Annotated in this window: 45 protein-coding genes and 1 tRNA gene (1 of these 46 cut by a window edge); 13 read left to right on the top strand and 33 right to left on the bottom strand. The window is 70.2% G+C overall.

Translation table 11 applies throughout. The features are described from left to right. Positions 1–475 precede the first annotated feature (475 nt). From PV679_RS16290 to PV679_RS16225, 14 genes are all read right to left on the bottom strand, one after another. The gene (locus tag PV679_RS16290) at positions 476–1120 is read right to left on the bottom strand and encodes a protein-tyrosine-phosphatase (protein ID WP_319680953.1); all 645 of its coding nucleotides are present in this window, start codon (positions 1118–1120) and stop codon (positions 476–478) included. After that, positions 1117–1764, bottom strand: coding sequence for an L-threonylcarbamoyladenylate synthase (locus tag PV679_RS16285; protein ID WP_319680951.1), 648 nt, complete (start codon positions 1762–1764; stop codon positions 1117–1119). The genes PV679_RS16290 and PV679_RS16285 overlap by 4 nt, the downstream gene beginning before the upstream one ends. 64 nt (positions 1765–1828) lie before the next feature. Continuing rightward, positions 1829–2668 carry a peptide chain release factor N(5)-glutamine methyltransferase gene (prmC, locus tag PV679_RS16280; RefSeq protein ID WP_319680968.1) on the bottom strand — a complete coding sequence of 280 codons (840 nt, stop codon included), beginning with the start codon at positions 2666–2668 and terminating at the stop codon, positions 1829–1831. A gap of 93 nt (positions 2669–2761) precedes the next feature. After that, on the bottom strand, positions 2762–3841 hold the full coding sequence (gene prfA / locus PV679_RS16275; RefSeq protein ID WP_319680950.1) for a peptide chain release factor 1: 1080 nt from the start codon (positions 3839–3841) through the stop codon (positions 2762–2764). 96 nt (positions 3842–3937) lie between these two features. Further along, positions 3938–4162, bottom strand: coding sequence for a 50S ribosomal protein L31 (gene rpmE / locus PV679_RS16270; RefSeq protein WP_129771286.1), 225 nt, complete (start codon positions 4160–4162; stop codon positions 3938–3940). 138 nt (positions 4163–4300) lie between these two features. Next, positions 4301–5395 (bottom strand): LCP family protein, encoded by a 1095-nt coding sequence (locus PV679_RS16265; protein WP_319680949.1) that lies wholly within the window; start codon positions 5393–5395, stop codon positions 4301–4303. A 250-nt stretch (positions 5396–5645) separates the two neighbouring features. After that, on the bottom strand, positions 5646–7700 hold the full coding sequence (gene rho / locus PV679_RS16260) for a transcription termination factor Rho (RefSeq protein ID WP_319680948.1): 2055 nt from the start codon (positions 7698–7700) through the stop codon (positions 5646–5648). Positions 7701–8085: 385 nt separating this feature from the next. After that, entirely contained in the window at positions 8086–9003 is a 918-nt protein-coding gene (gene thrB, locus PV679_RS16255; protein ID WP_319680947.1) for a homoserine kinase, read from the bottom strand. A 274-nt stretch (positions 9004–9277) separates the two neighbouring features. Next, positions 9278–10348: a threonine synthase gene (thrC, locus tag PV679_RS16250; RefSeq protein ID WP_319680946.1), complete on the bottom strand. Its 1071-nt coding sequence runs from the start codon at positions 10346–10348 to the stop codon at positions 9278–9280. A 7-nt stretch (positions 10349–10355) separates the two neighbouring features. After that, positions 10356–11648, bottom strand: a complete 1293-nt coding sequence (locus tag PV679_RS16245) for a homoserine dehydrogenase (protein ID WP_319680945.1) — start codon at positions 11646–11648, stop codon at positions 10356–10358. Positions 11649–11785: 137 nt separating this feature from the next. Further along, positions 11786–13177: a diaminopimelate decarboxylase gene (gene lysA, locus PV679_RS16240; RefSeq protein WP_319680944.1), complete on the bottom strand. Its 1392-nt coding sequence runs from the start codon at positions 13175–13177 to the stop codon at positions 11786–11788. A gap of 12 nt (positions 13178–13189) precedes the next feature. Continuing rightward, positions 13190–14215, bottom strand: a complete 1026-nt coding sequence (gene nrtL / locus PV679_RS16235; protein ID WP_319680943.1) for an ArgS-related anticodon-binding protein NrtL — start codon at positions 14213–14215, stop codon at positions 13190–13192. Positions 14216–14270: 55 nt separating this feature from the next. Then, positions 14271–14780 (bottom strand): response regulator, encoded by a 510-nt coding sequence (locus PV679_RS16230; RefSeq protein ID WP_416069732.1) that lies wholly within the window; start codon positions 14778–14780, stop codon positions 14271–14273. A gap of 47 nt (positions 14781–14827) precedes the next feature. Then, entirely contained in the window at positions 14828–15865 is a 1038-nt protein-coding gene (locus PV679_RS16225) for an aldo/keto reductase (protein WP_319680941.1), read from the bottom strand. A 140-nt stretch (positions 15866–16005) separates the two neighbouring features. On the opposite strand from PV679_RS16225, the gene PV679_RS16220 reads away from it, so the two are divergent. Together PV679_RS16220 and PV679_RS16215 are read left to right on the top strand one after the other, a co-directional pair. Continuing rightward, entirely contained in the window at positions 16006–16362 is a 357-nt protein-coding gene (locus PV679_RS16220; protein ID WP_319680940.1) for a hypothetical protein, read from the top strand. Between the two features lie 240 nt (positions 16363–16602). Next, positions 16603–18486, top strand: a complete 1884-nt coding sequence (locus PV679_RS16215) for a LamG-like jellyroll fold domain-containing protein (protein ID WP_319680939.1) — start codon at positions 16603–16605, stop codon at positions 18484–18486. Positions 18487–18590: 104 nt separating this feature from the next. Here PV679_RS16215 and PV679_RS16210 read toward each other — a convergent pair whose 3' ends face one another. From PV679_RS16210 to PV679_RS16155, 12 genes are all read right to left on the bottom strand, one after another. Then, complete coding sequence (locus PV679_RS16210; RefSeq protein WP_319680938.1) at positions 18591–19037, bottom strand: hypothetical protein; 447 nt, start codon at positions 19035–19037, stop codon at positions 18591–18593. Positions 19038–19111: 74 nt separating this feature from the next. Then, positions 19112–20011, bottom strand: coding sequence for a heavy metal-binding domain-containing protein (locus PV679_RS16205; protein ID WP_319680937.1), 900 nt, complete (start codon positions 20009–20011; stop codon positions 19112–19114). A 78-nt stretch (positions 20012–20089) separates the two neighbouring features. Then, the gene (locus PV679_RS16200) at positions 20090–21103 is read right to left on the bottom strand and encodes a heavy metal-binding domain-containing protein (RefSeq protein ID WP_319680936.1); all 1014 of its coding nucleotides are present in this window, start codon (positions 21101–21103) and stop codon (positions 20090–20092) included. A gap of 150 nt (positions 21104–21253) precedes the next feature. Further along, positions 21254–22090 carry a phosphate ABC transporter ATP-binding protein PstB gene (gene pstB, locus PV679_RS16195; protein ID WP_319680935.1) on the bottom strand — a complete coding sequence of 279 codons (837 nt, stop codon included), beginning with the start codon at positions 22088–22090 and terminating at the stop codon, positions 21254–21256. 21 nt (positions 22091–22111) lie between these two features. Next, positions 22112–23083 (bottom strand): class E sortase, encoded by a 972-nt coding sequence (locus PV679_RS16190; RefSeq protein ID WP_319680967.1) that lies wholly within the window; start codon positions 23081–23083, stop codon positions 22112–22114. 145 nt (positions 23084–23228) lie between these two features. Next, a complete protein-coding gene (locus tag PV679_RS16185; protein ID WP_319680934.1) occupies positions 23229–24677 on the bottom strand; it encodes an Ig-like domain-containing protein in 1449 nt (482 codons plus the stop codon). Positions 24678–24842: 165 nt separating this feature from the next. Beyond that, on the bottom strand, positions 24843–25853 hold the full coding sequence (locus PV679_RS16180; protein ID WP_319680933.1) for a hypothetical protein: 1011 nt from the start codon (positions 25851–25853) through the stop codon (positions 24843–24845). Between the two features lie 247 nt (positions 25854–26100). Next, the gene (locus PV679_RS16175) at positions 26101–28566 is read right to left on the bottom strand and encodes a hypothetical protein (RefSeq protein ID WP_319680932.1); all 2466 of its coding nucleotides are present in this window, start codon (positions 28564–28566) and stop codon (positions 26101–26103) included. Further along, on the bottom strand, positions 28563–30278 hold the full coding sequence (locus PV679_RS16170) for a phosphate ABC transporter substrate-binding protein PstS (RefSeq protein WP_319680931.1): 1716 nt from the start codon (positions 30276–30278) through the stop codon (positions 28563–28565). The genes PV679_RS16175 and PV679_RS16170 overlap by 4 nt, the downstream gene beginning before the upstream one ends. Then, positions 30275–31522 (bottom strand): phosphate ABC transporter permease PstA, encoded by a 1248-nt coding sequence (pstA, locus tag PV679_RS16165; RefSeq protein WP_319680930.1) that lies wholly within the window; start codon positions 31520–31522, stop codon positions 30275–30277. The genes PV679_RS16170 and pstA overlap by 4 nt, the downstream gene beginning before the upstream one ends. 84 nt (positions 31523–31606) lie before the next feature. After that, a complete protein-coding gene (gene pstC, locus PV679_RS16160; RefSeq protein ID WP_319680929.1) occupies positions 31607–32632 on the bottom strand; it encodes a phosphate ABC transporter permease subunit PstC in 1026 nt (341 codons plus the stop codon). A 182-nt stretch (positions 32633–32814) separates the two neighbouring features. Next, positions 32815–33144 carry a hypothetical protein gene (locus tag PV679_RS16155; protein ID WP_319680928.1) on the bottom strand — a complete coding sequence of 110 codons (330 nt, stop codon included), beginning with the start codon at positions 33142–33144 and terminating at the stop codon, positions 32815–32817. Between the two features lie 362 nt (positions 33145–33506). Here PV679_RS16155 and PV679_RS16150 point away from each other — a divergent pair, with 362 nt between their 5' ends. Together PV679_RS16150 and PV679_RS16145 are read left to right on the top strand one after the other, a co-directional pair. Further along, positions 33507–34604 (top strand): hypothetical protein, encoded by a 1098-nt coding sequence (locus PV679_RS16150; RefSeq protein WP_319680927.1) that lies wholly within the window; start codon positions 33507–33509, stop codon positions 34602–34604. 463 nt (positions 34605–35067) lie between these two features. Then, on the top strand, positions 35068–36426 hold the full coding sequence (locus tag PV679_RS16145) for a helix-turn-helix transcriptional regulator (RefSeq protein WP_319680926.1): 1359 nt from the start codon (positions 35068–35070) through the stop codon (positions 36424–36426). A gap of 109 nt (positions 36427–36535) precedes the next feature. Here the strand turns inward: PV679_RS16145 and PV679_RS16140 are convergent, their stop codons facing one another. Both PV679_RS16140 and PV679_RS16135 read right to left on the bottom strand, forming a co-directional pair. Then, positions 36536–40609 carry a discoidin domain-containing protein gene (locus PV679_RS16140; RefSeq protein WP_319680925.1) on the bottom strand — a complete coding sequence of 1358 codons (4074 nt, stop codon included), beginning with the start codon at positions 40607–40609 and terminating at the stop codon, positions 36536–36538. Between the two features lie 331 nt (positions 40610–40940). Beyond that, positions 40941–41468 (bottom strand): DUF302 domain-containing protein, encoded by a 528-nt coding sequence (locus PV679_RS16135; RefSeq protein ID WP_319680924.1) that lies wholly within the window; start codon positions 41466–41468, stop codon positions 40941–40943. A 476-nt stretch (positions 41469–41944) separates the two neighbouring features. On the opposite strand from PV679_RS16135, the gene PV679_RS16130 reads away from it, so the two are divergent. Continuing rightward, the gene (locus PV679_RS16130; protein WP_319680923.1) at positions 41945–42874 is read left to right on the top strand and encodes a ketopantoate reductase family protein; all 930 of its coding nucleotides are present in this window, start codon (positions 41945–41947) and stop codon (positions 42872–42874) included. A gap of 64 nt (positions 42875–42938) precedes the next feature. On the opposite strand, the gene PV679_RS16125 is transcribed toward PV679_RS16130, so the two are convergent. Next, on the bottom strand, positions 42939–43451 hold the full coding sequence (locus tag PV679_RS16125) for a helix-turn-helix domain-containing protein (protein ID WP_319680922.1): 513 nt from the start codon (positions 43449–43451) through the stop codon (positions 42939–42941). Positions 43452–43534: 83 nt separating this feature from the next. Here PV679_RS16125 and PV679_RS16120 point away from each other — a divergent pair, with 83 nt between their 5' ends. Beyond that, positions 43535–43834: a hypothetical protein gene (locus tag PV679_RS16120; protein ID WP_319680921.1), complete on the top strand. Its 300-nt coding sequence runs from the start codon at positions 43535–43537 to the stop codon at positions 43832–43834. 152 nt (positions 43835–43986) lie between these two features. Here the strand turns inward: PV679_RS16120 and PV679_RS16115 are convergent, their stop codons facing one another. After that, positions 43987–45060 carry an alkene reductase gene (locus PV679_RS16115; RefSeq protein WP_319680920.1) on the bottom strand — a complete coding sequence of 358 codons (1074 nt, stop codon included), beginning with the start codon at positions 45058–45060 and terminating at the stop codon, positions 43987–43989. A gap of 111 nt (positions 45061–45171) precedes the next feature. Here PV679_RS16115 and PV679_RS16110 point away from each other — a divergent pair, with 111 nt between their 5' ends. The 3 genes from PV679_RS16110 (at position 45172) to PV679_RS16100 (ending at position 46839) form a co-directional block, all read left to right on the top strand. Then, positions 45172–45549 (top strand): MerR family transcriptional regulator, encoded by a 378-nt coding sequence (locus PV679_RS16110; protein WP_319680919.1) that lies wholly within the window; start codon positions 45172–45174, stop codon positions 45547–45549. 135 nt (positions 45550–45684) lie between these two features. After that, positions 45685–46416: an excisionase family DNA-binding protein gene (locus PV679_RS16105; RefSeq protein ID WP_319680966.1), complete on the top strand. Its 732-nt coding sequence runs from the start codon at positions 45685–45687 to the stop codon at positions 46414–46416. A gap of 75 nt (positions 46417–46491) precedes the next feature. After that, positions 46492–46839 carry a hypothetical protein gene (locus PV679_RS16100; protein ID WP_319680918.1) on the top strand — a complete coding sequence of 116 codons (348 nt, stop codon included), beginning with the start codon at positions 46492–46494 and terminating at the stop codon, positions 46837–46839. 149 nt (positions 46840–46988) lie between these two features. Here the strand turns inward: PV679_RS16100 and PV679_RS16095 are convergent. Next, a tRNA-Arg gene (locus PV679_RS16095) sits at positions 46989–47060 on the bottom strand. 309 nt (positions 47061–47369) lie between these two features. Beyond that, complete coding sequence (locus tag PV679_RS16090; RefSeq protein ID WP_319680917.1) at positions 47370–48443, bottom strand: Ku protein; 1074 nt, start codon at positions 48441–48443, stop codon at positions 47370–47372. 50 nt (positions 48444–48493) lie between these two features. Between PV679_RS16090 and ligD the strand changes: the two genes are divergently transcribed. Then, complete coding sequence (gene ligD / locus PV679_RS16085; protein ID WP_319680916.1) at positions 48494–49378, top strand: non-homologous end-joining DNA ligase; 885 nt, start codon at positions 48494–48496, stop codon at positions 49376–49378. Positions 49379–49414: 36 nt separating this feature from the next. Here ligD and PV679_RS16080 read toward each other — a convergent pair whose 3' ends face one another. Further along, positions 49415–50221 carry a nuclease-related domain-containing protein gene (locus PV679_RS16080; RefSeq protein ID WP_319680915.1) on the bottom strand — a complete coding sequence of 269 codons (807 nt, stop codon included), beginning with the start codon at positions 50219–50221 and terminating at the stop codon, positions 49415–49417. Between the two features lie 192 nt (positions 50222–50413). On the opposite strand from PV679_RS16080, the gene PV679_RS16075 reads away from it, so the two are divergent. The 3 genes from PV679_RS16075 to PV679_RS16065 all read left to right on the top strand — a co-directional run. Next, positions 50414–50731: a zinc-ribbon domain-containing protein gene (locus PV679_RS16075; RefSeq protein ID WP_319680914.1), complete on the top strand. Its 318-nt coding sequence runs from the start codon at positions 50414–50416 to the stop codon at positions 50729–50731. Positions 50732–50910: 179 nt separating this feature from the next. Continuing rightward, a complete protein-coding gene (locus PV679_RS16070) occupies positions 50911–51687 on the top strand; it encodes a hypothetical protein (RefSeq protein WP_319680913.1) in 777 nt (258 codons plus the stop codon). Then, positions 51684–52104 carry the 5' end (the start) of a histidine kinase dimerization/phospho-acceptor domain-containing protein gene (locus tag PV679_RS16065; RefSeq protein ID WP_319680912.1) on the top strand. Its footprint extends 851 nt past the window's final position, so the window shows 421 of its 1272 coding nt (coding positions 1–421); its start codon is at positions 51684–51686; the stop codon falls past the right edge of the window. The genes PV679_RS16070 and PV679_RS16065 overlap by 4 nt, the downstream gene beginning before the upstream one ends.

Raw genomic sequence — 52104 nt, 5'->3', positions numbered from 1 at the left:
CCTGAAGCGCCCCGGAGGCGAACCGAGCCCCAAAAAAGAGGTATGTGAGCCGAAGGGCGCGCCGCTGTCGAAAGGGAGAGCGCGCGGAGGTTCGCGAGGGACGAGCGAATCGAGCACGGTCGACCGTCGACAGTGGCATAAAGCGCCCGGAGGCGAACCGAGCCTTCAAAAAGAGGGGCGAGTGAGCCGAAGGGGCGCGGTGGTGTCGAAAGAGAGAGCGCGCGGAGGGTCGTGAGGAACGAGCGACCTGAGCACGGTCGACCGTCGACACCACCTGAAGCGCCCCGGAGGCGAACCGAGCCCCAAAAAAGAGGCGAGTGAGCCGAAGGGCGCGCCGCTGTCGAAAGGGAGAGCGCGCGGAGGTTCGCGAGGAACGAGCGAATCGAGCACGGTCGACCGTCGACAGTGGCATAAAGCGCCCGGAGGCGAACCGAGCCCCAAAAAAAAGAGAAGTACCGAGCCCCAAAAAATACAGCTACTTGCTTACTCCTGTGAGGGCCGTGACCACCGGGTCCAGCGCCTGGTGGATTTCGTCGCCGACCGAGCGGAAGAACGTGATGGGCGCGCCGTACGGGTCGTAGACCTCGTCCGCCTCGGCGGTCGGGGCCAGCAGCCAGCCGCGTAGCGCGGCGGCGGCTCGGACCAGTGCGCGGGCGCGTTCGACCACGCCTTCGTCCAGCGGGTCGGGCAGGGTCGCCGGGTCTATGGCCCGTACCAGCCGGGTGAACTCCTTGAGTGTGAAGGTGCGCAGGCCCGCCGAGTGGCCCATGGAGATCACCTGGGCGCGGTGGTCGCGGGTGGCGGTGAGTACCAGGTCGGCGCGGATGACGTGTTCGTCGAGCAGTTCGCGGCCGACGAAGCCGGACGCGTCCGCGCCGAAGTCGGCGAGTACGGCCGCCGCGTTGGCTTCCATGGCCGCGCCTTCGTGGCCCCAGGTGCCCGCGCTCTCCACGATCAGGCCGTCGGTGAGCCGTTCGCCGAGGCGGACGGTCAGGGCATGCCGCGTGAGCCGCTCGGTGATGGGCGAGCGGCAGACATTGCCGGTACTGACGTGGAGGATGCGGAAAGTGTTGCCGGTGTGTGCGGTCTCCGCTATGCCACGCCCCTCAGGGGCGGTCAATTGGCCACCTCGAGGTCGGGTACGACCTTGCGGAGCTCCTCCGCGTCGAGGGCACCGGCCCGCAGCAGTACCGGGACCTTGCCGGTGACGTCGACGATCGAGGACGGGACGATGCCGGGCGTGGGTCCGCCGTCGAGGTAGACGGAGACGGAATCCCCGAGCATTTCCTGGGCGGCGTCGCAGTCCTCGGGAGCCGGGTGTCCCGTGAGGTTGGCGCTGGAGACGGCCATCGGGCCGACCTCGGTGAGCAGCTCGATGGCGACCGGGTGCAGCGGCATACGGATGGCGACGGTGCCACGGGTGTCACCGAGGTCCCACTGGAGGGACGGCTGGTGCCTGGCGACCAGGGTGAGCGCGCCGGGCCAGAAGGCGTCGACCAGTTCCCAGGCCTGCTCGGAGAAGTCGGTGACAAGGCCGTGCAGCGTGTTCGGAGAGCCGATCAGGACAGGGGTGGGCATATTGCGTCCGCGGCCCTTGGCCTCCAGCAGGTCGGCGACGGCCTCGGAGGTGAAGGCGTCGGCGCCGATCCCGTACACGGTGTCGGTGGGCAGCACGACCAGCTCACCACGGCGTACGGCCGACGCGGCCTCACGCAGACCCGTCGAACGATCGGTCGCGTCGTTGCAGTCGTATCGCCGTGCCATCAGCCGGCCCTCCAGATTTCTTGTGCGTGGTTCGCCGCCTGGGCGGGAAGGGCGGCGGGGGCGGTCACAGGGTGGCCTTGCGGGCCGTCGCGAAGCGCGGGCGCTTGTTCAGGTCGGGGTGGTCGGCGGCGTCGGCCCAGCCGGACTCCTCGCTGAAGATCCACGGCACCTGTCCGCCCTGCGTGTCCGCGTGCTCGACGACGACCAGGCCGCCGGGGCGCAGCAGCCGGTGCGCGGTGCGTTCGATGCCGCGGATGGTGTCGAGGCCGTCCTCGCCGGAGAAGAGGGCCATCTCCGGATCGTGGTCACGGGCCTCGGGAGCGACGTACTCCCATTCGGTCAGCGGGATGTACGGCGGGTTGGAGATGACCAGGTCGGCCTGGCCGTTGAGCTCGGGAAGGGCCGTCAGGGCGTCTCCGCGGTGCACGGTGACCCGGGACCCGTCGGCGTTCTTCCGCGTCCAGGTGAGGGCGTCCTCGGAGAGTTCCACGGCGTGCACGCGGGAGCGCGGCACCTCCTGGGCCATGGCGAGCGCGATGGCGCCGGAGCCGGAGCACAGGTCCACGATGAGCGGTTCGACGACGTCCATCGCGCGCACGGCGTCTATGGCCCAGCCGACGACCGACTCGGTCTCCGGGCGCGGCACGAAGACTCCCGGTCCGACCTGGAGTTCCAGATAGCGGAAGAAGGCACGTCCGGTGATGTGCTGGAGCGGCTCGCGCGCCTCGCGGCGGGCCACGGCCTCCCAGTAGCGGGCGTCGAAGTCGGCGTCCTTGACGTTGTGCAGTTCTCCCCGCTTGACGCCGTGCACATAGGCGGCGAGCTCCTCCGCGTCGAAGCGCGGTGAGGGCACGCCCGCGTCGGCGAGCCGCTGGGTGGCCTGGGCCACCTCGGCGAGCAGCAGGCTGCGGGGGACGGGCCCGCGGCGGAGCCGCTGAGGGTCGCTGTGGCCCCCAGGATGTGGCTGCACGCTGGTTCCTCCGGACTGCGAGAGTGGTTACTGGGCGGCGGCGAGCTTCGCGGCGGAATCGGCGTCGACGCAGGCCTGGATGACGGCGTCCAGTTCGCCGTCGAGGACCTGGTCCAAGTTGTACGCCTTGAAACCGACGCGGTGGTCCGAGATCCGGTTTTCGGGGAAGTTGTATGTCCGGATCTTCTCGGACCTGTCGACGGTGCGGACCTGGCTGCGCCGGGCGTCGGCGGCCTCCCGCTCCGCCTCTTCCTGGGCGGCGGCGAGCAGCCGCGAGCGCAGGATACGCATGGCCTGCTCCTTGTTCTGGAGCTGGCTCTTCTCGTTCTGGCAGGAGGCGACGACACCGGTCGGCAGGTGGGTGATGCGTACGGCGGAGTCGGTCGTGTTGACGGACTGGCCGCCGGGTCCCGAGGAGCGGTAGACGTCGATGCGCAGGTCGTTGGGGTTGATCTCGACCTCGATCTCCTCGGCCTCGGGCGTCACCAGGACTCCGGCGGCGGAGGTGTGGATACGGCCCTGCGACTCGGTGGCGGGCACGCGCTGCACGCGGTGCACTCCGCCCTCGTACTTGAGCCGCGCCCAGACGCCCTGTCCCGGCTCCGTGGCGCCGTTGCCGCCCTTGGTCTTCACCGCGACCTGGACGTCCTTGTAGCCGCCCAGCTCGGACTCGGTGGCGTCGATGATCTCGGTCTTCCAGCCGACGCGCTCCGCGTAGCGCAGATACATGCGCAGCAGGTCTCCGGCGAACAGCGCGGACTCGTCGCCGCCCGCGCCCGCCTTGACCTCCAGGATGACGTCCTTGTCGTCGCTGGGGTCGCGCGGTACGAGCAGCAGGCGCAGCTTCTCGGTGAGCTCCTCGCGCTGCTTCTCCAGCACCTTGACCTCGGCGGCGAAGTCCGGGTCGTCCGCGGCGAACTCGCGCGCGGTCCCGATGTCGTCGCCGGTCTGCTTCCAGGAGCGGTACGTGCCGACGATCGGGGTCAGCTCCGCGTATCGCTTGTTGAGCTTGCGCGCGTTCGCCTGGTCCGCGTGGACCGACGGGTCGGCGAGCTTCTTCTCCAGATCGGCATGCTCGCCGATCAGTTCCTCGACCGCCTCGAACATCGGTGGCTCCTGGGTTGTTGCGAAGGTGCTTCGGGACGCCAAAGCGCCGGTCTCGACGCCCCGGGAGGGGCACCGAGGACCGGCGCGGACTGCTCGCTACTTCTTGGCGGAGGCAGCGCCCTTGCCGAAGCGGGCCTCGAAGCGGGCCACACGGCCACCGGTGTCGAGGATCTTCTGCTTGCCCGTGTAGAACGGGTGGCACTCGGAGCAGAGGTCGGCACGGATGGTGCCGCTCTCGATGGTGCTCCGGGTGGTGAACGACGCACCGCAGGTGCAACTGACCTGGGTCTCGACGTACGCGGGGTGGATGTCGCGCTTCAAGGTGGCTCCTAGTTTCGGGAGGGCGCCGGGTCGTACGCGCGGATTGCTCGTACGTGAACCGGGGCCGACGTACCAGTCTGCCAGGACCGGCCGTATCTCCCAAAACCGGGGTGCGGGCGGAAGTATTCCGTGCGCCCCTCAGCCGCCCTTGACGATGTGTGTGCCGTCCTTGCCGGCCGCGGAGTCCTTGGTGGCGGAGGCGGGTATCGGCCGGTCCTGGCGCAGTGCCGTCCAGACCTGGCGGGTGCCGTCCGGGATGGGCAGCACCCGGTTCGGGTCGGCGGGGTCGTAGCGCACCGGGAGCGTGATCATCTTGACGTCGCCGCCGCTGAGGTGCCTGAGCCCGTCGGCGAAGCCGATGAGTTCGTTGACCGAGTCGAGCTCGGAGTCCGTGGTGATCGCGCGGGTGGCGGTGTCGGCGAGGTCGTACAGCTTCTTCGGACTGGTGTACAGGTCGACGCTCCTGACCTGCGTGATCAGCGCCTTGACAAAGGCCTGCTGGAGTTCGATACGGCCCAGGTCGCTGCCGTCGCCGATGCTCTTGCGGGTCCTGACGAGGCCGAGGGCCTGCTCTCCGTCGAGGGTGTGGGTGCCGGCGGGCAGCCGCAGATGGCTCTTGCTGTCGTCTATGGGCCGGGTGGTGGTGATCCTGACGCCGCCGAGCTCGTCGATCAGCTTCTTGAAGCCGGTGAAGTCGACCTCCAGATAGTGGTCCATGCGCACGCCGGACATCTTCTCGACGGTTTTCACCGCGCAGGCGGGGCCGCCGACCTCGTACGCCGAATTGAACATGGCGAACCGCTCGGCGGGGACGGGCCGGCCCTTCCGGTCGGTGCACGCGGGGCGGTCGATCAGGGTGTCGCGCGGTATCGAGACGACACTGGCCTTCCGGTGGCCCTTGTAGACGTGAACGATCATGGCCGTGTCCGAACGGGCACCGCTGGCGCGGCCGTACTCGCGGTTCGCGCCGGCCCGGGAGTCCGAGCCGAGGATCAGGATGTCCTCCGAGCCGTTGTCGACATCGGCCGGGCGGTCGCCGCCGAGCCGGCCGTTGATGTCGATGCCCATGATGTTGCCGTTGAGCTTCGTGTAGACGTAGCCGATTCCGGATCCGCCGACAAGGATCAGGGCCGCGGTGGACCAGGCGGCGACGGTCATCGCGCGGCGGCGCCTGCCGGGCGCCTCGCGGCGTCCGCCGCGGCCGGGTATGCGGCTGCTGCTCCGGTCCGTCATGGTCTCCCTCTGTCCGTGGTATCGGTCCCACTGCCTCCTTCCGTGGCCATCAGGCCGGTTTGTCGCTCTGTCGATTTCGCTGTGCCGTCCGCCGGCACATGCCGTGGATCGGCGGTTAAGACCCAAGAAGCGTTTCACACAGCGCCGCGTTCCGCGCTGGGAGTGCGCGGCGCGGGCGGCAGGGAGCCGGACACAGAAATCCGCCCCGTCGCCGGAGCGACGGGGCGGATTGCGGAAGACGGCGGACCGGTCAGTCGTTGCCGTTGCCGGGAGTGGTCTTCTGGATCTGGAGCAGGAACTCGGCGTTCGACTTCGTCTTCTTCATCTTGTCCAGGAGCAGCTCGATCGCCTGCTGCTGGTCGAGCGCGTGCAGCACCCGGCGCAGCTTCCAGACGACGGCGAGCTCGTCGCTGCCGAGCAGGATCTCTTCCTTACGGGTGCTGGACGCGTCCACGTCCACCGCCGGGAAGATGCGCTTGTCCGAGAGCTTCCGGTCGAGCTTGAGCTCCATGTTGCCGGTGCCCTTGAACTCCTCGAAGATCACCTCGTCCATGCGCGAGCCGGTCTCGACCAGCGCGGTGGCCAGGATGGTCAGCGAACCGCCGTCCTCGATGTTGCGCGCGGCGCCGAAGAAGCGCTTCGGCGGGTAGAGCGCGGTCGAGTCGACACCACCGGACAGGATGCGGCCGGAGGCGGGCGCCGCGAGGTTGTACGCGCGGCCCAGGCGGGTGATGGAGTCCAGCAGGACGACCACGTCGTGACCCAGCTCGACGAGGCGCTTGGCGCGCTCGATGGCCAGCTCGGCGACGGTGGTGTGGTCCTCGGCCGGACGGTCGAAGGTCGAGGAGATGACCTCGCCCTTGACCGAGCGCTGCATGTCGGTGACCTCTTCGGGCCGCTCGTCGACGAGGACGACCATCAGATGGCACTCGGGGCTGTTGACCGTGATCGCGTTGGCGATGGCCTGGAGGATCATGGTCTTACCGGTCTTCGGCGGGGCCACGATCAGACCGCGCTGGCCCTTGCCGATCGGTGCGACGAGGTCGATGATCCGCGTCGTCAGCACACCCGGGTCGGTCTCCAGACGGAGCCGGTCCTGCGGGTACAGCGGGGTCAGCTTCTGGAACTCCGGTCGGCCGCGGCCGGTTTCGGGCGCCATGCCGTTGACGGAGTCGAGGCGGACCAGCGCGTTGAACTTCTCGCGGCGCTCGCCTTCCTTGGGCTGGCGCACGGCGCCGGTGACGTGGTCACCCTTGCGCAGGCCGTTCTTACGGACCTGGGCGAGCGAGACGTACACGTCGTTCGGACCCGGCAGATAGCCGGAGGTCCTGATGAACGCGTAGTTGTCGAGGATGTCGAGGATGCCCGCGACGGGGATCAGCACATCGTCGTCGGCGACCTGCGGCTCACCGGGACCGAACTCGTCGCGGCCACGGCGCCCGCGGCGGTCGCGGTAGCGTCCGCGACGGCCGCGCCGGCCGCCCGCCTCGTCGTCGAAGTCGTCCTGAGGACCGGTGTTCTGGGGCACGGTCTGGGCGCCGCCGCCGCGGTTGTCACGCTGCTGGCGCTGGCCGCCGCCCTGCTGCTGGCCGCCCTGGCCGCCCTGCTGCTCGTCGCTCTTGCCACGGCGGTCGCGCTGCCGGTCGCGGCGGTCACCGCGGTCACGGTCGCCGCGCTCGCCACGCTGGCCGCGGTCCTGACGCTCGCCGCGGCGTCCGTCGGTGTCGGTCGGGGCGGAGCCCGCGCCGGACGCGGAGACGGCGGCCTCGGCCCTGGTGTCGGGCTGGGTCTCGACCTTGACGTCGGCCTGGGCCTCGGTCCTGATCTCCGTCTGGGTCTCCGGGCTGCCCGCCTGCGCGGTGGCCCTGCGACGGCGGCGCTCGCCCACGGGCTGGTCGTCGCTGGCCGGCTGACCGGGGATGTCGATCTGCTGCGGGGCCACGGCCTGCTCGGCCCTGTCGGCCTTCTCCGCGGCGGCGGACGTGTCACCCGTACGGGCCTTGGAGGTCGCGCGGCGCTTCGGCTTGGTCTCGGCGCCGTCGGCCTCGGCGCCCTTGGACGCGGACGAGGCCCCTGCCTGCGTCTCTTTGATGACCTCGATCAACTGGCTCTTGCGCATCCGCGCGGTGCCCCTGATGCCGAGGCCGGACGCGACCTGCTGGAGCTCGGCCAGGACCATGCCGTCAAGGCCGGTGCCGGAGCGGCGGCGCCGTGCGGTGGTGCCAGTGGCAGCACCTGCGGCGGGCGCGGTGGCGTCGACACTGTTGTCGGCAGTCACGCCCATCAGATCGGTGGTGTCGCTCACGAAGGGTCCTTCCCTGGAGCGGACGTCGGCCTTCTGGCTCGGCGACCGGTTGTGCTGTCCGACGGCGGTCCCATCTTGTGGACCGTGCCGGGGCGGTGGTCCCGCCGGATATGGCGGAGAAACATGCATACGTGCAATGGGTCCGGCCCGAGGTCCCCCTGCTCGGCCCACCGCTGGGAAAAACGGGGGGTGTCGTGCCGGTTCCGGTGCGTGCTCAAAACTGCTCAGGCAGGCTGCTCAGGCAGTTGGGGAGGCTCCCGGAAGAAGTTGGCCCCGAATCGGGACACGAAGCACCGCGCCACAAAGACGTCGGTTGCAGACTTGAGGTTAACACTACCGGCTCCAACAAACATTCCCCCTCTCACGCACCGGCAATCTCCTGTCACTACGAGCCGAGCGGCAGAACACTCGCACCCGCGGCGTCGAGGGAGAGCCTGTTGGCCGCCCATCCCTCGCCCGCCAGCCGTGCGACCTTGTCGGCCGCACCGTCCTCGGCCAGTGCGAGCACCGTGGGCCCCGCACCGGAGATGACCGCGGGGACGCCGTCCGCGCGCAGTCGGTTGACCAGCGCGATGCTCTGCGGCATCGCCGGGGTCCGGTAGTCCTGGTGGAGCCGGTCCTCGGTGGCCGCGAGCAGCAGCTCGGGGCGCCTGGTCAGCGCCTCTACGAGCAGAGCCGCACGGCCGGCGTTGACGGCCGCGTCCACATGAGGGACGGTTCGCGGCAGCAGTCCGCGGGCCGTTTCCGTGAGGACGGGGCTGCCGGGGACGAAAACCACCGGAACGACGGACTCGGCCGGTTCCATCCTGATGGCGCGCGCCGCTCCGCCGTCCAGCCAGGCCAGTGTGAAGCCACCGAGCAGACAGGCGGCGACATTGTCCGGATGTCCCTCGATCTCGGTGGCCAGCTCCAGCATGGCCGCGTCGTCGAGCCTGGCGTCGCCGCCTATGGTCACGGCACGAGCGGCCACGATTCCGGCGCAGATGGCCGCCGAGGAGGAGCCGAGACCGCGGCCGTGCGGAATGCGGTTGGCGCAGACGACCTCAAGGCCGCGCGGCTGGCCGCCGAGCAGCTCGAAGGCCGTGCGCAGGGAACGTACGAGCAGATGACTTTCGTCACGGGGAAGCGTCTCCGCGCCCTCACCCGCGATGTCGACGTGCAGGCCGGAGTCGGCGACGCGGACGACCACGTCGTCGTAGAGCCCCAGCGACAGTCCGAAGGCGTCGAAGCCCGGACCGAGATTGGCGCTGGTGGCGGGGGTGCGCACCCGTACGGCGGCGGCGCGGAACGCGGGACCGGCCATCGCTCTGACGACTCTCCTTGTGACGGCGAGATGTGATGAATGCGAGATGTTCGAGGACATACGGAACACCCGGGGGCCACGAGGGCGGCAACACCGCGGCAGGTGCGGCGGGGCGGGTTGGCTACAGCCTATCGAAGGAAGGTTCTGTGGCGACATAGGGCGCACAGGAGGCGCACGATGCGTGTCGCGCGGTCGCTGTGCGCCATGTCGGTCTTGGTGTGCTTCCTCCGGGTGTGCGCGGGCCCGGGCCACACCGGGCCCGGGCGCGGACGCGTCAGGCCAGGCCGAGCCGTTGTGCGGCCACGACCGCGTCGACGGGGACGGTGACCGGCTGAGGCGCTCCGGCGACGGCCCAGTCCGGGTCCTTGAGGCCGTTTCCGGTGACCGTGCAGACGATGCGCTGGCCGGGATCGACCTTGCCCTCCTCGGCGGCCTTGAGCAGGCCGGCGACGGAAGCGGCCGAGGCGGGCTCGACGAAGACGCCCTCCTGCGACGCCAACAGGCGGTAGGCGGACAGGATCTGTCGGTCCGTCACCTCGTCGATGAAGCCACCGGACTCGTCGCGGGCCGCCAGTGCGTACTGCCAGGACGCCGGGTTGCCGATTCGGATCGCGGAGGCGACGGTGTGCGGGTCCTTGACGACCTCACCGCGCACGATGGGCGCGGATCCGGAGGCCTGGAAGCCCCACATGCGCGGGGTACGGCCGGCGGGTCCGTCGGCCGCGTACTGGGTGTAGCCCTTCCAGTAGGCCGTGATGTTGCCGGCGTTCCCCACGGGCAGCACATGAATGTCCGGTGCGTCGCCGAGCGCGTCCACGATTTCGAAGGCAGCGGTCTTCTGGCCCTCAATCCTGACCGGATTGACCGAATTGACCAGGGCCACCGGGTAGTTGTCGGAGAGCGAGCGGGCCAGGGTCAGACAGTCGTCGAAGTTGCCGTCGACCTGGAGGATGCGCGCGCCGTGGACCAGCGCCTGGCCCATCTTGCCGAGGGCGATCTTGCCTTGCGGCACCAGGACGGCGCAGACCATCCCGGCCCGTACCGCGTAGGCGGCCGCCGAGGCCGAGGTGTTACCGGTGGAGGCGCAGATGACCGCCTGCGCGCCCTCCGCCTTGGCCCGGGTGATGGCCATGGTCATGCCGCGGTCCTTGAACGAGCCGGTCGGGTTGGCGCCCTCGACCTTGAGATGTACCTCACATCCCGTCCGCTCGGACAGCACCTGCGCGGGCACGAGCGGCGTACCACCCTCACGGAGCGTGACAATCTGCGTGGTGTCCGTCACCGGGAGGCGGTCCCGGTACTCCTCGATGATGCCGCGCCACTGGTGGGTGCCGATGCTGGTCATGGGTCCCTTACTCCCCTTCAACACGCATGATGCTGGCGACACCGCGCACGGTGTCGAGCTTGCGCAGCGCTTCGACGGTCCCGGAGAGGGCGGCGTCGGGCGCGCGGTGGGTGACGACGACGAGGGACGCCTCGCCGTCCTTGCCCTTCTGGCGGACCGTATCGATGGATACGCCGTGCTCGGCGAAGACCGTCGCGACCTGGGCGAGCACACCTGGTTTGTCGGCGACGTCCAGGCTGATGTGATAGCGCGTCACCACGTCGCCCATCGGGCTCACGGGAAGCTGGGTGTACGCGGACTCGCCCGGGCCCGTCGCCTCGTTGAGCTTGTTGCGGCAGACGGCGACCAGGTCGCCGAGGACGGCGGAGGCGGTCGGCGCGCCGCCGGCCCCGGGGCCGTAGAACATCAGCTCGCCGGCCGCCTCGGCCTCCACGAAGACCGCGTTGTACGCGCCGCGCACGGAGGCCAGCGGATGGCTGAGCGGAATCATCGCCGGATGGACGCGCGCGGTGACGGACCTGCCGTCGGCGGCGCGCTCGCAGATGGCGAGCAGCTTGACGGTGCAGCCCATGCCCTTGGCGGAGGCGAGATCGGCGCTGGTGACCTCCGTGATGCCCTCACGGTGTACGTCGTCCAGGCGTACCCGGGTGTGGAAGGCGATCCCGGCGAGGATCGCGGCCTTGGCGGCGGCGTCGAAGCCCTCGACGTCCGCGGTCGGGTCGGCTTCCGCGTAGCCGAGTGCGGTGGCCTCGTCGAGCGCCTCCGAGTAGCCCGCTCCGGCGCTGTCCATCCGGTCGAGGATGAAGTTGGTCGTGCCGTTGACGATGCCGAGGACCCGGTTGACGGTGTCACCGGCCAGCGACTCGCGCAGCGGCCGGATCAGCGGGATCGCGCCGGCGACGGCGGCCTCGAAGTAGAGGTCCTTGCCGTGCTTGGCGGCGGCCTCGTAGAGGGTCGCGCCGTCCTCGGCGAGCAGCGCCTTGTTGGCGGAGACGACGGAGGCGCCGTGCTCGAAGGCGGTGGTGATGAGCGTACGGGCGGGCTCGATACCGCCGATGACCTCGACGACCACGTCTATGTCACCGCGTTTGACCAGCGCGGTCGCGTCGGTGGTGATCAGGGCCGGGTCTATGCCCGCGCGCACCTTGGAGGGCCGCCGGACGGCGACTCCGGCGAGCTCCACCGGGGCGCCGATCCGCGCGGCGAGGTCGTCGGCGTGCGTCGTCATGATGCGCGCCACCTCTGAGCCCACCACGCCACAGCCCAGCAGCGCCACCTTGAGCGGACGCGTACGCATCATCCGACCCACGCCTTTCATCCCACACAGCCGTTAAAGCATGAATGCGAACCAGTCTCACTCACTGGACGGGAGTTTCCGCCCACCGTCCAGATTGCGAGACATTTATTTCATCAGCCGGTATTGACCAGCGGATGTCGTCAGCCGATGTCAAGACGCAGCAGATCTTCCTCCGTCTCGCGCCGGACGATGACCCGCGCCTCGCCGTCCTTCACCGCGACGACCGGCGGACGCAGCGCGTGGTTGTAGTTGCTCGCCATCGAGCGGCAGTACGCGCCGGTGGCGGGCACGGCGATCAGATCGCCCGGCGCCAGGTCGGCGGGCAGGAACGCGTCGCGTACGACGATGTCGCCGCTCTCGCAGTGCTTGCCGACGACACGCGTCAGCATCGGCGCGGCGTCGGAGCGGCGTGAGACGAGCGCCACGCTGTACTCGGCGTCGTACAGGGCCGTACGGATGTTGTCGGACATGCCACCGTCCACACTGACATAGGTGCGCAGTCCGTCGAGCGGCTTGATGGTGCCGACCTCGTACAGGGTGAAGGCCGTGGGCCCCACGATCGCGCGGCCGGGCTCGACGGAGATACGAGGCGTGCGGAGGCCCGCGGCCTCGCACTCACGGGTGACGATGTCGGTGAGGGCCTTGGCGATGTCGTGCGGTTCGCTCGGGTCGTCCTCCGAGGTGTACGCGATGCCGAGGCCACCGCCGAGGTCGATCTCCGGCAGTTCCACACCGTGCTCGTCGCGGACCTCCGCGAGCAGCCCCACGACGCGGCGGGCGGAGACCTCGAAGCCGGCCATGTCGAAGATCTGCGAGCCGATGTGCGAGTGAATGCCGATCAGCTCGATCCCGTCGAGCTTCAGGGCCCTTCGCACGGCCTCGGCGGCCTGGCCGCCGGCGAGCGCGATACCGAACTTCTGGTCCTCGTGCGCGGTGGCGATGAATTCGTGTGTGTGCGCCTCGACGCCGACGGTGACCCTGATCTGGACGGGCTGGCGCCTGCCGAGGCGCTCCGCGATGTGCGCGACCCGCACGATCTCCTGGAAGGAGTCGAGGACGATCCGTCCGACACCGGCGGAGACCGCTCGCTCGATCTCCTCGGTGGACTTGTTGTTCCCGTGGAAGGCGATGCGCTCCGCCGGCATCCCGCCGGCCAGCGCGGTGGCGAGCTCGCCGCCGGAACACACGTCCAGATGGAGCCCTTCCTCCCGCAGCCAGCGGACGACGGCGCGGGAGAGGAACGCCTTGCCCGCGTAGAACACGTCCGCGTTGTCGCCGAAGGCGTCGGCCCAGGCGCGGCAGCGGGCGCGGAAGTCGGCCTCGTCGAGGAAGTACGCCGGAGTGCCGAACTCCTCGGCGAGCCGGGTCACCTCGATTCCGGCGACGGTCGCCACCCCGTCCTCGTTCCGGCGGACCGTACGGGACCAGACCTTCTCGTCCAGTGCGTTGAGGTCCGCGGCCGGGGCCGTGTAGTGGCCTTCGGTGAGGACATCCGCGTGGCGCGGACCTGCGGGGTGTGCGGAACGGCTCATCTCTTGGCTCTTTCAGAGGTGTTCGGGGGCATCGATGCCGAGCAGGGACAGGCCGCCGGCCAGCACGGCTCCGGCGGCTTCGGCGAGTGCCAGCCGGGAGCTGTGGGCGGCCGAGGGTTTCTCGTCGCCGAGCGGCAGCGGGCGGCTGGTCTGCTGGAAGCGCAGGAACGCCTCCGCGGTGTGTTCGAGGTGGCGGGCGAGCCGGTCGGGCGCGCGCAGCCGGGCGGCCGCTTCCAGGACGGCGGGATGGTCGCCGAGTGCGGTCAGCAGGACGGAGACCTCTTCGCCGGACGGGAGTTCCGGTTCGCCGGACGGGTCACTGTACGCGGAGGCGATCCCGAGCCGGGCCGCGTCGCGGGCGAGGGCGCGGGTCCTGGCGTACGCGTACCGCACCTGGAAGAGAGGGTTGCTCTCGCGCTGGACGAGCAGGCTCGGGCCGGCGCCCGGCCGGTCGTGTGCGGCGGGCCGCAGCAGCGCCCAGCGGGCGGCGTCGGGGCCGAGCGCGGCGAAGATGCCGTCACCGTCCGGCGCGGGCACGACCCGGAGGATCTCCGGAGCGCCCGGGACGACGGCCGCCTCGGCGCCCTGCGTACGCAGCAGCCGGACGACGGTGTCGGTCCAGACAGCGGCACGGGTCTCGGCGGCGGGCGCGAAGGCCGCCGTCGTACCGGCGAGCGCGTCACCGTGGCCGTGGCGGGTACCGGCCAGCAGCACCGCGCGGACCAGTCCGGCCCGGCTGTCCCGCGCCAGAGTGAAATTCAGGAAGCCGGGTCCGGTGATCTCGACGCCGGTGATACCGCCGGTCCCGGCGGCGGGAGCGAGCGCAATGCGCGCGCGCAGGATCTCCGCGACCTCGCGCGGCGGACGCCCGGCGGGGCCGGCCAGCCGCAGCGCGACATTGGTGGCGTAGTCGCCGAGGCCGCCGGGACGGGGCCGCTCGACGATGACGCGCTCGGGCACCGGGCCCGGCAGGGCAGCGTCCTCGACCGCGCGGCACACGGCGTGCAGCACGGTACGGGAGAGCTCCGCGGGGGTCACGGGGCAAGCGTATGGGAGGAGGGGGGGCTCTCCGCGAACCGGTTTCGCGATGCGGTCAGCCCCATGTGCGGCCCGCTCGCCCGGCACCGCGCCTGCCGTCCACCGACGGTGGGCCGTCCCGGTACGCCAGCCTCCGGACGAGCCGGACCAGCTCCGACGGCTCGAAGGGCTTGGCGAGAAAGGCGTCCACCACGGGTGCGAGGCCGGACTCGACCTCGTACTGCGTACAGGCACTGATGATCGCGATCGGCAGCCGGCTGGTCCGGGGATCGGCGCGCAGCCGCTCGGCGGTGCGCGGTCCGTCCAGCCGTGGCATCACCACGTCGAGAGTGACCACATCGGGCCGGACCTCATGCACCACGTCCAGACACTCGGCACCATCGGCCGCGGTCACGACCTCGAAACCCTCAAGTTCGAGATTGACCCTGATCAGCTGCCGGATCACTCTGTTGTCATCTACAACGAGCACCCGGCCGGACGCGCCCGGCACAACTTGAGAGTAGGTCGGATCCCGCCGCCGCGTCCGGGTTTTGGCGACTTCCGGCCGCGTGGGCGGCCCGGGCACGGAGCCCGGGCCGCAGGCACCGCCGGCCGGTTTCGGGCCGGCCGGTCTCAGTACGTCGGACGGCGGCGCAGCGCGGGATCGGAGAGGGACGGCGGGATGTATCCGGCGTCCCGGTCGGACAGGTTGGTGCCCGGCGGGACGATCTTGTCGATCCGGTCCAGTACGTCCCGGCTCAGCCTGATCTCGCCGGCGCCGAGCTGGCTCTCCAACTGCTCCATCGTGCGCGGTCCGATGATGGCGGACGTGATCGCCGGGTGTTCCAGCACGAAGGCCAGGGCCAGCTCCACGAGAGTGAGCCCGGCCTCCTCGGCGAGCCGGGCCAGCGCGTCCGCCGCGTCCAGTTTGGCGGCGTTCTCCGGAGAGCCGATGTCGAAGCGCGCGGCCTGGTTGCCGGCGCGGCTGGAGGCGGGCTGCGCCGCGCCCTTGCGGTAGCGGCCGGAGAGCCAGCCGCCGGCCAGCGGACTCCACGGGATCACCGCGAGGCCGTAGCGCTGGGCCACCGGCAGCATCTCGCGTTCGATGCCGCGGGCCAGCACGGAGTACGGCGGCTGCTCGGACACCACGCGCTCGCGGCCGCGGCGCTCGGCGATCCACTGGCCCTCGACGATCTCCGAGGGCTCGAAGGTGGAGGTGCCGATATAGCGGATCTTGCCCTGGTGGACCAGGTCGGACAGCGCGCCGAGGGTCTCGTCGAAGTCGGTGCCCGGCTCGGGCCGGTGGACCTGGTAGAGGTCGATCCAGTCGGTGCCGAGACGGCGCAGGCTGTTCTCCACCTCACGGACGATCCAGCGGCGGGAGTTGCCCTGCTCGTTCGGGTCGTCGCCGAGGCTGCCGTGGAACTTGGTCGCGAGAACAACGTTGTCACGGCGTCCGCCGGCCAGCGCCTTGCCGACGATGGTCTCCGACTCACCGGCCGAGTAGACATCGGCGGTGTCGACGAAATTGATGCCCGAGTCCAGGGCGCGGTGAATGATGCGAACGCTGTCGTCGTGGTCCGGGTTTCCCCGGGGTCCGAACATCATGGCGCCCAGACACAGCGGGCTGACCTTGACTCCGGTACGTCCGAAGGGGCGGTACTCCGTCATCGCGCACTCCCGTTGACGAGTCGTGTCGATCTGCACAGTCGATCTCCGGAAAGGCTACGCCCCGCCTCCGGGACGGCGGGACTCCTCCGCCGCTCGTCCGTGTCAACAGCCGCCGTGGACAGAGCACCTACGCTCTCGGCATGGAACAGAGCGAAGTCGTCCTCAGGGCCATCGGAATTCTCACGCACTCCGCGGAGCGGATCCGCACCGCCGGACAGGACCTGGACGCCGGAAGCGGACTCGGCGAGGGCCAGATCGGATCGCTGCTCGCCGAGGTCTTCCCGTCGTTCCAGGTGGCGCGGGACGCGACTCCGCTCGAAGCGGCGCACACGGTGACGGAGGCCGCGCTGCCCGCGATCATGCAGTTGATCGGCGCCTTCAGCTTTGTCTTCGCCGAGCTGGCCGAGGTCCATGACGCGGGTCGTACGGACATCTCGTCGGCGGACCTGCTGCGCGAACTCGCGCTGCGCATGTCCCGCCCGGACACCGCCGAGTAGCGGTCCGGCGGCCCGCCGAATCCATCGGGTCCGTTGTGTCTGTCGCATGCGTCCGGCGTGTGTGTGTTCGCGTGTGTCCGGCGCGTGTGTCTGTCGTGTGTGTCCGGCGCGTCCGCTCAATCGGCGTTTCGCACTCGCCCGGCGCCGGGCGCTCGTCGTTAAGGCGCACGTCGCATGCCGGTTGTCCATGGCCAGGATGATCCACACCATCACACAAGTGGCCATTTGCATGGAGATCGTATGAGCAAGACCAGTAATCCCGGTCCTGGCAGACGCGCGTTGTTGCAGGCGGCCATCGCCGCACCCGTGGTGGGAGCGGCCGCCACGGGGCTGAGTGGTCAGCAGGCATGGGCCTCGACCGCGCGAAAGCCGGGATCGGGCAGTCACACATTCGACGAGGAGAGCCCCCGCTTCGCGCTCGCGGTCCTTCCCGACACGCAGTACCTCTTCGACGCCGACAGCGCGGATCCGGCGCCGCTGAAGGAGACCTTCACCTATCTGGTCTCCGAGCGCGAAAAGGCGAACATCGCCTTTATGACGCATCTCGGCGATGTCACCGAGCACGGTACGGAGGAGGAGATCGCGCTGGCGGCGGACACCTTCCGTACCATCCACGGCAAGGTGCCCTACAGCGTTCTCGCGGGCAATCACGACATCCCGGGCGCCGACGACCAGCGCGGCGACTCCGCCTATCTCAGGGAGTTCGGCCCGCGGCGCTTCGCGTCCATGCCGACCTTCGGCGGCTCCTCGCCCGACGGCTACAACAGCTACCACGTGCTGCGCGCGGCCGGACGCGAGTGGCTGGTGCTCGCACTGGACTGGCGGGCCTCCGAGAAGGGTCTGAAGTGGGCCCAGGGCGTTCTCGACGCCCACCGCTCACTCCCGGCCGTCCTCACCACGCATGACATCGCCTCGGCCGACAGCGGCGACGGCAAGGCGCAGCTCTCCGGCAACGGGCAACTGCTCTGGGACCGCCTCATCCGCGGCAACGACCAGATCTTCCTGGCGCTGGGCGGACACTACTGGCCGCCCGGCCGCACCGTGCTCACCAACGACGCCGGCCACGACGTGCATGTGCACATCACCAACTACCAGGACCGCTACTACGGCGGGGCCGGCATGGTCCGGCTGTACTCCTTCGACCTGGCCCGCGACACCGTCGACGTCGAGACGTTCTCGCCGTGGTTCCTCGCCCGCGACCCGGAGAAGCGGACGCCGCTGGAGGCGAAGACCATCGAACTGACCGGCCCGGTGGACCGGTTCAGTCTGGACATCGACTTCGCCGAGCGGTTCAAGGGATTCGCTCCGGTCGTCCCGCCGAAGCCGCGTCCGGCCTCCCGGGTCATGCCGCGTGGCACGGTCGCCTACTGGCGCTTCGACTCCTCCGGTCTGAAGAGCGCCGGGAAGCCCGGTTCCGCCGTGGCGGCGGGGACCGTGGCGCGCGACCTGTCGGGGCATGGCAACGACCTCAAGGTCCAGCTTCTGCACGACAGTTCTTCCGAGGCGCTGACCTGGTCGGACGATCACCACACCGGTCAGCCGGCGCACGCCAGTCTCCGCTTCGGCGGCGGCAAGGAGCCGGACCGCGGCGCGATCCTCACCACCGGTGACCGCGCTCCGCTCAACAGCATGAAGTTCACCTCGGGCTTCACCATCGAGACGTTCATCAGGCTTCCCGAGCCGTTCGAGGGCAACCACGACTGGATGGGCATCCTGAGCTGGGAAGGCCAGAACGGCGACGCCGGCAAGACCACCGGCTGGTCGACGGAGGAGCCCACCTGCAGTCTCAATGTCACTCCTGAGCGCTTCCTCCAGTTCGTGCTCTATCCGCATGTCCAGGACGCCGACCCGACGTCGTGGAGCCACGCGCTTCCGGTGGGCCGCTGGACCCACATAGCCGTGGTCAACGACGGCCGCCGCACGGTCATGTACGTCGACGGGTCGAAGATCGCGCGTAACCCGTCGCAGCGGGCCACCGGCATCGCCACGCTGGGCAAGCCGTTCGTCATCGGCGGTACGCAGTTCGCCGAGCAGTTCGGCCAGAGCTTCTACGGTTCGATCGGCGACACCCGCATTGTCGACCGGGCGCTCCAGCCGAAGGACTTCATGGCTCCGCCCGCGTAGCGCGTGCGTGCCACGGAACACCGTCACGGCCGGGTCCCACGCGGGGCCCGGCCGCGGCGTATCCCGTGAGCCGTAAGCAGGCGTCAGCCGTCAGCCGTCAGGCGTCAGCCGCCCAGGATCAGCCGTTCCAGTGCGGCGCGCGCACGCGCGTCCGAGCGCGCGCGCAGCGCCACCGCCGCCGCCAGTCTGCGCGTCCACTCGTCCAGCGGGACCGGTGTGCTCGACAGCACGACGCCGCGCACCACCTTGGCGATCTCGCCCGCCGGATGCCCGTGCGCCAGGACCAGGATCAGCCGCTGGTCGTCCAGCGTGATCTCGACCCGCTCCACCCGGCCGCCACGGCCGGCGAGCCGGTCGGCCATGCCGCGTCTGCGCTCCAGTACGACGGAGCCGGGCGGCAGCGCTTCGGCCAGCGAACCGGTCAGCACCTGGGCGTACACCTCCAGGTCCGCCGCGTCCCGGCGCAGCGCCGCCGCCAGCTCGTCGATCGACCCGGTCTCGTCGTCCGGCCCCGGGCCGTCGCCGGACGGCGCGTCACCACGGTCGCTCATCGGGCCTCCCTGACCTCTTCGTACGCCGTCTCTCCGTATGCCGTCTCTCCGTCGCCGCGTCCGGCACCGGGCCGTCAGCCATCGAGACTGAGCACCATCGTCGGACGTTCGATCTCATGGTCCTGGCGCAGCGGCCGTACCGCCGTGCCGATCGAGAAGAACTCCGTGGTGTGGCCGCCCCAGCGGTGGTTGTGAGCGTTGAGCTGGACGCCGACGACGCCCTCCGCCTCCAGCTCCTCCGCCTCGGCCTGCATCCGGGCCATGGCCAGCTCACGGGCGTCGTAGAGGGCCTGAGTGAACTGTTCGATCTCGACGTTCTTGCCGAAGTTCGAGAACGCCGCTCCCATCCGCTGGTGCGCGATGTGGTAGACGCAGGTGCCCATGACCATGCCGAGCGGCGCGTAACCGGCCCGGATCAGCGTCCAGAAGTCCTGGCCCGACAGATCCGAGGTGAAGGGCTGGCCCTTGTTGTTGCGCCAGGCCGTTCCGGCCGGTGCCGGATGATCGCCCTTCACCGCCGTGCCGATGGCGATGAACTCGGCGATGTCATTGCCGAACTCGCGCGCCTCCACGCTGAGGCGGACACCCACGATGCCGTCCGCGCCGAGCTGCGCCGCCTCGGCCTCCATACGCGTCATCGCCAGCTCGCGGGCGTGGTACATCGCCTGGCTGAGCGTCTCCAGCTCCTGGTTCTTGTTCCAGCGGCCGAGCTGGATGCCGACGTGATAGATCGAACTGCCCAGCACCAGACCGATGGGCCGGAAGCCCGCCTCCCGGACCAGCAGGAACTCGTTCACCGACAGATCGCTGGTGAAGATCGAACCGGCTCTGCCGGGCTCCAGTTCCGCCAGCCGCCGCATGGCGTCGGCCGGCACTCCCTGGCCGCTCGGACCGCCGCCGCTCGGACCGCCACCGGCCGTCGCCTCGCCGACCCGGGCGTCGCCGGTCACCTCGTCTTCTCCGCTCCCGCGCATCTGCTCGTCCTCACTGTCGGTTCCGCGTGAGTTGCGTGGCTCCTGGGCTCCCGCGCCCTCGGACCGTCCCGGCGCGGCTCATCCCTGGTCGCCGAGCTCGGTCAGTTCCTCGGCGAGCCTGCGGCGCTCCGCCGGATCTCCGTACGGACTGGACTCCATCGCCGCGAGCCGTCGGCTCAGCCGCTCGCCGCGCCGGCCGAGCGGCAGCACGGCGAGCGTCGGCGGGCGCCCGGCTCGCGCCTGGAAGCGGGCGACGGTGGTGCCGACCATCGTCGCCTCGGCCCTGTGGTCCTCGGCCTCCGAGCCCATCCGGGACGCCCTGACGCAGGACTGCCGCATGATCCGCAGATCGCCACTGGCCAGGATGATGCCGTCGCCGCCACGGCGCAGCCCCTGGAGCTCCATCTGGTGGCGCGCGTCGGCCCGTACCTCGCCGACGAGCTCGCTCCATGCGCCGACCTCCGTGTTGTGCCAGGTGAGGGCCTGCGAGCGGGTCCCGAAGTCGTCGTGGCGGACTCCGATCGACATGCCGACCAGCAGCTCCACCGGCACCCAGCCCGCCGACACCAGCTTGGCGAAGCCCTGGCCGTCCAGATGGCAGGTGAAGGGACGCGGTGACCGCACGTCGCCGCGCGCCCGCACCGCCGTGCCGATGACCTTGAACTCCAGACAGTTGGGCTGGGAGGGAAACGGCGCCATGGTGAGCTCCGCCGCCACCACTCCGTCACCGCCCAGTGCGGTGCACTCCGCGGCCAGTCTGCCGAGAGCGGCGCCACGGGCCTCGTCGAGCACCTCGACCAGGCCCTTCGACGGCGCGTCGGCCCCGGAGAGCGCGACCGGCCCGGGAGCGGCGGCCAGCGCGAATCCGGCACCGAGATAGAGACAGTCGTAAAAGCCCCAGTTCCGGCCGGCCCGCCCCACGTGGTAGACGGCCGAGCCCATGGCCTGGCCGACCGGTTCGAAGCCCACCGAGCGGATCGAGGCGAACTCACCGGTCGACAGCGCGGACGACCAGGTCCCGCTGCGCCGCGCCTCGGCGACGCGCCGTCGCGCGGCCGGCGGCAGTCCGCTCCCGGCCCATGACACCGCCACCGGCCTCACCTCTCCTGTCGCGAGGATCTCGGAGAATTATCCGCTATGACCCCTTTGCACCATAATCGAGGCGGCATGATCGAGCCTCTGGTGCTCGTACGGCGGACGGTCCGGCCCCGGGATCCGCCGTGCGGGCCTGCGTGCCGGTGCTCAGCCGAAGCGGCCGTTGACGTAGTCGGAGGTCCTCCCGTCCTGCGGCGCGTTGAACATCGCGTGCGTGTCACCGTGTTCGACGATCACTCCCGGTGTGCCCTGCTCCGCCAGGAAGAAGGCACAGGAGTCGGAGACACGGGCGGCCTGCTGCATGTTGTGCGTGACGATGACGATCGTGATCTCCGACTTGAGTTCGGCGATGGTCTCCTCGATGCGCCGCGTCGAGGTCGGGTCGAGCGCCGAACACGGCTCGTCCATCAGCAGCACCCGGGGCCGTACGGCCAGTGACCTCGCGATGCACAGCCGCTGCTGCTGGCCGCCGGAGAGAGCGCCGCCCGGCTGCCGCAGCCGGTCCTTGACCTCACGCCACAGTCCGGCCTTGGTGAGGCACTCCTCGACGAGCTGGTCCCTGCCGTCCCGGTCCGCCTTGATGCCGTTGAGCTTCAGGCCCGCCAGGACGTTGTCGTACAGGGACATGGCGGGAAACGGGTTGGGCTTCTGGAAGACCATGCCGATCTGCCGGCGGGCGTGCGTGATGCGCCGGCCCCGGTCGTAGATGTCTCCTCCGTCGAGTACGACGCGTCCGGCGAGAGCGGCGGACGGGATCAGCTCGTGCATACGGTTGAGGATCCGCAGAAATGTCGACTTGCCGCAGCCCGAGGGGCCGATGAGCGCGGTGACCTCGCGCGCGGGCATGGTCAGCGAGACCTGGTCGAGCACCTTGTGATCACCGAACCACGCGGAGATCCGGTCGGCCTCCAGAGTGGCGGCGGTGCCGCGGCTCACCGCGGGCCGCACAAGGGTGTCGGCGAGGTCGGTCGGCGTGACGGTCATGACGGGGCGACTGCCTTTCTCTCAGAGCAGGTTGGGCAGGAGACGGGTGGCGGCCCCGGCGACGGCCAGGCCCAGCACCGTCAGCACGGGCACGGCACAGAGCCAGGTCTGCCAGCGGCCCCGGACGCGGTGTGCCCAGGCGGCGGTCAGCGCGGCGAGGAACAGGCCCAGGGTCCACAGGAAGACGGCCGGCCAGGCGCCGTTGTCGCCGTGGAGCGCTTCCTCGGCGGGCCCGATCCAGCCGTTGCGCCGTTCGCGCGGCGGGCCGGGCCGCACGGGCGTGGTCAGTTCGGCGTCGACGCGCAGCACTCCGGCGGGTGTGTACGGAGCGCCGGTGGCGGTGATCAGGGTGAGCCGGCCCCGGTCGGAGCCGCCGCTGGGCGCGGGCAGCGCGTCGCCGGCCCGGCGGACACCGCTGACCCGGTACCGGGCCTTGCCCTGTCCGGTCATCACCTCGATCGTGGCTCCTCGGGCGAGCGTGTCCAGCCGGCCGAAGGGACTTCCGTATCCCCACTGCCTGCCCATGATCACGGCGGTTCCGGCCTGTCCCGGCAGCGGCGTGTCCCGGCGGTGGCCGGGGCCCGACATCAGGACGCCCGAGGTGGTGCCCTCACCGACGACCTCGTGCACACCGAGGGCCGGGATGTCGAGCAGCGCGACGGGCGCGCCCAGCGGCAGCGGCTTTCCGTCGTTGCCGCGCTGGCCCACCGGAGCGGTGCCCTCGGCCAGTTGCTCGCGCAGGTCGTCGTATCCGACCTGCTGGTCACGCGCGTGCTGGAGATGCCCGACGACGGTGAGGCTCGCGGCGAAGCCGAGCAGTACGGCGGCGAGCACACACAGCGCCGCGCCCGTCAGTGCCAGTCCGGCGCGGGCCGCGGGCGGCGCGGACCCGCCGTCGGGCCGGGGCGGGCCGGGCGGCCGGGCTGGGCCGGAGTGCCCCGCGCGCCCGCCGTGCGCGGCCGGCGGCGCGGGAACCGCGGGCGGCGGAGTCATAACGGTCACGGTGGCTGCGCTCCTCGCTGTCGGGATGCGGACGGACAGGCCGGTGGTACGGGAATGAGCCGGTGGTACGGAACGCGGCTTCCCGGGAGCGGCGTCAGCGCCTGCTCCCGGGAAGCCTCACGCGGATGTCCTGGCGTCAGTCACCGGCCGGACCGGCGGAACCGGCCGGGCCCGGCGCCGTGAACGTCAGCAGTCCTCCGCGGCGGGCGCTGATCACGAAGGCGGCTCCGACGAGAGTCAGCGCGAGGGAGCTCAGACCGATCGCGGCGACTCCCGTGCCGGTCGAGGCGAGCGAACCGCCGCCGCTGCCACCGGAGGCGCCGGAGGCGGCGCCGCCCGCGCTGCCGGCCGAGGCGCCGCCGTCGGCCGATGTACCGCCGTCCGTGCCCGTGGTGTCGCTCGGGTCCGGGCCCGGGTCCGCCTCGCCGCCCGTGGTGAAGGCGAACGCGACGCTGTGCCCGTCCTCGGTGTCCTCGGCGAGCGTCAGCACATGGTCGCCGTCCGCGATCCCGTCCGGGACCGTGAACGCGTAGGCCTCGACGGTTCCGTCCGCGTTCGCCGTGGCGTCCGGGAGCGCGGCCTCGCTGTCGGAGAGGGAGACCTTCACCGCCGCGTCCTCGCCGTAGCCACGGGCGGTGATCGTCACCTGCCGGCCCGCCGCCAGGTCCGGGTTGGCGCCCAGCGGATTGCCTTCGGCGTCGACGACATCGAGGTCGGCCGGCTCGGTCGGCGGCTCGGACTCGGAGGGCGGCGGCGAGGTCGGCGGAGGGCTGCTGCCGCTGTCGTCGACGGTGTAGCCGTTGAGCGCGGCGACCGAGGCGGCGTAGGCGTCCGGGTCGGTGGGAGTGAACTGCGCGGTGATGTTCTGCACGCCCGCGGGCAGCTCCGCCGTCGTGAACACCGCGGCGCCGTCGGCGACCGCCTTCCTGCCGAGCGGGACCGGCTCACCGCTGACGCGCTCCGAGGTCAGCGTGATCTCACCGGCCGCGGTGGCCGGGCTCACCCGCGCCGTGAAGGTCACCTCGCTGCCATGGACCGGGTGGTCCGCCGGAGAGGCCGTCAGCTCCACACTGGTGCTCTGCGCCTCGGCGAGCGCCCAGGTGTCGCCGGTGACCTTGATGTTCGTGCCGAAGAACGCCTCGGGCTTGTTCGGGTCGAGAATGCTCACGCACTCCAGCCGCAGCTCGTACGTGCCGTCGTAGGGGCCTTCGCCGTACCAGTTGCTCAGCGCGGTGGCGAAGGTGAAGAGGAAGATGGTCTCGGCCATGTCGGCCTCGACCGGCCCCGTGTCGTATCCGCCCTCCGACGCGTCGCCGAGCTTGGCGGGCGTCCCGTCGTCCGGCTTCAGCACCGTGAGGCTCACCTGTTCGCCCTGGCCCTCGGGACAGGCCGCGTCCGTGGAGAGATGCGGGATCAGCGGGTTGTCATTGATGCTGCCGGAGGTCTGGCTGAGCGTCAGATCGCCGAGCCGGCCGGCCGCGCTCGCGGTGGCCGCGACGCCGAGCACCGCGGCGGCGGCGGTCATGAGCAGGGCGCAGCACATCAGCAGCGCCGGGAGTGTTCTCGCTCGCGCGAGGCGTTTCATGGTGGTTCCCCCACGGGGTGTCGGGCACGAGGCGCCGGTGTCGGACGCGGCGTGCCGGTGTCGGTGTTGATGTCGGTGTCGGACGGATACGCGTTGACGGGAAGCGCCGGGGGCCGGGCACCTGGTAGGTGCCCGGCCGTGACGCGGTGGCGGAAAGGGTGCTGATCAGCGCTCGCCGGTCAGGGACGTGGTGCCGCAGGCGGTGCCGAGGGTGCCGAAGCCGTAGGCGGAGATCACGGCGGTCTGGGCGCACACCTTGGAGACCGTGGTGGTGCCGCCCGTGGTCACGTTGACGAACGCGGACCGGATGGTGGCGTCCGACAGCTTGGCCGTCTCCACGACGTTGTAGACGTCGCGGGCGTACGGGAAGGAGGTGTTGAGCGAGCCGTTGGTGTTGCGCGGCGCGACGCCGTTCACCTGGCCGAGCACCGTCACGCCGTGCCGGTCCGGCACCACGTGGCCGGTCTGGGCGATGTACTGGGCGACGGAGTACGGCGCGATGTCACCGGCGCTGTTCAGCGCGGTGCCGTCGTGCTCCTGGACGGTGCCGTCGACGCAGGCGCCGACCTGGGCCTCGGTGACACCGATCTTCTCCAGGAAGAAGGTCCGGGTGCCGGAGCCGGACTGCGGCAGCAGCGGGGTCAGGCTGACGTCGTTGTGCGTGGTCTTGACGCAGGTGTAGATGTCGTGGAGCTCGGCGGTGCTCAGGTTGAGGCCGTCGTTGAGGTCACTGTCCGAGCGGACGGCGACGCTCACCGCGTCCTTGGCGAACGGAATCCAGGTGAGCTTGTTGGTCGTGGTGTCCGCGGGGCCCCGGGAGGAGCGGGCGAAGTCGATGCACCTGACCGCGTTCGGGATGTCCGCGCGCAGGGCGTCGATTCCGGCCGAGGAGCCGTTGGGACGGTTGATCGTGCAGCCGGCCGCGCGGGTCTTGATGGTGGCGGTGCCCGTCGCGTTGTACGAGGCGATGAGCTGGTTGTCCGGGGTGCCGTCGGGGTCGGTGATGGCCGAGCCGAGACCGTTGCCGACGTCCTGCGTGGTGTCGGAACCCACGCCGACGAGCTGGCGGTACTCGCCGATCGCCGGGTCGGCGGAGGCTACGGGGGCCAGGATGCCCACACCGAGAGCGGCGACACCGGCGACGGCGCCCAGGCGAACACGGGACTTGACGTTCACTTCTGTTCTCCTCCGTGCATACGGATTTCGAGGAATGGACGGTCAAGAAGAATCCGGATTTCGTTCTGCCGACCCGTCGGCCGACGCCTTGAACATTTCCGCACATCCTTGGTCCAGGACCACCAACTCCGCCGGATGAAAAGGTTACGAGGTCATTTCCTAGGTCACACCTAGAGAATTCACGCATAGCTGCGACTGATTCCCGGAAGGCTTTGCCTTCCGGGAATTGCTGGCGCGGCCTCCTAGGTCACGGAGAACCGCCCGCCGTCGCCGCCCTGCGCGCGGAAAGCCTCAGCAGTACGGGCCCGGCCAGCGCCGCCGCCGCGCCGACGACCAGCACACCGAGCAGCACCCAGCGGACGACGCCGAGCACTTCGCGCGGGGTCAGTCCGCCGGAGGAGGCGAGACCGCTCCGCGCCACGCCGGGGCTGCCCGTACCCGGGGACGGCGCGGCGGAGGCGTCCGGGCCGCCGGTACCGGAGGCCGCCGGCGCTCCGGCGGTCCCGGCGGCGCCGTCGGCCGCGCCCGGCCCACCGGCCGCGCCGTCACCCGTGCCCGCTCCGCCGGCGCCGCCCGGCGCGGCGCCGGCCGGCGGGGTCGCGGCGGCGTCGCCGGCCGGGCCGCGTACCAGCCGGTCCGCGGCGATGAGCGCCCGGTCCCGCAGGTCCTTCGGCAGGGGCGCGTATCCCGGCGGCAGCTCTCCGGGCGTCAGGCCCTGGGTCTGGCCGGCCCCGGCGGCGTACCGGATCAGCCGCGCGTAGTCCTCGCGCGCCGCGGCCGGCTGGTCCAGCGGTGCGACGGCGTAGGCGACCGCCGTCAGCGGATACGCGCCGTTCTTGGCCGTGCGCGGATCCGGCGTCTTCACACCGGCGACGGTGGAGTCGGGCATCCGCGCGACCGCCTTGAGCATGGCCTCGGCGCTCGGCTTGACGTACTCGCCGTCGGCGTTGGGCAGCGCGGCGAGGTCGAGCTGGTAGCGGGCGGCGGACGCCGCGTCGACGATGCCGTACGCACGGCGGGAGCCGGGGATGTTCTCCTCCGCGACGAGTTTGATGCCCTGTGGAGAGCTGTCGAGCGCCGCCTGGAACGTCGCTCCGTTGGAGCCGCGCCGCACCCGCCGCGCGGCGTCGTGCATGTCGTTCGAGTACGGAGACTTCTCAAGCTGGCCGTACAGAATCTTCCGTACGGTCCCGTTGTCGTTCAGCGCCAGCTCGGTCTCCGTGGTGTCGGCCTTGGGGAAATCGAGCGGGCTGTCCGTGTCGAGGCCCAGGCTCTGATAGTAGGGATTCACTTTCATGCCCCACGGATCCGGCTTTCCTCGAAGGAATTCAAGAGCCTCGGGATCCGACTGAAGATAACGCCAGACCATGGTGTTGGCGTCCGAGTTACCGGCCTGGACGAGAATTCCGCCTGGATAGAGCTGAGGCTGCGCGGGACGTTCGAAGAAGGGATTGAGCTGCCGGAATTCCGGATCGACGACAATGGATCGCGCGTTGTCCTTGAGATGGTCCGGGACGGGATTCTGGAAACTGATGTGGCGCAGGTCGTAGGGATACGACCCGGTCAGCAGTTTGGCGAGCAGCCGTGGACTGAGCTTGAGGTCGCGCACCTGGCCGGCGGCCTCGTCCTCCCAGAAGAAGCCGACCGTCAGTCCGCTGACGGCCACCGGCGCGTGCACCACCGGCGTGGCGCCCTCCGCCGGTGCGACGGTGATGCCCAGTCCCGGCGAGGTCGCCGTCGGGTTCTCGACCAGCCTGCGCGCGTAGTCCTCGGCGGCCTGGCTGAAGGTGAACCGGGCGCCGGCGCCGGCGCACAGATTCGCCTGCCAGGAGGTGATGGCCTCGGTCAGCAGCTCGGACCCGATGACACGGCGCTCGGCCTTGTCCGCCGGACAGGTGTTGCCCACCGGGCCGAAGTCCAGCGGGAAGACCAGCCGCTGGTTCCAGTTGGACTGGCTCAGCGGAGAGGTGACCAGGCCGTCACTCGGGTTGACCGTGCCGTCCGGGTCGTGTGTTCCGCGCGGGACGACGACCAGCCAGCAGCGCCGGGGCCGCTGACCGCTCGCCGTGTCCAGGGCGCCGCAGCCCAGATACGGCGCCTCGATCGCGGTCTTCACCTCGAAGACCGCCTCACCGGAGCCGTCGGCCCTGGTGCGCAGCCACGGCTGGGCATTGGTGTCGTTGGTGCTGAAATAGGTCGAGTCGGTCGACGAGTCCGTCGGTTCACCCTCCAGCGGCCGGAACGGCACGAACGGAGTGCCGTCGCCGCCGGCGTACTCCGTCTCCAGCGGATCCGTGCCGGCCGGCAGCGAACGCTTGCTGAGCCAGTGGCTGCCCGCGTTGTTCCCGCCGAACTCGCACTGTTCCCGGTCGGGTCCCGCCGGGTCGTCTCCCCAGCACTGCATGATCTGGATGGAGTTCCGGTACTTCGGGCCGTTCGGGTCGCTCTCCCGGCCGGTCCAGGTCAGCGCCACACCCTGGGCCCGCAGGTTCTTTGTCTGATGGACGGTCACCTTGAGGTCCGAGAAGTCGTCGTACGGGCCCTTCGTGCCGCTCAGCGTCAGCGCGGAGTCCTCCGCCTGCGCCGCCTGCGCGCGGTCCGCGCCGGAAGGCAGCGGTACGAGCGCCAGCAGCAGCGCGGCCAGAAGCGCTCCGAGACCGGCCGTGGTGCGCCGTGAGAGATGTGTCAGCACGGCTCGTCCGCGGCTGCTCATGCCGAGCCTCCGCCGCGGCGGTCCCGCGCGGCCAGCGCGCGAGCGGCGAGCGGTGGGCCGACGACCACGCCGAGCAGCAGCAGCGCGGACAGCGCCATCAGCACGCCGCGCAGGCCCGTCGCCTCACCGGAGGCGAGCGTGACCGGATTGGCGACGACGGAGGAATCGCCTCCGCCGGAGTCCGCGCTGATCAGCTCACCGGTGTCCGGGTCGGTCACACCGCCGGAGGCTCCGCCGGAAGCCGACTCCGGACTGCCGTCCGCGCCGCCCGTGGCACCGCCGGTGCCGCCCGTGGCGCCCGCCGTGCCGCCCGTGGTCCCGCCGGAGCCGCCCGGACCGCCGGGGCCCGTACCGCCGGTTCCGGAACCGCCGTTGGTGCCCCGCGCGCCCGGCTTCACCGGAGTCTGCTGGCCCTTCGCACCCGCCGTGCCGTCCGAGCACTGCGTCGCGCCCTTCTTGTCGCACGCCTTCGGGAACGGCGCGTTCTTGGCGAGGGTGTTGGTGCCGTCCGAGGAGAAGGTGGGATTGCGGCAGCTATTGATGTTGATCTTGTCCGTGGGCGCGCCCGGGATGCGGCGGACCTGCTCGAAGCCCGCCTGGACGAGGTTCTTCGGCAGCGGCGAGTAGCCCAGTTCCTCGGCGATCTGCTGGCCGTCGCAGAGGAAGTAGTTGGCGAAGGTGCCCAGCGAGAGGCCCTTGGCCTCGGTCATCGGATTCTGCTCGCCGTCCAGCGAGGTGGGCAGGATCATGTAGCTGTAGCTGGACAGCGGATAGGACCTGCTGTCGCGGGAGCGGTAGACGTTGTCCAGGATCTGGGTCAGATAGTTGGCCGATCCCCTGTCCGGGTTGATCCTCGCTTCGAGCAGACCCACCGCGACGCTGGAGGCGGTGGGCTCCACGTAGTAGCCCTGGCTGTTCAGCATCTTGGCGACGGGAAATCCGGTCGAGATGGCGTACGAGTACTCGACATAGGTGATGGCGCCCTCGGCCTGGCTCTGCTTCACATAGCCCGAGACACCGAGCGAACCGGACTTGGCGATCGTCGACGTGCCGGGCACCACCGGAAAGTACGAGGTGAGGCCGCACGGCGTGGCGCGCCCGGCGCGCGCGCAGTAGGCGTTCCAGGTGGCGGCGTGCTCCTTGGCCATCCAGGTGGTGAACTGCGCCGTCGTACCGGAGCCGTCGGAGCGTACGACCGGCACGACCCGGCGGGCCGGCAGGGTCAGACCCGGATTGTCCGCTCTGATCTCGGGCGCGTTCCACATGGTGATCTTCGAAGTGAAGATCTTGGCGAGCACATCACCGGACAGCCGGAGGTTGGTGACCTTCTTGCCGCCGATCTTGAGGTTGTACATGAAGGCCGTGCCGCCGGCCACGATCGGCATATAGGCGAAGCCTCGCTTCGGCGGAGCGTCGGTGACGCCGCCTTCCTTGAGTCCGTACGGAATCTCCGAGACGCCGAAGTCGACCGAGCCGTTTCTGAACTGCTCGCGGCCGTTGGACGATCCGGTCGCCGCGAAGTTGACCGTCATCCCGAAGTTGGACGCGACATTGCGGCGCCACTGGTCCAGCGCGTTCGAACTCCAGGTGGAGCCCGCTCCGTTGATCTTCGGATAGGTCGCCGCCCAGGCCGGCAGCGGGCCGGTGGCCAGCAGCGCGCACAACAGCGCGGCCAGCCCCAGGGCCGGACGGGAGATGGTCGCGGGTCTCACGGGGAACTCCTGAGGGACGTGGCGGACGGTACGGAGGAGGTGCGGGCACGGGCGGCGAAGCGCTCCGCGTCGCGGCGCGAGGCGAGCACCCGCCGATGGGTCTGGCGCCGTGTCAGCCGGCCCGGCGCCCGGCCACCGATGAGACGGGCGAGGACGAACAGCAGCAGCACCAGGGCCATCAGCGCCGCCGCCGTACCGAAACCGCGGGCGATCATGGCGGGCTCTGGCGACTTGACGAACTCGAAGGCGGCGAGCGGCAGGGACACCTGCGCGCCGCTGAACGGATCGGCGTTCATCTCCGCGCTGAAACCGGCGGTGAGCAGCACCGGCGAGGTCTCGCCGACGCCGCGCGCGGTGCCGAGGATCACCGAGGTGGTCAGACCGGAGCGCGCGGTGGGCAGCACGACATGCCAGGCGGTGCGCCAGCGCGAGGTGCCGAGCGCGTACGACGCCTCGCGCAGGGAGCCGGGCACCAGCCGGATCACCACGTCGGACGCCCTGATGATGATGGGCAGCATCATCACGGCCAGCGCGAGCGAGGCCGCGAAGCCCGACTTGCCGGTGCCCAGCGCGAGGATCGCCGTCGCGTAGATGAACAGACCCGCCACGATGGACGGGAGGGCCGTCATCGCCTCGACGACGGTGCGGACGAACCGCGCGAAACGGCCCGGTACCTCATTGAGGAAGACCGCGCAGACCAGCCCGGCGGGCACGGTCAGAGCGAGCGCGATGGCGATCTGCTCCAGCGTGCCGACGACGGCGTGCAGGATTCCGCCGGCGCTCAGCGGGTCGAGTGGGCCGGCGAGCGTCATGTCCTCGGTGAAGAAGTTCAGATGGGGCAGCGCCTCGCGGCCCTCCCACAGCGTGTAGACGATCACGAAGGCCAGCGCGACGACCATGACCAGGCCCAGGCTGCGCACCACGACTCCGGCGAGCCGGTCCCGTACCGTCGGCCCGTCCTCGTCGAAGGAGACCAGGAGGGCGTACAGACCGAGGAAGAGCGCGTACGCGACGAGCAGAAAGCCGATCACGCCGTTCCACGGCAGCAGCCAGCCGAAGAGCAGCGCGGCCAGGCTGACCGCCGCGGCGCAGGCGCCCAGCAGCGCGAAGGTGTCCGAGGCACGGCCGCGCGCCAGAGCACGCCGCTGCTCCACCGCGGGCTCCGGTGACCGTGGAAGGCTCGCGGGCAGCACGGTGCGCGGAGACGTCGTGACGGGCGGTGGCGTCCCGGGTGCGAGGGTCATGGCGGGCGGTTCCCCTTACGGTTCACTGCGTACGGCTGGTGTGCGGCGGGCGCGGCGCGGACGCCGCGTGGCTCACGCCGGTGGTCAGGTCTCCGAGGCGGCGCCGGAGCGGCTGCGTGCGACGATCGACGAGGCGGCGAAGTTGACGATCAGGGTCATCACGAAGAGCGCGAGGCCGGCGGCCATCAGCGCGGACATGCCGAACGGACTGGCCTCGCCGTAGCGCAGCGCGATCAGCGACGAGACGGAACTGGTGCCGCTCTGCAGGACATGCCACTGGATCTGGAAGACCGGCGAGATGATCAGGTAGACCGCGATGGTCTCTCCCAGGGCGCGGCCGAGACCGAGCATGGTGCCGCCGATCATGCCGCCCTTGCCGAACGGCAGGACGACGCTGCGGATCATGCCCCAGCGGGTCGCGCCGAGCGCGTAGGCACCCTCACGCTCGCCCGCCGGTGCCTGTGTGAAGACCTCGCGCATCACCGAGCAGATGATCGGCGCGACCATCAGGGCCACCACCACACCCGCGATAAAGGTCGAGGAGGTGTAGACGGTCTCGGTGGCGAGCGGATCGCGCGGGTCGGCGCCGACCACGCCGAAGGGCGGGAACCAGCCCAGATAGGTGGATATCCAGCGGGCGGTGGGCAGTACCGCGCCCTCGAAGAAGAACAGGCCCCACAGTCCGTAGACCACGCTCGGCACGGCCGCCATCAGGTCGACGACGCCGATCAGCGTGCCGCGGAGGCCGGGCCGCGCGTACTCGGAGATGTAGAGCGCGCCACCGACCGCGAGCGGCACCGCCACCACGATGGCCACCAGCGCGATCAGCACCGTCCCGACGAGCACCGCCGCGATGCCGAAGCGGCCGGCGTCCGGCTCCCAGGTCTCGGTGGTCAGGAAGGACCAGCCCGCCCGGTCGAGCGCGGGCCACGCCCGGTACAGCAGGAAACCGCCGACCAGCAGCATCACCGCGAGCACCAGCCCGCCGCCGCCGCGGGCGACCGCGCGGAAGACGCGGTCGGGCAGGCCGGGATCGGCGTACAGCCCGCGCGGCGCGTCCGCGGCCGGCGGGCCGTCGGCGGCGAACCCGCCGGAGGCCGCGCCCGTCACCGTTGGTTCCCTGGTTCGTCTCAGCACAACTCGACGCTCAGGGGCGCCGGTTGACATGCGCGCACCGCTGTCTGAACGCGGGGCCCCCTAGAGGCAACTTCCGGTTACGAAGGTGTGCGCGTGTCGTGGGAAGTCTGCCGTGGCATCACCACCGCACCTCCGGCGCGGCGGCCTCCGGCGCCTCAGCCGCCGCTCCACGGCACCTCTCCGCTGTCGCCGAAGCCGCGCAGCAGCGCGCAGAACCGGACATAGGACGCGCGGCACGTCGAGTAGCGCTCGTACGAACGGGCGGACACGATCATCCGGCGGCCGTCCTCGTCCCGGACGGCCCACATCCATCCATTGCCCTCCACCGCGTGCTGTACACCGCCACTCAGGACCGCGTAGCGGCGGCACAGATCACCGAAGGCCTTACGGCACTGTTCGTACGAGCCGAACGTCACGGCCGACACCGCGACCACGCGACCGTTCTGTGCGACGATGCGCCAGCCGTAACGGCCGTCGGCGTCCATGCCGGTCTGACAACGGACGCCTCCGGCGCTCCGTAATCTCCCGCTCTCCTCACCCGAAACCACGGTCTCCACCCCTGCCGCTCGTCCCGGTAGGACCGCAGGTACGGCCCGCAGAGCAGCAGGTGCAACCTAGTGAGACGGTCGTGACAGCCGGGAACCAAACGAACACCAGGCGCCATGATTCGTACAGAAGTTGCCTCTTGGTCATCATCCGGCCATCGACTGACACCGCCGCAGACGTGGACCGGAGGCGCTGTCCGGAAGGAGTGTCCATCGCGGACCATCAGTGATTGACTCGGCGTCACAAAGGCCAGACCGGTGCCCCGCGTTCCGGTAAATCGGCTGCCCGAAGGAGAAGTTCAATGACCGAGCAGCAAGGGCCCGGCGAAACCTCACGGCAGGAGGAGACAGCCGCGGCCGGAGCTTCCGGTGAGCCGTCCGGCGTGCGTCGGCCCGGAGGCCGGACGGCGGCCGGAGAGGCGGCCGCCCGGCGCGAGTCCGGCGGCGGAACGCGACCGTCCGAGCCGGACCCGGCCACCGGCGCCGCGGCCACCGCGCCCTCGACCGCCTCCACCGCGCCCGGCACACCGGCCCCGGCCGCCGCCACACCCAGCCGGTCCCCCGGCGCCCGGGAAGGCGACCGGACCGCCGAGGCGGCCACCGCGGCGACCACCGGCGCCACTCCGGCCACACCGGGCAGCGGCGCGGCGGCCGCTTCCGGCGGTGTCCCACCGGAGGCGGCCGCCCTCGCGCAGCCCGGCCGGCCGAACCGGCCACTGCTCGCGGGCGCCGCCATGGCCGGCGCCGTACTCGTCGCCGTGCCACTCCTGTTGATGGGATCGGGACCGGATCAGCCCAAGTCCGCCGCCGGGGCCGGTTCCGCCGCCGACACCGTGCTCGGCGACGACGCGCCGAACGCTCCCGGCGCCTACGTCCCGCAGAGCCCCTCGCCGTCCACCTCCTCGGTCCCGCCCTCGAAGTCGCCCGACACGGTGCGGAAGGCCGCCGCGAACGCTCCGCTGCCGGTCTCCTCGCCACCGGAGCCGTCGAAGTCGAAGGCCCCGGCGCCGAAGAAGAAGCCGGCCAAGGCATCGACAGCGTCCATCGCCTCACGCTTCACCAAGGACGCCGCCTTCGAGGTCGGCGCGAAACTGTGCCAGGGCCAGGCGTGGACCTCGCACAACGACCGGACCGCGCTGCGTGTCCAGTACGACGGCAATCTCGTCCTCTACCGGGACGGCAGGGCCACCTGGTCCGCGCCGGGCGCCCTCGGCCGTGGCGGGTACTGCCTGTATCTCCAGCCGGACGGGAACTTCGTCCTCTACAACGCCAAGCACGAGCCGCTGTGGGCCACCGGCAACTGGCTGAAGGCCGCCTTTGTCACCGTCCAGGACGACGGGAATCTCGTCCTGTACAACAAGGACGGCCGGGCGGTCTGGGCCACCAACACCGTGGGCTGACCGGCCCGTCCGAGCGCGCCGACCCAGACAGACCGGACGGACCGCGCGGCCGGAGGACGACGAGGGCCGGGAGCCGGCAGAACCGGCTCCCGGCCCTCGTCCGGTCAGGGCTGTCACGCGCGGACGCGGCTGCGTCTCGGCGGCAGGGCTTCTTCCGGCGCGCGGCCTCGGAGCGGCGCGGCGCGGCTCCGGCGCATCCGGAACGCCGCTCCATGTCACGGCGAAGCGATCCGGCCCGGCGCCGTCCGGTCCGTACCGGTCCCTTCGGAACGGCTGATCGGAGCGGGCCTCTTGACCGGTCGCCGGAAGCGGCGTGCTTGGATGACCACAGCTTGTGCGGTGACCCGTCCCGGGTGTCGGCGCTGTCGGTCAACTCGGACCGCCGGCGCCTTCGCACAGGCTCTGGCGTGCGGAAATGACCCTTCTCCGGAATGGTCGGATGTGATGCGGGGGTGGCACGGCGATGGCCGGAGCCAAGGAGACGGCGGCGTTCGCGGAGTCGCTGCGCAGGCTGAAGGAGCGGTCCGGGCTCAGCTACGGAGTGCTCGCGAAGCGGCTGCACATGAGCACCTCGACCCTTCACCGTTACTGCAACGGCGACGCGGTGCCGGTGGATTACGCCCCGGTGGAGCGGCTGGCCCGGCTCTGCCGGGCGACGTCGTCGGAGCTGGTCGAGCTGCACGGGCAGTGGGTCCTGGCCACCGCGGTGCGGGTGGCCGCACGGAAGGCGGAGCTGTCCAAGCCGGCCCCGGAGGCCGTCCCGGAGCCGGATTCTCCGGACGGCGCCGAGTTCGCCACCGGAGACGGAGCGGAGCCGCACCCGGCGCGCGACGCCGATCCCGCGCCGCCGACGGCTGTCAGTGCCGCTCGGGACGCGGAAGCCGCCGAAGCCGCCGAGGCCGAGGCCGAGCGAGGATCGGCGCGCGCCTCGCGGCGCGGCGTTCTGTTCGCCGCCGCCGCCGTCGCTCTGGTGGTCATCGGCGGGACGGTCGTCACGAACATCGCCTTGGGACAGAAGACCGACGGAGGCAAGAAGCTGTCCGCCGGGGACCGCGCGCCCGTGTCGCCGGAGGAGCGGGTCTCCGCCTCCACCGCACCGTCGCCCTCCGTCTCCGCCTCCCGCACGCACAAGCCCACTCCCGCCACCTCGCCTTCCCTGACCGGCGGGACCGGGGCCGCCCCGTCCGGTGGCGGCGCGTCCGGTGACACCGGCGACGCCACCGGGGCGCTCCTGGCCGTCAACGCCCGCGCCAACGCCTGGGAGGGCCCCTGCAGCCAGCACTACCTGGTGGACAAGGAACCGGCCCAGGTGCCACCGCCGCCGCCCGCGCAGGACGCCACCGGTTGGGTGGGCGCGATGGGCGCGGTCGCCTCCGGAGCGCAACTGCTCGCGCTGACCGTCCAGGGCACGGCCGAGGACACCGTTGTCCTCGAAGCGCTGCATGTACGGGTGCGGAGCACCGGTGCGCCGCTCCTCTGGAACGACTACGCCATGGGTGTCGGCTGCGGCGGCGGCGTCGGCACGAAGTCCTTCGGTATCGACCTCGACGCCGGCCGGCCCACCGCGGACCCGAAGTCGGGCCAGCGGGACTTCCCGTACAAGGTGAGCGAGACGGATCCCGAGGTGTTCTACATCAAGGCCGTCACCAGCACCCAGGACGTGCGCTGGTATCTGGAGCTCGACTGGTCGAGCGGCTCGCGGCACGGCACCGTACGCGTCGACGACCACGGCAGCCCGTTCCGTACGAGCGCCAACATGAACCGGCCCGCGTACGACTATCCGATCGGCTACGACGCGTGGCAGGTGGCGGCCACACCCTGACCGGGCCTGACCACCGTCCGGACCGGCCAGGCGCGGCCGGAAACGCCGTCCGGGCATCCCGCGGACCCGCTGGCCCACAGGATGCCCGGCGCTGCTTCTGGAGCGTGACCTACGCCTTGGTCACCGTCCGCGCGGTGTTGTAGCCCTCCACCGCCAGCGCCGGCCGGCCCGAGACAAGCGCCTCGGCGGGCCAGGAGAGAGTGATGGTCCGCGACTCACCGGGCAGCAGCCACAGGTAGTTGTCCCCGTAGAGGGTCGGCAGCACACGCCGGCCGTTCTTCGCGTCCAGCAGCGACAGCCGCACCATCGCGGCGACCGCCGAGCCGCGGTTGTGGACCGTCGCCGTCATCCCGCGACGCTCACCCGACCGCGTCACACGGCCGATGTCGGCGGAGACCTTCACCGACTTGACCTTGTTGAGCGCCTTCATGTCGGCCGGATCGCGGTAGCGCCAGTACGTGTTCTCCGAGAGGACATCGCCGCGGCTGTCCTCCAGACGCAGCCGCAGAAGATGGAAGTCCGGCAGGCCGTCGGTCCAGTCGGCGGTGAACGCCGCCGTGGTGGCGGACGACGCGACGTCCACCTTGGTGTGGCGGGCGGCGCCGAGCTGCCGTCCGTTCAGATCGAGGACGCGTGCCGTGACCGTGGCGCCCTTGAGCGCGTGCGGCGTGTGATTGACGGCGACGACCCGCCAGTTCTCCGGATCCGCCTGGACATGGACGGCCTCGCACGCCTTGCGCGCGCCGTAGTAGGTGCCGTTGACGTCGAAGTCGTAGTCGTAGGTCTGCCACACCGTGCTGTGCCACGCCGGGTGGGACATCCACAGCATCAGGCCGCTGGCGTCCTTCCACAGGTTGGCGTTCCACGCCTCGAACATGGCCCGGGTGTTCTCGTAGTTCACGAGCTGCGCCTTGCGCGCGAAGTCGTCCAGGTCCTTGGCCGTGTCGAGGCGGGTCTCGATGGCCGCCTGGTAGTTCTGCGGCGCCTGATTCCCTCTGGTGCTCCAGTCGTGGTAGTACCACGCGCCGCCGATCGGCCACTCCGGCTCGTCACCGACGAGATTGCGCACGCTCTCCGCCGTGGACACCACGGGCATACCGATCTCGGTGTGGAAGCCGAAGCTGCCGCTGCCATAGGTGGACGGCGAGAAGTAACGCTTCGGCTCCACCCAGCCGTACGGGCCGCCGCCGGTGACGATGCCGCCCGCGGAGTTGTTCTGGTAGAACAGCCCCGGCGCCTCCGCCTGGACCGCGTCCCGCATACCGCTGTTGATCGGCTCGGGCGGATTGCCCTCGTTGGCACCGCACCAGACGACCACGCTGGGATGGATGCGATAGCGCCGGACGGTGTCCCGCGCCAGGTCGATGAACGCCTGGTGGTCCGGCGGGTCCATCGCCCACGCGTTCGGGAAGTCGTTCCACACCAGCAGGCCGTGTTCGTCACAACTGGCGTAGAACTCCTCCCGGTTGACGGAGCCGACCCAGTTGCGGATGATCGTGAAGTTCATGTCGCGGTGCATCCGTACCGCCGCGTCCATACGGGCGGCGGGCATCCGGCGCAGCAGCTCGTCCCAGCCCCAGTTGCCGCCGCGGCAGAACACCCGTACGCCATTGACAACGATCTTCAGCGGGTCCGACGTGTTGTCCACCGACTTCACATCGGTCCAGGTGTCGCCGTCGTCGGACACCTGGATCACATAGGTCTTCGGGTAGGCCTGCTCCCAGACGATGACGACCCGGTCGAAGGAGACCGAGGAGCCCAGGTCCACCTGGATCCACTGGTTGTCCTCGTAGGCGGAGGACCAGCGGGTGCCGGGAGCGCCGTCGGTGGCGTTGGCGGCCGGGTTCGAGCCGTCGTCGGACGAGGCGGTGGCCGTCTTGCGCAGGGCCAGGTCGGTGCCGGGCGAGGCGCTGTCGATCACCGACAGGCTCCACAGCGACGAACCCCAGCTCGTCGCCCGCGCGCCGCCGTTGATCCGGACATAACGGCCGCTCGTGGCGGTGAAGTCCACGTTCTGCAGGCTCGCGTCGCCGCCCTGGAACGGCAGCGGCACCGCCGAGTTGTCCACCGACTTCACATCCGTCCAGGTGTCGCCGTCGGCGGAGACCTGCACGACATACGTCTTCGCGTACGCCTGCTCCCACGTCAGGTCGACGCGGTCGAAGGAGACGGACGAGCCCAGGTCCACCTGGATCCACTGGTTGTCCTCGAAGGCCGAGGACCAGCGGGTGTTCGCGTCGCCGTCGGTGACATGGGAGGCCGGGTTCGCCGGGTCGTCCACGGACAGCGCGGTCGCGGTCCTGTGCAGCGCCAGGTCGGTGCCCGGCGAGGCGCTGTCGAAGACCGACAGACTCCACAGCGAGGAACCCCAGCTCGTGGCGCGGGTGAGGCAGTTGACGCGTACGTACCGCGCCTTCTGGGCGCCCAGCGGCACCGACTGCGTGTACGCGTCCGTACCGGCGCCGAAGGGCAGCTTCACCTCGTACTCGTAACCGAACTGGCGGATCCCGAAGCGGGTGGTGCGCCGGTCGCTCTCCTCGCCGCCGACCGAGGCGGTCAGGGTCAGATCGTGCAGCTCCGGCTTGCCGTAGCCGTTGGGCCACCACAGCTTCGGGTTGCGCAGCCGCAGCCGTCCGTAGGAGGCGGGCGCGAAGGTGACGTCGACCGTCTCACCGGCGGGCACCGTGACGGTCTGAGAGACCCTGATGTCGTCGAACGCGGCGGAGACGGTCACACGCCTGCTCGCGGAGTCGGCGTTGCGCACCGGGACCACGATCGTCACCTCGGCGCTGCTCGTGTCGGGCAGGCCGGGAAGCCTGGTGTCCACTCGCGGGTCGCCGATCACCGCGTGCCCGGTCGAGCGCAGCCGCACATGGTTCCAGATCCCGGAGACGCGGTCGCGCACGGCCGGCATCCAGTCCCAGCCGGAAGAGGCCAGATACGTCGGCGAGTTGCGGTTCATCATGGTGGCGCCGGCGTCCACGAAGGCCAGACCGGCCGGTCCCTTGTCACCGGGGCTGCCGGGCAGAGGCATGGGCGTGATCCTGACCGCCAGCGCCTGCTCACCACCGGCCGTCAGCAGATCCGTCACATCGTGGGCGGAGCGGGCGAAGGGATAGGTCAGACCGCCTACCTGACGGCCGTTGAGCCAGATGTCGGCCTTGTGGTTGACGCCGTCGAACTCCAGCCAGACATGGCGGCCGGAGCCGGTGCGCAGCCCGCGCGGCAGACGGAAGCCGCGCCGGTACCACCAGGAGTGGCGCGACAGCGCCTCAGGGATGTGGAGGTTGTTGAAACCGGCCACCGGATCCGGCAGATGGCCCTGATCGACCAGCGAGGTCAGGACCGTGCCAGGGACGGTCGCGGGCAGCCAGCGGCTGTCGTCCACCGCCGGCCGGGACAGCTCCGCGCCCTCGCCGTCTGCCCAGTCGTCCATGGTCAGGGTCCAGCCCGACTCCAGCGGCACCGTGCCGTCGGCCGCGACCTTGAGCTCGGGAGCCTTGTGCTGGTGGGTTCCCCAGTCGGTCCAGCCGGTGGCCGCGGGCCGGTGACCCTTGTCCTTGCCGTACACCTCGAAACCGTTCAGGCCCAGCGGGTTGGCGTTGGAGCGCTTGCGCACCGTCATCCGCACCCAGCGCGCGACAACGGGCTTGGCGAGCTTGATCTCCATCACGCCGCCGGTGCCGGAAGTGGTCCGGTACACGGTCGTCCACGAGCGCTGGTCCCGGGACGTCTCGATGACGAAGTCCACCGCGCAGCTCGACAGGACCTCCTGGCCGGTCGTGCTGTCACGCGGATTGCCGCCGGTGGAGGGCACGAACACCGGGTCGTCCGCCGTGGCCTCGAAGGTCAGACGGACGGAGTCCACATCGCAGTCCGCCTGGAGGTCGACGGATATCCACTGCGGATCGCCGTCGGCGGCGCGCCATCCGGTCCCTCGCACACCGACTGAGTTGACCTTGTCGACCACAAACTCACCCGGCGTGGGCGCGTAGTCGGTGGAGGACACCGAGACCGGGCGGTAGGCGGCGAGTTCGCCTCGCGAGGCGGCTCCTCCCGGCGCGGCAAGCTCCGTCGCATAGCTGTTCCCGGGAAGCACGACCCCGAGGCCAAAGCCCGCGAGCAGGGTTGAGCCGGTCCCGACAACCGATCGGCGGGACAGGTGAGGCGACTGATTCAGCATGTGCAACTAGTCCATTCCAGGGTGAGCCCAGGGGGCAGGCGGCCCGACACAGCGTGTCTGACAACGTTGCCATAGGCTTTAATCCGTCACCGCTTCTGTCAAGACTTGCCGCAACGTCCGTTTTCTGAGAGGAGACCGACCGAGCGCCGGACCGGCTCCTCCTGCTCCTCCGGACGGCGCCGGAGGTACGGCCGTCCGCCGCGCGCCAGGCCGGGCGAGCGCCTTCGGCGGTCCCGCCTCGCGTCGCGGCGTCGATCCTCCGTGGCATCGAGGTCCGGACCGACCGCGCGGCGCACGCGTCCGGCCGCATTCCGAATCGAGGCGGGATGTCCTACCGCTTTGTCACCGGGCCGACTCCGAGATGGACCATCAACGCGTCGAGTTCTCTGTCGAGTTCCAGCCCGACCTCCGCGACGGCCGGATCGCCGAATCCCGCGAACACGGTGCTCGGCTGGTCAATCGCGAATACCGTGCGTCCGTCGTCCTCGTACAGCGCGACACGCAATGGCGCGTAGAGCAGAGCGGCGGGGTCGTGACGGAACATTCGCTCCGCGATCACATGGTTGCCCATCAGGTATTCCACAAAGCGCCGCTCATGACCGGCCAGTACCATCAACGGTTTCACGTCGACGGCGGCGTAGATCATAAACGCGTGCGGCGCGTTCGCGGCGACCGCCGACTTCATCTCCTCCCAGGTGGCCCGCTTCTGGACCAGTCCGGTGATGCGCGCGATGTCGACTGGCGGTACGGCGAGTTCGAAACGGGAACGGAACGCTTCGAAAGGAGCGTCGACGACGATCCTGAGCCGGGTCATCGTGTGATCCATCGCCTGAATCGCGGTCGAAGGCATCACTGTCATGTCGCTCATCTCTTCCCGTGAAGGTCTCCGGGCGGCGCTCGATCAGCCGCTCGGACGGACCGTTACTCGATCAGCCGCTCGGACGGACCGTTACCGGAAATCCAGAGGTTCGCCGTACAGCGCGGTCGCCGGGAATCACGGGACGGCCTTGGACCCCGGGACAGCCTTGAGGAGTCCGGCCGCGACCAACGACCGAGCGCACCTTCAGCGACCTGCCACTTTCCGATATGTCCTGTTCTGGCTTTCCACGCTAGACCGGTGACTTTCAATCCGCAAGCCAGAACCGACGGCCGCCATGACAACCGGCCGGGCACCCGGCGAACACCCGCTCCGGCGCCGCGTTTGCGGTGAAAGGCGGAGAGCGTACTTTTGGGTGCAACGCCTCATGGGTCCGAGAAGGGCCGCCATGAGCCCGGGAAAGACCATGGACCGTTTATCCGTATCGCGGTGGTGGTCATACGCGGCAGGAGGTCCCGATGAGACTTCTGGTGGTGGGCGCCGGTGCCACGGGTGGATATTTCGGCGCCAAGCTGGTCCGCGCGGGCAGAGACGTCACCTTTCTGGTGCGTCCCGGGCGGGCCGCCGTCCTTCGGGAGCGAGGACTGCGGATCAAAGGCTCCGGAGAGGACGACCGCATCACGCCGAATGTGGTCACGGCGAGCGAACTACGCGATTCCTACGATGTGATCCTGCTGTCCGTGAAGGCGACGGCACTGACCCAGTCGATGGACGACATCACACCGGCGGTCGGCGCGTCCACCTCGATACTGCCGATCCTGAACGGCATCGGGCACCTTGATCAGCTCAGCGCCCGGTTCGGCACGGAGTCGGTGCTGGGCGGAGTGGCCCTGCTGGCCACTTCCGTGGACGCCGAGGGCGACATCGCCGTACTCGCTCCCGGTGCGAAGCTGACGATCGGCGATCTGAGCGGCGACGGCGAATCGCGCGCGGCTCGGGCCCGGAAACTGCTCGGCGGCGCCGGCTTCGATGTCACGGTCGTGGAGAACATCCTCGCCGAGATGTGGAGCAAGTGGGTTTTCATCGCCACCGCGGGTGCGATCACCTGCCTCATGCGCGGCACCATCGGTGACGTTGTCTCCGTACCGGGTGGCACCGACTTCGCGAAGGCCGTTCTCGCCGAGGCGACCGCCGTGGCCGCCGCCGCGGGATTTCCTCTCTCCGAGGAACAGCACGCCGTCATCCAGAACGCCGTCACACAGTCCGGTTCACCGTTCGCGCCGTCCTTCTACCGGGACATAGCGGTGGGCCGTTCGACAGAGGTCGAGCATGTCTTCGGCGATCTGATCAGACGCGCCGCCGCATTGTCCGTGGACACTCCGCTCATAAATCTCGCCACCATGAATCTGCGTGTCTACCAGCACCGCACGGAAGCGCAAGGGAGCTGAAGCCGCGAGCCGCGGCGGGACCGTAAGACACCGTGCGGGACCGTTGGACACCGCACGCTTGGATTCATCGAAGCGATTCGGACACGGCGTCCGCGATGACGCGCGGCTCCGATGAGTGCCAAGGACGCAGCCAGGCGATCTCGCCGCGTACGGCTTCGCGACCGCAGCTCTCGCAGAATTGACGCGCGTCGAGGGTGTGACCGCAGACGGAGTGCAGTGTCCGCATGGGCTCGGCCGGTTCCGCCGGAGTTGTGTGCGCCTCGCCCCAGACAGCCAGGGCGTTCAGCACGGGAAGCAGGTCGGCGCCCGCCGGAGTGAGCCGGTATTCGCTGCGCGCGCGGCCACCGCTCTCGCTGCGATACGCCACCTTGGTCAGCAGCCCTGCCTCCACCAGGCGGCCGAGACGGTTGGAGAGAATATTGTCGGCGATTCCCAGCTCCGAACGGAATTCATCGAAGCGCGCCATGCCCAGCGTGGCATTGCGCATGATCAACAGAATCCATCTGTCGCCCACGACCGACGATGCCCGTGCGATAGGGCAGGCTCCGCCCGAGCGCGTCTGCTGTTGTCCGCTCATTCCACTTCCTCCGGCGGCGTCGCGTCCCGCATGGCTTTTGTACTGCAAGCCAGCTTATTGAGTCTAACCCGCTACCAGAAGGGATGGGCCGTGAAGGTGGTCAGCAGCGCGAGATATGTGCCGGACCAGGAAAAGGTGGTGCGCGCGCGTCCGGGTCATCGCCAATATGTGGCGCGGCTGCTGGAGCAGGGAAAGCTGATATCGCCGGCGGACCGTTCCTGGACGGCGGTGGCGCGTCGTTCAGCTATGAGGTGGATTCGCTCGGCGAGGCCGAGGAGATCGTGGCGGCCGACCCGTACACACAATCCGGCACCTGCGCGAGCCGCGATCCGGAGCTCTGGGAGATCGCGGGATCGCGTCCCGATCCGCTCTCCACCGGCTGAGCCGGGCGTTCGGCCGTCGTACGAGGTCAGCCGCACTGCCTCGCCATGACGGTCGAGCCGGCTCGTCGGCGTCGAGTCGGCCGCCGCGGCTCACCGGTGCGCGTGCACCACCTGGATTGTCCCGGCCATGTGTGCCGCGCGACGGATCGGAGTCAGGCCGCGTACTGATAGGTCGGGTAGGTCAGATAGCCCTGGTCGCCACCCTGGTAGTACGTGGCTTCGTCGACGGGAGCGGTCGGGAGCCCGCCGCGCAGTCGCTCGACCAGATCGGGGTTGGCGATGAAGGCACGGCCGAAACTGATGAGATCGGCGCCGAGCCCGAGCCAGCGGTCGGCGTCGTCCCGACCGGTCTGCTTCGCCGCCATGGGAAGCACCGGGTTCATGATGAGGGTGCCCGGCCACGCACGGCGCAGGCCGACAAGCACCTCTGTGCCGGTGGTGGCTTCCAGGTGGACGTAGGCGACGTCGAGGCGGGCCAGCTCGGCCAGCAACGCGGTGTAGAGCTCGGGGACATCGGTCTCCTCCACTCCCCAGAACGTCCCGCCCGGAGAGAGGCGGATGCCGGTCCTGGCGCCGCCGACGGCCTCGACGGTCGCGGACACCGCCTCGACGGCGAACCGGATCCGATTGGCCACGGAGCCTCCGTAGAGGTCAGTGCGCAGGTTGGCGTTCGACGAGAGGAACCGCGAAATCAAGTAGCCGTTGGCGCCGTGCAGTTCTACGCCGTCGAAACCGGCGTCGACGGCGCGGCGGGCGGCCTGGGCGTACGACTGGGCGTGGTCGGCGACTTCAGCGGTGTCCAGGGCGCGCGGTATCGGCGCGGGCCGCGGGCCTGTCGGAGTGAACACATCACCGGTGGCGGGAAGGGCCGAGGGCCCGATGGGCCGCGTACCGGTGGTCTCGGGATGCGAGACCCGTCCGCCATGCATGATCTGCGCGAAGATCCGCCCGCCGTTGGTGTGCACGGCGGCGGTCACGGGGCGCCACGCGGCGACCTGCTCGTCCGTGTGCAGTCCCGGCGTACCGGGATTGGACTGCCCGATCAGGCTCGGCTGCACTCCCTCGGTCACGATCAGCCCGGCCGTCGCGCGCTGGGCGTAGTACGTCGCCATCGACGGCGTCGCCAGGCCGCCGGCCGCGGCCCGGACACGCGTCATCGGGGCCATCACCACCCGGTTGGGCAGCGTCAGATCGCCGAGCTGGTAGGTGCCGAAAAGCGTCGTCACGTGGAGCCTCCTTCGCGCGTCGCCCGGATCTCGGGGACACCGGCTACGCTAAAACCTGACATTGACGTCAGAGGCAAGCCGTATGGCGCAGGTCACATTCTGGAGGCCGGCATGCGAATCGGAGAGCTCGCGCTACGGACCGGAGTCAGCGTCCGGTCACTGCGGTACTACGAAGAACAGGGGCTGCTCAGCAGCAGCCGCAGCGCCAGCGGGCAGCGGCACTACACGGACACCGAGGTCGAACGGGTCGCGTTCATCCAGCGGTTGTACGCCGCCGGTCTGTCCAGCCGCACCATCTCCGAACTGCTGCCCTGCGTCGACTCTCCCAACGAGGACCACTCCGACGCCGCGCTGGAGAGGATGGCGCAGGAGCGCGACCGGCTCTCCGAGCACATCGCCGACCTCATGCGCACAAGGGACTCGCTCGACGGACTGATGGCCGCGGCCCGAACGTACCGCGAGCAACTGCGGGCGGCCGTCACCGGCTGATCGACCGGGCGGCGGCTTTGCGGGTTCCCTCGCGGTTCCAGGAGGTTTGACGCAACAGAGCTGAAGCCTGACACTGGTTGCGTGTTCTCTCCTGCGTGCAGGAGAATAGACGCAAGGAGGTGTGGTGTGGATGTGATGTCTGTCGTTCAGGCAGCGGAGAGCTTGGGCGTTGATGACTCGCGTGTTCGTCAACTGCTTCACGACGGGAAGCTGCGCGGCTTCCGCGTGGGAGGTCGATGGCTGGTCGAGGCCGCGAGCGTGCAAGATCGCAAGATGGCTGCTCCTGAGCCGGGAAGGCCTCTGTCGGCGCGTAATGCTTGGGGGGCGCTGTCCATGCTCTCCGGGTGCAGTCCAGATGGTTTGTCCCATCCCGAGCGCTCCCGTCTGCTCGCCCGCCTTCGAAACCTGGCCGCCGACGGCGACCTGGCGACAGTGCGCCTCCAGAAGCTCCTGGCCGCGAGGGCTGAGGTGAGGCGGTACAGCGTGCACCGCGGTGTGCTTCCGGTGCTGCTCGATGACCCAGATGTGGTGAGGGCTGGGGTCAGTGCGGCTCCTCATGTGGGTGCCGATTACATTGCTCCTGGCCGGGGCGAGATCTACGTGCATCCGGAACGAATCGGGAAGCTAGAGGCGGCGTTCGGCCTGGTTCGGGACGCTCAACGCGGGAACCTCGTCGTTCGTGTGCCGCCCGCCAGCGCTTGGGCATTCCTTGTCTCGGGTGCTCGGGAAGTGAATGCGGGTAGGAACGCCCCAGCTCCAGTTGTCGCGGCTGACTTGCTCGATGCCCACGAAGACCGGGCTAGCGTCGCAGCGGCAGGCATCCTTGAGCCGTTGCTGGCGTCCCCGCCACTGAGCAAGGCCGGGTAGATAATGAATGAGGCTCCGCTCCGTGTCGAGTCGGACCTGCTCACGGGACCGCTTGTAGGTCTTTGGAGCGCCCTCTTGGATCTGTCGGAGAAGGTTCCGCGAGCTTGGACTCTGATCGGTGGCCAGATGGTGCTCCTGCATGGTCTGGAGCATGGCAGGACGCCGCCGGCCGCGAGCCTCGACCTTGATGTACTGGCCGACGTGGTGTCCACGATCAAGGGGAAGCTTCATCTGGCTTTCCTGCTCTCGTTGCCGACCAACCCGATCGTCCTGCGGAGTGAGGTGACAAGCAACGATCGGAAAAAACTGGCTTTGGCGAAGGCTCTGCTGGAGGCCGATCACGCCGCTTGGCGTGAGTTGCGCGACGCCGACGCTCAAGCCGACGGCCTGGCGATGTATCGCTTCCTGTCCTCGCCCAACTAAGGGGGATGGACGCCCACCAGCTCACACGCCACTCACACGCGAGTAGTAACGAAGAAGAACAAAGAGCGGGAGTCAGTGAGACTGACTCCCGCTCTTTCGTGTCGGCATCCGCCCTGGTCAGCTAGGAACGTTCCTAGGTGATCGGCGAGTGCCCCCGGCAGGATTCGAACCTGCGCACACGGCTCCGGAGGCCGTTGCTCTATCCCCTGAGCTACGGGGGCGTGTCGCCCGTGGTGCTTGGCGACGAAAGGAACCCTACCAGCTTCGGTGGGGTGGCCGTGAACAGGTATTTCCCGCTCGGGTGGGCCGGGAGGCGGGAGCGGGGTCGGGCGCGCAGGAGGACAGGTCCGGTCCGGCGCGGCGGTGGGTGGCGCGAGCTGACGGAAGTCCGGTACGGCCGGCCGTCCGGCCCATATGCCGCCGCCGGAGGGCCGGTTGGCGGAGCCGACGGACGTGGTGGATCAGAACCGGCCCGGCGGACCGGCGAGGGCCTTTCGTGCGCGTACGCTCCGGCCGGTAGCGGGCGCGGCTCAGGCCGAGGCGCGCTTTCCGGACGAGGTCTTCTTCGCCGTGGCGGTCTTCTTGGCCGCGCTCTTCTTCGCCGTGGTGGTCTTCTTCGCCGCGCCGGTCCTCTTCGACGCCGCGGTCTTCTTCGCCGCCGTCTTGCGCGCCGGGCTCTTCGCCGCCGTCTTCTTCGCCGGCGCCCTCTCCGCGGTCTTCTCTGCGGTCTTCTCTGCGGTCTGCTCTGCGGTCTGCTCGGCCGGCCGCTCCTCCGGCTTCGCCTTCGACTTGAGCTGCGTGACCTCCGCGACCTGCCCGTCCTCGCCGCGCGCCTCCTTCGCCGCGCGCACGCTGTTCTCCAGCGCCGCCATCAGGTCGATGACCTTTCCTCCGCCGCTCTCCGCCGGCTGCCGCTCCCGTATCGGCTCGCCCTCCACCTTGGCGGCGATCAACTCCTCGACCGCCTCGCGGTAGTCGTCGTGCAGCGATTCGAGGTCGACCGCGCCGAGCGTGTCCATCAGCGCGTCGGCCAGGTCGAGTTCGGCGTCCCGGACCGTGACCTCGGTCTCCGGCGCGACGCCCACCGGCGTGCGGATCTCGTCCGGCCAGAGCAGGCCGTGCATGGCGATCACATCGTCCATCACCCGGAGCATGCCGAGCCGTTCCCGCCCGCGCAACGCGAACTTGGCGACGGCTGCCTTGTCGCTGCGCTTCAGGGCCTCGCGCAGCAGGACATACGGCTTGGCGGCGGCCGCGCCGCTCGGAGCGAGGTAGTACGACGCATCCATCTGGAGAGGATCGATCGAGGCCGCCGGGACGAAGCCGACGATCTCGATGGTCTTCGCGGTGGGCAGCGGCAGCGCGGCCAGGTCGTCGTCGGTGATCGGGATGATCGACCCGTCGGGTTCTTCGTATCCCTTGCCGATCTCTCCCGACGCCACCTCCCGCTCCTCCAGCTCGCAGACCTTCCGGTAACGGATCCGGCCCATGTCCGTCTTGTGGACCTGGCGGAAGGAGATCGAGTGATTCTCGGTGGCGTTCACCAGCTTGATCGGGATGCTGACCAGCCCAAAGGAGATCGCACCGTTCCATATGGATCGCACGTTCCATCCTTTTCATTCGGGATTGGCGGGATTCGTGGGATTCTCATCGTATGACGCCGATCACAGAGGTGGAGGGGCGGCGACTGGCGCTCAGCAACCTGGACAAGGTCCTGTACGCCACGACCGGCACCACCAAGGGCGAGGTCCTGCACTATTACGCCCGTACGGCGGACCCTCTGCTGGCCCATCTCGCGAACCGTCCCCTCTCCTTTCTGCGCTATCCGGACGGGCCCGACGGCCAGCGGTTCTTCACCAAGAACCCGCCGCCCGGCACACCCTCCTGGGTCCGGATCGCCGAGCTGCCCAGCTCCACGGCGGGCACCACCCGACAGCTCGTGGTGGGAGATCTGGCGACGCTGATGTGGGCGGCGAATCTGGTGGTGGAGTTCCATACGCCTCAGTGGCAGGCGGACGCACCCGGTTGCGCCGACCGGCTGGTGTTCGACCTGGATCCCGGCGCGCCCGCCACCGCCGTGGAGTGCTGCGCCGTGGCGCTCTGGCTGCGGGAGCGGCTGGACGCGGACGGGCTGGAGTCCTGTGTGAAGACCTCGGGCTCGAAGGGACTGCATCTCCTCGTACCGCTGGAGCGGACGCCGTCCGCCGAGGTCTCGGCGTACGCGAAGGCCCTGGCCGTCGAGGCGGAGGCGGCGCTGCCGGACCTGGTGGTGCACCGGATGAACCGCTCGCTGCGGCCGGGAAAGGTCTTCGTCGACCACAGCCAGAACGCCGCGGCGAAGACGACCGCGGCCCCGTACACGCTGCGGGCCATGGCGGAGCCGACGGTCTCCACGCCGGTGACCTGGGAGGAGATCGAGAGCTGTACGGCCGCCGAGCGGCTTGTCTTCCGTCTGGACGACATCGCCGGACGACTGGACCGGTACGGCGACCTCCTCAGCCCGCTCACCGACCCCGGACGGGCCGGGCCACTGCCCTGACCCGGAGCCGGCGGACCTGACCCGACGGCCGCGCCGCTACACGCGCAGCCAGGTGCGGCGGTCGCGGGCCGTGGCGTACAGGGACTCGATGTCCGCCGGTTTCAGTACGCCGCCGAGGGACGCCAGCGCCGGGATCTCGGTGTCCCGCAGGATCCGTACGTCCGGCGGCGCGGGCAGGACATCCAGCCGGGACGCTTCGACCACGGCGAGTACGGGACATACGGCGGCGGCCAGGGCGAGTGAGGCGCGTTCCGCCGCGCGCCGGGCCCAGCGGAGCTGCGGAAGAGGAGCGGCCCGGCCCGTTCCGACCATGGGGTCGGTGACCTGGACCCGCTGTTTGCGGGCGTTGACGGTGCGTACGGCCAGGACTCCCGCCGGGCCGATGGCGAGATGGTCGATACGGGCCGCGCCGGGCAGCGGGATCGAGTGCAGGACCCGCCAGCCACCGGCCTCCAGCAGGTCGAGCCGCTCGCCGAGGATCTGGTGGGCCAGCAGTTCTCCGGGCCGCGGGTCCCGGCTGAACCAGCGGGAGGCGGAGGCCGGTCGCGCGTCCAGTCCGGCGTGGAGTTCCTCTCCCGGCCGGTTGGGCGCCAGATCGTCGTCCGGGTGCAGGGAGAGCCGGTCGAGATCGGCCGGTGTCGGCACCGGAGGCGGTCCGACGGTCACCTCACCGGAGAGATACGGCGCGAGCGCGGCCAGCACATCGTCACGGCTCGCGCCGGGAAGCAGACTCACGCGGCCGGCGTCCTGGTCGTACCAGGCGACGGCCGTACCGCCGGGCAGGCTGACATACAGCCGGTCCCGTCCGTGCTGGTGCGCCGGTGCGACGCGTAATCGGGTCATGCCACATCACTCCCGTGGGGGCCATGCCACATCGCCCTCCACACCCATGGGAACAGCCCTGGGCCCGCGCGGCAACAACTCCCGTCCGCCGCCGGTGAGAACGGGACAGCGGCGGCCCCGCCGACCTCCCGGCTGTGACCGCCGTGCGGCACACTCTGTCCACGGGGCGCGTCTCGCGGAAGGAAGCCACTCATGATCATCTTTGGTACGAAGGGGTACCTCTACCAACTGGCGATATTGACGCTGGTGTGCGGTCAGTGCGGCAACCCTTCGGCGCACACGCTGAAGAAGCGCGTCACCAAGTTCACGCTGTTCTTCGTGCCGCTGTTCCCGTTCTCCACGAAGTACCTGACGCAGTGCACGTTCTGCGGCGCCGAGCAGCGGGTGAGCAAGGAACAGGCGGACCAGCTCCTGGCCCAGGCCGCCGGACAGCCGGCCGGGCCGGGTGGCGGCCAGGCGTACGGGCCGGGCCACGGCCGGCCGGAGCAGCGGAACCCGTACCAGCGCTGAGCGGTCCGGCACCGGCCCCGGCCCCGGCTCACTCGTTCCGCCGCACTCCGCACGGCCCAGCGAGGCGATGAAAGCGACTAACGGCACTTATCACCCATAAGGTGCCATAAGGTGATGGAACGGCCGATCGTTCCAGGAGTGCCTTGTCGCCTTGCCGCGCCCCCGGAGGAACAGTGCTGGTGGCCACCGCCGCCGCGCTGTCCTTCTCGCTGTCCGCGTGCGGCGATCCGAACGGGCTCAGGAGCGCGGGCCCGGCCCGGTCCGCCATCGGCCCCGAGCGTCTCTGGCCCGGCCTCTCCGCCGCCGCCGAGCCGCCGCCGGGCTTCGGCCGGAGCGATACGGCACGCGTCCCCGGCATCGCGCTCTCCCACAACAGCGTCCGCGTCCTGGATCCCGTCGCTGTCGTCCGGGCCGAGGCCGCCGCCGGACCGAAGGACGTGGCCGGCGCCGACGGGCTCTCGCGGGAGACCGTCGAACGGCTCGCGGACTGCGAGGAACGGCCTGGTGGAGCATCCGGACAACAGGCCGGTATCCCGTCCGGCAAGCAGTCCGGCGCGCGGCATCGGAAGCCTTCCGGAACACAGCCCCGGGAGCGATCGGAAGAGACGGCGGCCTGCCCGGTCCTGACGGCTTACCGCCATGATCTGACGGGCGACGGCCGGGACGAACTGATCGTGGGCATCAACATGCCCGGCCGGCGGCTCGCCGTCCGCTGCTACCGCGCCGAGAACGGCGGACTGACCCGCATCATGTCCACCTCGGACAAGGTCGTCGGAGCCGAGCTGGCGGGCCGGGATCTCATCCTGCGGGTGGTCTCGGCGGGCATCCCCGGATACGAGTACCGGACCGCCTGGTCCTGGGACGCCCGGCAGGGAGCGATGCTCCCGACCCGCGACGAGATCGTCCCCGGCAGAACACGGAACGGGACGCAGAAGTCGACGGCCGGTGCCTCATGAGGCCCCGGCTGCCGGCCTGGACGGCGACACTCACCTGGAAGGCCGCCGTCTTCATCACGGTGATGTGCTGCGCGCTGGCCGCCCTGCTCGGCGCGCTCGTGCATGTCGCGGTGACCCGCCAGACCGTGAACTCGGCGCGCGCCAAAGCACTGTCCCGGCTGGACCTGGTGACCCGGGACTACGAGGCGGGCCGGCCGCTCCCCCGTTTCGCCGGTATGGACACGCCCGGCCTGCCGGAGCCGCTGCGCGCGCTCGCCGCCGACGGCCGGCGCGGCACGATCGTCGCCGACCACGACGGCCGTACCACCATGTGGGCGGCCGGTCCCACCGACAGCGGCACGCTCGCGGCCCGCGTCGACTACACCCTCAGCCAGAGCACCATCACCAATCTGGACCGCTCCATCCTCGGTTCTTCCG

Origin of the sequence: Streptomyces sp. AK02-01A, from assembly GCF_033795305.1 — a bacterium.
Taxonomy (GTDB): domain Bacteria; phylum Actinomycetota; class Actinomycetes; order Streptomycetales; family Streptomycetaceae; genus Streptomyces.
This window is presented reverse-complemented; position numbering and strand designations above follow the sequence as displayed.

Coding starts and splice junctions, on each gene's coding strand:
- thrC (WP_319680946.1), bottom strand. CDS start 10,348: ATGACCAGCATCGGCACCCACCAGTGGCGCGGCATCATCGAGGAGTAC.
- PV679_RS16245 (WP_319680945.1), bottom strand. CDS start 11,648: ATGATGCGTACGCGTCCGCTCAAGGTGGCGCTGCTGGGCTGTGGCGTG.
- PV679_RS16135 (WP_319680924.1), bottom strand. CDS start 41,468: ATGACAGTGATGCCTTCGACCGCGATTCAGGCGATGGATCACACGATG.
- PV679_RS16140 (WP_319680925.1), bottom strand. CDS start 40,609: ATGCTGAATCAGTCGCCTCACCTGTCCCGCCGATCGGTTGTCGGGACC.
- PV679_RS16190 (WP_319680967.1), bottom strand. CDS start 23,083: ATGACTCCGCCGCCCGCGGTTCCCGCGCCGCCGGCCGCGCACGGCGGG.
- PV679_RS16175 (WP_319680932.1), bottom strand. CDS start 28,566: ATGAGCAGCCGCGGACGAGCCGTGCTGACACATCTCTCACGGCGCACC.
- lysA (WP_319680944.1), bottom strand. CDS start 13,177: ATGAGCCGTTCCGCACACCCCGCAGGTCCGCGCCACGCGGATGTCCTC.
- PV679_RS16080 (WP_319680915.1), bottom strand. CDS start 50,221: ATGACCCGATTACGCGTCGCACCGGCGCACCAGCACGGACGGGACCGG.
- PV679_RS16210 (WP_319680938.1), bottom strand. CDS start 19,037: ATGAGCGACCGTGGTGACGCGCCGTCCGGCGACGGCCCGGGGCCGGAC.
- pstB (WP_319680935.1), bottom strand. CDS start 22,090: ATGACCGTCACGCCGACCGACCTCGCCGACACCCTTGTGCGGCCCGCG.
- PV679_RS16110 (WP_319680919.1), top strand. CDS start 45,172: ATGCGAATCGGAGAGCTCGCGCTACGGACCGGAGTCAGCGTCCGGTCA.
- pstA (WP_319680930.1), bottom strand. CDS start 31,522: ATGACCCTCGCACCCGGGACGCCACCGCCCGTCACGACGTCTCCGCGC.
- PV679_RS16220 (WP_319680940.1), top strand. CDS start 16,006: ATGGAACAGAGCGAAGTCGTCCTCAGGGCCATCGGAATTCTCACGCAC.
- PV679_RS16150 (WP_319680927.1), top strand. CDS start 33,507: ATGACCGAGCAGCAAGGGCCCGGCGAAACCTCACGGCAGGAGGAGACA.
- PV679_RS16285 (WP_319680951.1), bottom strand. CDS start 1,764: ATGGCACGGCGATACGACTGCAACGACGCGACCGATCGTTCGACGGGT.
- PV679_RS16120 (WP_319680921.1), top strand. CDS start 43,535: ATGGGCCGTGAAGGTGGTCAGCAGCGCGAGATATGTGCCGGACCAGGA.
- PV679_RS16265 (WP_319680949.1), bottom strand. CDS start 5,395: ATGACGGACCGGAGCAGCAGCCGCATACCCGGCCGCGGCGGACGCCGC.
- PV679_RS16155 (WP_319680928.1), bottom strand. CDS start 33,144: ATGGACGCCGACGGCCGTTACGGCTGGCGCATCGTCGCACAGAACGGT.
- prfA (WP_319680950.1), bottom strand. CDS start 3,841: ATGTTCGAGGCGGTCGAGGAACTGATCGGCGAGCATGCCGATCTGGAG.
- PV679_RS16185 (WP_319680934.1), bottom strand. CDS start 24,677: ATGAAACGCCTCGCGCGAGCGAGAACACTCCCGGCGCTGCTGATGTGC.
- PV679_RS16130 (WP_319680923.1), top strand. CDS start 41,945: ATGAGACTTCTGGTGGTGGGCGCCGGTGCCACGGGTGGATATTTCGGC.
- PV679_RS16225 (WP_319680941.1), bottom strand. CDS start 15,865: ATGACGGAGTACCGCCCCTTCGGACGTACCGGAGTCAAGGTCAGCCCG.
- thrB (WP_319680947.1), bottom strand. CDS start 9,003: ATGGCCGGTCCCGCGTTCCGCGCCGCCGCCGTACGGGTGCGCACCCCC.
- PV679_RS16125 (WP_319680922.1), bottom strand. CDS start 43,451: ATGAGCGGACAACAGCAGACGCGCTCGGGCGGAGCCTGCCCTATCGCA.
- PV679_RS16145 (WP_319680926.1), top strand. CDS start 35,068: ATGGCCGGAGCCAAGGAGACGGCGGCGTTCGCGGAGTCGCTGCGCAGG.
- PV679_RS16105 (WP_319680966.1), top strand. CDS start 45,685: ATGTCTGTCGTTCAGGCAGCGGAGAGCTTGGGCGTTGATGACTCGCGT.
- ligD (WP_319680916.1), top strand. CDS start 48,494: ATGACGCCGATCACAGAGGTGGAGGGGCGGCGACTGGCGCTCAGCAAC.
- PV679_RS16205 (WP_319680937.1), bottom strand. CDS start 20,011: ATGCGCGGGAGCGGAGAAGACGAGGTGACCGGCGACGCCCGGGTCGGC.
- PV679_RS16075 (WP_319680914.1), top strand. CDS start 50,414: ATGATCATCTTTGGTACGAAGGGGTACCTCTACCAACTGGCGATATTG.
- PV679_RS16215 (WP_319680939.1), top strand. CDS start 16,603: ATGAGCAAGACCAGTAATCCCGGTCCTGGCAGACGCGCGTTGTTGCAG.